Source organism: Cohnella phaseoli, from assembly GCF_003386235.1.
GTDB classification, from domain to species: Bacteria; Bacillota; Bacilli; order Paenibacillales; family Paenibacillaceae; genus Cohnella; species Cohnella phaseoli.
On sequence record NZ_QRDZ01000027.1, the window covers coordinates 1 to 57,671 of the forward strand.

The 57,671-nt window shown below is 55.3% G+C and carries 41 protein-coding genes and 1 other annotated feature (1 of these 42 running past the window's edge); of the genes, 27 read left to right on the forward strand and 14 right to left on the reverse strand.

The features are described 5' to 3' along the window. Nucleotides 1-374: 374 nt before the first annotated feature. On the reverse strand, nucleotides 375-1,046 hold the full coding sequence (locus tag DFP98_RS27350) for a hypothetical protein (RefSeq protein WP_116063817.1): 672 nt from the start codon (nucleotides 1,044-1,046) through the stop codon (nucleotides 375-377). 446 nt (nucleotides 1,047-1,492) lie between these two features. Next, nucleotides 1,493-1,752 (forward strand) — a binding site (T-box leader). A 78-nt stretch (nucleotides 1,753-1,830) separates the two neighbouring features. Here DFP98_RS27350 and leuA point away from each other — a divergent pair. Both leuA and trpB read left to right on the forward strand, forming a co-directional pair. After that, the gene (leuA, locus tag DFP98_RS27360) at nucleotides 1,831-3,498 is read left to right on the forward strand and encodes a 2-isopropylmalate synthase (RefSeq protein ID WP_116063819.1); all 1,668 of its coding nucleotides are present in this window, start codon (nucleotides 1,831-1,833) and stop codon (nucleotides 3,496-3,498) included. A gap of 88 nt (nucleotides 3,499-3,586) precedes the next feature. Further along, nucleotides 3,587-4,750, forward strand: a complete 1,164-nt coding sequence (gene trpB, locus DFP98_RS27365; protein ID WP_116063820.1) for a tryptophan synthase subunit beta — start codon at nucleotides 3,587-3,589, stop codon at nucleotides 4,748-4,750. Nucleotides 4,751-4,820: 70 nt separating this feature from the next. On the opposite strand, the gene DFP98_RS27370 is transcribed toward trpB, so the two are convergent. Continuing rightward, nucleotides 4,821-5,312, reverse strand: coding sequence for a pyridoxamine 5'-phosphate oxidase family protein (locus DFP98_RS27370; RefSeq protein ID WP_116063821.1), 492 nt, complete (start codon nucleotides 5,310-5,312; stop codon nucleotides 4,821-4,823). 179 nt (nucleotides 5,313-5,491) lie between these two features. Beyond that, complete coding sequence (locus DFP98_RS27375) at nucleotides 5,492-6,349, reverse strand: cell wall hydrolase (RefSeq protein WP_181917976.1); 858 nt, start codon at nucleotides 6,347-6,349, stop codon at nucleotides 5,492-5,494. A gap of 253 nt (nucleotides 6,350-6,602) precedes the next feature. Here DFP98_RS27375 and DFP98_RS27380 point away from each other — a divergent pair, with 253 nt between their 5' ends. Beyond that, nucleotides 6,603-7,100, forward strand: coding sequence for a DinB family protein (locus DFP98_RS27380; protein ID WP_116063823.1), 498 nt, complete (start codon nucleotides 6,603-6,605; stop codon nucleotides 7,098-7,100). A 75-nt stretch (nucleotides 7,101-7,175) separates the two neighbouring features. On the opposite strand, the gene DFP98_RS27385 is transcribed toward DFP98_RS27380, so the two are convergent. From DFP98_RS27385 to DFP98_RS27395, 3 genes are all read right to left on the reverse strand, one after another. Further along, nucleotides 7,176-8,225 (reverse strand): DUF438 domain-containing protein, encoded by a 1,050-nt coding sequence (locus DFP98_RS27385; RefSeq protein WP_116063824.1) that lies wholly within the window; start codon nucleotides 8,223-8,225, stop codon nucleotides 7,176-7,178. A gap of 177 nt (nucleotides 8,226-8,402) precedes the next feature. Further along, on the reverse strand, nucleotides 8,403-12,383 hold the full coding sequence (locus DFP98_RS27390; RefSeq protein WP_246016789.1) for a carbohydrate-binding protein: 3,981 nt from the start codon (nucleotides 12,381-12,383) through the stop codon (nucleotides 8,403-8,405). A gap of 248 nt (nucleotides 12,384-12,631) precedes the next feature. Further along, complete coding sequence (locus DFP98_RS27395) at nucleotides 12,632-12,817, reverse strand: hypothetical protein (RefSeq protein WP_116063826.1); 186 nt, start codon at nucleotides 12,815-12,817, stop codon at nucleotides 12,632-12,634. Nucleotides 12,818-13,058: 241 nt separating this feature from the next. On the opposite strand from DFP98_RS27395, the gene DFP98_RS27400 reads away from it, so the two are divergent. The 4 genes from DFP98_RS27400 (at nucleotide 13,059) to DFP98_RS27415 (ending at nucleotide 22,873) form a co-directional block, all read left to right on the forward strand. After that, nucleotides 13,059-13,919, forward strand: coding sequence for an SDR family NAD(P)-dependent oxidoreductase (locus DFP98_RS27400; protein ID WP_116063827.1), 861 nt, complete (start codon nucleotides 13,059-13,061; stop codon nucleotides 13,917-13,919). After that, nucleotides 13,916-15,562 (forward strand): AMP-binding protein, encoded by a 1,647-nt coding sequence (locus DFP98_RS27405; RefSeq protein ID WP_220377178.1) that lies wholly within the window; start codon nucleotides 13,916-13,918, stop codon nucleotides 15,560-15,562. Before DFP98_RS27400 ends, DFP98_RS27405 begins: the two co-directional genes overlap by 4 nt. Nucleotides 15,563-15,857: 295 nt before the next feature. Then, entirely contained in the window at nucleotides 15,858-17,375 is a 1,518-nt protein-coding gene (locus DFP98_RS27410; RefSeq protein WP_116063918.1) for a malate:quinone oxidoreductase, read from the forward strand. A 434-nt stretch (nucleotides 17,376-17,809) separates the two neighbouring features. Then, on the forward strand, nucleotides 17,810-22,873 hold the full coding sequence (locus DFP98_RS27415) for an S-layer homology domain-containing protein (RefSeq protein ID WP_147310285.1): 5,064 nt from the start codon (nucleotides 17,810-17,812) through the stop codon (nucleotides 22,871-22,873). Between the two features lie 137 nt (nucleotides 22,874-23,010). Here DFP98_RS27415 and DFP98_RS27420 read toward each other — a convergent pair whose 3' ends face one another. Together DFP98_RS27420 and DFP98_RS27425 are read right to left on the reverse strand one after the other, a co-directional pair. Then, a complete protein-coding gene (locus tag DFP98_RS27420) occupies nucleotides 23,011-24,297 on the reverse strand; it encodes a sensor histidine kinase (RefSeq protein ID WP_116063829.1) in 1,287 nt (428 codons plus the stop codon). Beyond that, nucleotides 24,297-24,974 (reverse strand): response regulator transcription factor, encoded by a 678-nt coding sequence (locus DFP98_RS27425; RefSeq protein ID WP_116063830.1) that lies wholly within the window; start codon nucleotides 24,972-24,974, stop codon nucleotides 24,297-24,299. The genes DFP98_RS27420 and DFP98_RS27425 overlap by 1 nt, the downstream gene beginning before the upstream one ends. Before the next feature lie 201 nt (nucleotides 24,975-25,175). Here DFP98_RS27425 and DFP98_RS27430 point away from each other — a divergent pair, with 201 nt between their 5' ends. From DFP98_RS27430 to DFP98_RS27440, 3 genes are read left to right on the forward strand one after another with little or no spacing between them, the layout of a single operon-like run. Further along, on the forward strand, nucleotides 25,176-25,928 hold the full coding sequence (locus tag DFP98_RS27430; protein WP_116063831.1) for a polyphosphate polymerase domain-containing protein: 753 nt from the start codon (nucleotides 25,176-25,178) through the stop codon (nucleotides 25,926-25,928). Further along, nucleotides 25,925-26,605, forward strand: coding sequence for a DUF4956 domain-containing protein (locus DFP98_RS27435; protein ID WP_116063832.1), 681 nt, complete (start codon nucleotides 25,925-25,927; stop codon nucleotides 26,603-26,605). Before DFP98_RS27430 ends, DFP98_RS27435 begins: the two co-directional genes overlap by 4 nt. A 45-nt stretch (nucleotides 26,606-26,650) precedes the next feature. After that, entirely contained in the window at nucleotides 26,651-28,714 is a 2,064-nt protein-coding gene (locus DFP98_RS27440) for a carbohydrate-binding domain-containing protein (protein WP_116063833.1), read from the forward strand. A gap of 170 nt (nucleotides 28,715-28,884) precedes the next feature. Here DFP98_RS27440 and DFP98_RS27445 read toward each other — a convergent pair whose 3' ends face one another. Together DFP98_RS27445 and DFP98_RS27450 are read right to left on the reverse strand one after the other, a co-directional pair. After that, nucleotides 28,885-30,138: an MFS transporter gene (locus tag DFP98_RS27445; RefSeq protein ID WP_116063834.1), complete on the reverse strand. Its 1,254-nt coding sequence runs from the start codon at nucleotides 30,136-30,138 to the stop codon at nucleotides 28,885-28,887. 62 nt (nucleotides 30,139-30,200) lie between these two features. Next, nucleotides 30,201-31,340: a winged helix-turn-helix domain-containing protein gene (locus tag DFP98_RS27450; RefSeq protein ID WP_116063835.1), complete on the reverse strand. Its 1,140-nt coding sequence runs from the start codon at nucleotides 31,338-31,340 to the stop codon at nucleotides 30,201-30,203. Between the two features lie 268 nt (nucleotides 31,341-31,608). Here DFP98_RS27450 and DFP98_RS27455 point away from each other — a divergent pair, with 268 nt between their 5' ends. The 5 genes from DFP98_RS27455 (at nucleotide 31,609) to DFP98_RS27475 (ending at nucleotide 37,085) form a co-directional block, all read left to right on the forward strand. Continuing rightward, nucleotides 31,609-32,586 carry a diaminopimelate dehydrogenase gene (locus DFP98_RS27455; RefSeq protein WP_116063836.1) on the forward strand — a complete coding sequence of 326 codons (978 nt, stop codon included), beginning with the start codon at nucleotides 31,609-31,611 and terminating at the stop codon, nucleotides 32,584-32,586. A gap of 168 nt (nucleotides 32,587-32,754) precedes the next feature. Continuing rightward, the gene (gene gdhA / locus DFP98_RS27460; RefSeq protein WP_209073457.1) at nucleotides 32,755-34,125 is read left to right on the forward strand and encodes an NADP-specific glutamate dehydrogenase; all 1,371 of its coding nucleotides are present in this window, start codon (nucleotides 32,755-32,757) and stop codon (nucleotides 34,123-34,125) included. Nucleotides 34,126-34,334: 209 nt separating this feature from the next. Beyond that, on the forward strand, nucleotides 34,335-35,870 hold the full coding sequence (locus tag DFP98_RS27465) for a diguanylate cyclase domain-containing protein (protein WP_220377179.1): 1,536 nt from the start codon (nucleotides 34,335-34,337) through the stop codon (nucleotides 35,868-35,870). A 115-nt stretch (nucleotides 35,871-35,985) separates the two neighbouring features. Further along, a complete protein-coding gene (locus tag DFP98_RS27470) occupies nucleotides 35,986-36,672 on the forward strand; it encodes a hypothetical protein (RefSeq protein ID WP_116063839.1) in 687 nt (228 codons plus the stop codon). Between the two features lie 71 nt (nucleotides 36,673-36,743). After that, nucleotides 36,744-37,085, forward strand: a complete 342-nt coding sequence (locus DFP98_RS27475) for a zinc ribbon domain-containing protein YjdM (protein WP_116063840.1) — start codon at nucleotides 36,744-36,746, stop codon at nucleotides 37,083-37,085. Nucleotides 37,086-37,608: 523 nt separating this feature from the next. On the opposite strand, the gene DFP98_RS27480 is transcribed toward DFP98_RS27475, so the two are convergent. From DFP98_RS27480 to DFP98_RS27490, 3 genes are all read right to left on the reverse strand, one after another. Beyond that, a complete protein-coding gene (locus DFP98_RS27480; RefSeq protein ID WP_116063841.1) occupies nucleotides 37,609-38,922 on the reverse strand; it encodes an ABC transporter substrate-binding protein in 1,314 nt (437 codons plus the stop codon). Between the two features lie 159 nt (nucleotides 38,923-39,081). After that, the gene (locus DFP98_RS27485) at nucleotides 39,082-39,918 is read right to left on the reverse strand and encodes a carbohydrate ABC transporter permease (RefSeq protein ID WP_116063842.1); all 837 of its coding nucleotides are present in this window, start codon (nucleotides 39,916-39,918) and stop codon (nucleotides 39,082-39,084) included. Then, nucleotides 39,918-40,796: a carbohydrate ABC transporter permease gene (locus tag DFP98_RS27490; protein WP_116063843.1), complete on the reverse strand. Its 879-nt coding sequence runs from the start codon at nucleotides 40,794-40,796 to the stop codon at nucleotides 39,918-39,920. The genes DFP98_RS27485 and DFP98_RS27490 overlap by 1 nt, the downstream gene beginning before the upstream one ends. Nucleotides 40,797-40,903: 107 nt before the next feature. Between DFP98_RS27490 and DFP98_RS27495 the strand changes: the two genes are divergently transcribed. Then, complete coding sequence (locus DFP98_RS27495; RefSeq protein WP_116063844.1) at nucleotides 40,904-42,718, forward strand: cache domain-containing sensor histidine kinase; 1,815 nt, start codon at nucleotides 40,904-40,906, stop codon at nucleotides 42,716-42,718. Continuing rightward, complete coding sequence (locus tag DFP98_RS27500; RefSeq protein ID WP_181917978.1) at nucleotides 42,699-44,306, forward strand: response regulator; 1,608 nt, start codon at nucleotides 42,699-42,701, stop codon at nucleotides 44,304-44,306. The genes DFP98_RS27495 and DFP98_RS27500 overlap by 20 nt, the downstream gene beginning before the upstream one ends. Before the next feature lie 196 nt (nucleotides 44,307-44,502). Here DFP98_RS27500 and DFP98_RS27505 read toward each other — a convergent pair whose 3' ends face one another. Continuing rightward, a complete protein-coding gene (locus DFP98_RS27505) occupies nucleotides 44,503-45,567 on the reverse strand; it encodes an LLM class flavin-dependent oxidoreductase (RefSeq protein ID WP_116063846.1) in 1,065 nt (354 codons plus the stop codon). Nucleotides 45,568-45,770: 203 nt separating this feature from the next. Between DFP98_RS27505 and DFP98_RS27510 the strand changes: the two genes are divergently transcribed. The 10 genes from DFP98_RS27510 to DFP98_RS27555 form a co-directional block, all read left to right on the forward strand. After that, nucleotides 45,771-46,742 (forward strand): ABC transporter permease, encoded by a 972-nt coding sequence (locus DFP98_RS27510; protein ID WP_181917979.1) that lies wholly within the window; start codon nucleotides 45,771-45,773, stop codon nucleotides 46,740-46,742. Between the two features lie 12 nt (nucleotides 46,743-46,754). Beyond that, on the forward strand, nucleotides 46,755-47,636 hold the full coding sequence (locus DFP98_RS27515; RefSeq protein WP_116063848.1) for a carbohydrate ABC transporter permease: 882 nt from the start codon (nucleotides 46,755-46,757) through the stop codon (nucleotides 47,634-47,636). 69 nt (nucleotides 47,637-47,705) lie between these two features. After that, the gene (locus DFP98_RS27520) at nucleotides 47,706-49,409 is read left to right on the forward strand and encodes a type 2 periplasmic-binding domain-containing protein (RefSeq protein ID WP_116063849.1); all 1,704 of its coding nucleotides are present in this window, start codon (nucleotides 47,706-47,708) and stop codon (nucleotides 49,407-49,409) included. 114 nt (nucleotides 49,410-49,523) lie between these two features. Continuing rightward, nucleotides 49,524-51,266, forward strand: coding sequence for a sensor histidine kinase (locus DFP98_RS27525; protein WP_116063850.1), 1,743 nt, complete (start codon nucleotides 49,524-49,526; stop codon nucleotides 51,264-51,266). Then, the gene (locus DFP98_RS27530) at nucleotides 51,263-52,828 is read left to right on the forward strand and encodes a response regulator transcription factor (protein ID WP_116063851.1); all 1,566 of its coding nucleotides are present in this window, start codon (nucleotides 51,263-51,265) and stop codon (nucleotides 52,826-52,828) included. Before DFP98_RS27525 ends, DFP98_RS27530 begins: the two co-directional genes overlap by 4 nt. A 152-nt stretch (nucleotides 52,829-52,980) precedes the next feature. Next, nucleotides 52,981-53,997 (forward strand): SDR family oxidoreductase, encoded by a 1,017-nt coding sequence (locus DFP98_RS27535; RefSeq protein WP_116063919.1) that lies wholly within the window; start codon nucleotides 52,981-52,983, stop codon nucleotides 53,995-53,997. A 44-nt stretch (nucleotides 53,998-54,041) separates the two neighbouring features. Further along, a complete protein-coding gene (locus tag DFP98_RS39875) occupies nucleotides 54,042-55,133 on the forward strand; it encodes an HNH endonuclease (protein ID WP_246016793.1) in 1,092 nt (363 codons plus the stop codon). A 198-nt stretch (nucleotides 55,134-55,331) separates the two neighbouring features. After that, on the forward strand, nucleotides 55,332-56,117 hold the full coding sequence (locus tag DFP98_RS27545; protein ID WP_116063852.1) for an enoyl-CoA hydratase/isomerase family protein: 786 nt from the start codon (nucleotides 55,332-55,334) through the stop codon (nucleotides 56,115-56,117). Nucleotides 56,118-56,235: 118 nt separating this feature from the next. After that, on the forward strand, nucleotides 56,236-57,423 hold the full coding sequence (locus tag DFP98_RS27550) for a CaiB/BaiF CoA transferase family protein (protein WP_116063853.1): 1,188 nt from the start codon (nucleotides 56,236-56,238) through the stop codon (nucleotides 57,421-57,423). A 153-nt stretch (nucleotides 57,424-57,576) separates the two neighbouring features. Beyond that, a protein-coding gene (locus tag DFP98_RS27555) for an ABC transporter substrate-binding protein (protein WP_116063854.1) crosses the window boundary here: on the forward strand, nucleotides 57,577-57,671 show its 5' portion. The gene runs 1,072 nt beyond the window's last position; 95 of the gene's 1,167 nt are visible here — the first part of the coding sequence; the start codon lies at nucleotides 57,577-57,579; its stop codon lies beyond the right edge, outside the window.

Sequence of the window (57,671 nt, forward strand, 5' to 3'; positions counted from 1 at the left end):
CCTTTTTTGGAGAAATGATGGATAACGCGTCATTTCTACAATAAAGGAGCTTTAATGCGTTTGGCTACGAGAAAACAATCATAATATTCCTTATACAGGTAATTATGGGGATCGTTTTTTTCATGTTAGGTTTGATGCATGACTAGTGCAAGAAAGTACCTCCGTGCTGCCCAAGCTGTGGGGTGAAGGCTAAGAAAGTGCCTTGACGCTGCCCAAGCTGCGCGGTGAAGGCTAAGAAAGTGCCTATGTGCGTTAATGCCCAACGGCTGAGGTCGCGTATTCCGCTTGACCTGACAACATTGGCGCAACAAAATCCCGGCGGTCCGCCTCAGACGCAAAGACTTGAGGCGGCGCAGCCGGGATTTCGCGAAAGGCTAAGTTATTTTCTTTAGCCCGTCTAGAATCCCGATGATCTGTTGCATTCGTTCTATTTTATTTTGATCATTCTTGATTTGTTTTTTTGGGAAATCGCTGTTGCTTCCGAGTCTTGTCGCTCTTTTAATCACTTCTTTATTTTCCGCGATTTTGTCGTTCAGCTCGTTGATTTCCTGATAGAACCTTTCGTAGCTGGAATCGTCAATTAGCGATAGCACGCGATCCTTGGTCCACTCCCCTCCGTCCACATCAACGTAGCAGGAGAATTTGCCCACAACGAAGGATTCTGCCCGTTCGTTGTAGATGGGGATGCTTAATGAATATACCCCTTCAACATTATACGATTTGTCCCCCAGATACTTCGTTTCAAGCCCAGTTGCGCTGTAGCTTGCGTTCGAGCCGAGCGGCTGCCGGAGATACGCTTTTTCGACCATGAAGCTCTCGCAAGCCGCATCGGCTTGATCCAAGTATTCTTGAGTGTCATATTTCCCTTGAAAAAACATGTAACCCTTGTAGGCCAGGATCAGTGCCCCGATGACTAGAATCGAGACTATAATTTCCTTCCCGGTAAGCTCTTTTTTCCGTTTCTCGGCTTCCCGAAGTTCTCTTCGCACCTCTCTTCGGTACTCTTCTTCTTCGCGTATTTTCTGTTTTCTCTCCCAATCCAGCATAGATCCAGCGTCCCCGTTTCCGTTAGCGACTAAGATGCGTTATAGCTATTTTACAGAATACTAAATATTTCTTCTGCAAGGAATACGATGTTCTGGCGATACCCCTTATTTATCTGGGGAAATTTGGAGTTCGGTGTCGGGTGATATAATTATTCAACTCAACTCCAGGGGGGCATACATGCGGCGTTCGACGCATTTCAAACGTATTACGTGCATTTTTATGGCTTTATTATTGGTATTGTCCGTATTTGAGACAATAACAGCTTCGGCGGCAGATAAGTGGGATACTGCAGCACAAGGGCGACGGATAAGACGAGCCTAATTAGCGGACTAAGAGGCATAATCTGCTTATACACGACCAACTTAACGTGATAGCCCGGTCTTTGCCCGCTCGAGCGAATTCGCTTGACATCTTGGCGCGGGTAATATAACATTTTTCTTAATATTTCAATACGTTGAAGAGGACTAGTAGGGTTTTCCGAACGACCAGAGAGCTGTTGGTTGGTGCGAAACAGCCGTAAGGGAATCTGAACTCGCCTTGGAGTAGCTCGCTGAAATTCCCAAGTAGGTGGAGCCGGCAGCCTGACCGTTATCATCAGGAGGGTAAGAGGTTGATGCTACAGCCTCATGCCTGCAGAGTGCATGCCGTTGTCGGCATGAATTCAGAGTGGTACCGCGTAAGACATCACAGTCTTTCGTCTCTGTTAACGGAGATGAAGGGCTTTTTTTGTATTTCGTCCATCTCCACGATTAAGGCCAAGAAACGGATGAGGGGAAGGTATTTATGGAAAATGTAAACAAGTACGCCAGAGGGTATTTCATGCCCCCGCAAACCAGCTTGAAGTGGACCCAGAAGGAATATATTACTGAGGCGCCGACATGGTGCAGCGTCGATCTTCGGGACGGAAACCAGGCGTTGATCGTGCCGATGAATCTGGAGGAGAAGCTGGAGTACTTCCAAATGCTCGTGAAAATCGGCTTCAAGGAGATCGAGGTCGGATTTCCCGCAGCGTCGGAGACGGAATTCGCATTCCTGCGCACCTTGATCGAGCGCGACCTGATTCCCGACGATGTTACGATCCAGGTGCTCACCCAGTCGCGGGAGCACATTATCCGCAAAACGTTCGAATCGTTGAGAGGTACGAAAAAAGCTGTCGTCCATCTGTACAACTCGACCTCCGTGGCGCAGCGGGAGCAAGTATTCCGCAAGTCCAAAGAAGAAATTATCGATATTGCCGTAACCGGCGCCAAGCTGCTGAAGGAATGCGCGGAGGAGACGGAAGGGAACTTCCAATTCCAATATTCGCCGGAAAGCTTTACGGGCACGGAAATCGAGTTTTCTCTGGAGATATGTAACAGTGTGCTTGACGTTTGGCAGCCGACCGCGGACAATCCGGTCATCATCAACCTGCCGGCAACGGTATCCATGTCGATGCCTCACGTTTACGCCAGCCAAATCGAATATATGAGCGAGCATTTGAAATACCGGGACAATGTCATTGTATCGATTCACCCGCACAACGACAGAGGAACGGGCGTAGCGGACGCGGAGCTGGGTATGCTGGCCGGAGCTCAACGGGTTGAAGGCACGCTGTTCGGCAACGGCGAGCGGACGGGCAACGTGGACATCGTTACGCTGGCCTTGAACATGTTCTCGCACGGCGTGGACCCTAAGCTGTCTTTTGAAAATATTCCTGAGATCATCGGCGTGTACGAGCGGTTGACCAAGATGAACGTGGACGAAAGGCATCCGTACGGCGGCGAGCTTGTGTTTACCGCATTCTCCGGTTCGCATCAGGATGCGATCGCCAAAGGAATGAAGTACCGCGAGGACAACAGCTCCGCGCACTGGTCGGTTCCTTATCTGTTGATCGATCCGAAGGATATCGGCAGACAGTACGAGGGTGACATTATCCGCATTAACAGCCAATCGGGCAAGGGCGGAATCGGTTATATTTTGCAGCAGAAATACGGTCTCGATCTTCCTCCGAAAATGCGCGAGCACTTCGGTTACTGCGTCAAAAACGTCTCCGACCATCAGCAGAAAGAGCTGATGCCGGACGAAATCTACGACATTTTCCGCAAGGAATACGTCAATATCAACGCTCCCGTAGGGCTGGTGAAGTACCGCGTCAAGGACGACGAGGACAACTTCCAAACAACGGTTACTCTCCGTTCGGGAGAAGACGTTACGGAAATTACCGGCTCGGGAGACGGAAGACTCGATTCGATTAGCAACGCGCTGCAAGCTCATCTTGGAATCGCGTACAGCGATCTGGTCTATACGGAACATGCGCTTGAGACGGGCTCTAAATCCCAAGCCGTCTCCTATATCGGGATCAAGGCTGTCGACGGCGTCGTTCATTGGGGCTGCGGCATCGACGTAGATATTATGAACTCGTCTGTAAAAGCTCTGTTCAGCGCTGTCAATCAAATGATCGGCTCCAAATAGCGCGTTCATAATTCCTGCGATTCAGTCGAGGAGATTTCTGGTATGATAGTGTGGAAAGTACCATTTATATGACTGGAGGCACTTACGAATGGGCCAGCAAATGGAGCAAGAAGGGTACTTCGGAGAGTTTGGGGGGAGCTTCGTCCCCCCGGAATTGCAGGAAGTGCTGAACTATTTGAGCGAACAGTTTTATAAGTTCAAAGACGACCCGGACTTCCAGCAGGAGCTTAGCTACTATCTTCGCGAATACGTCGGCCGCGAGAGCCCGCTGACGTATGCCGAACGGCTAACCGACGCTTGGGGCGGCGCCAAGATTTATCTTAAGCGCGAAGATCTGAATCATACCGGAGCGCACAAGATCAATAACGCCATCGGCCAGATTCTGCTTGCCAAGCGGATGGGCGCCAAGCGGATCATCGCCGAGACGGGCGCCGGCCAGCACGGCGTCGCTACGGCGACGGCTTGCGCGATGTTTAATATGGAATGCGTTATCTACATGGGGGCGGAGGATACGCGCCGCCAAGCGCTGAACGTGTTCCGCATGGAGTTGTTAGGCGCGACCGTCGTGCCGGTAGACAAAGGCCAAGGACGTCTGAAGGATGCCGTGGACGAAGCGCTGGGCGATCTTGTTCGCAATTATCAGAATACGTTCTACTTGCTCGGCTCCGCCGTTGGCCCTCATCCTTTCCCGACGATGGTCAAGCACTTCCAGTCGGTAATCAGCGAGGAGTCCAAGCGCCAGATTGTTGAGAAGGAAGGTCGTCTCCCGGATGCAGTCATCGCTTGCGCAGGCGGGGGCAGCAACGCGATCGGCGCGTTCGCCCACTATCTCGACGAGCCGAGCGTTCGTCTGATCGGCGTCGAACCGGATCAGGCGCCAACCTTGACGGAGGGCGTACCTGGCGTTATTCACGGCTTTAAGTGTCTGGTGCTGTTGGACGAGCAGGGAGAGCCCAAGAAAACCTATTCGATCGCCGCAGGGCTCGACTATCCGGGCATCGGGCCGGAGCACAGCCATCTGAAGGTGACTGGCCGGGCCGAGTACGCTACGGTAACCAACGAGGAAGTACTTGCAGCATTTCAGGAGTTATCTCGCGTAGAGGGCATTATTCCTGCGCTGGAGAGCTCGCATGCGCTTGCCTATGCCAAGAAGCTGGCGCCGGAGATGAACCGGGATCAGGTGCTGATCATCAACCTGTCCGGGCGCGGGGACAAGGACGTGGAGCAAGTGTTCCATATGCTCAAGAAGTAACGAAACCACCTACTTTGGCAGGTTCATCCGATAGGGGATGAACCTGTTGGGCGTTAAGGCCGATTACGCTCTAGCTCATTTCCACGATGCGGTTAATCTCTGTGCCTTCCGTATTTTTCCCCAATAGTCTGCGCAGCATAAACTTCGCCATCTTGAACTTGTTGCCGGAATCCCAATACTCGGCCGTCTCGGGATGTACCTTGATGAGCACGAGATTAGGATCGTCATACGTCGTCTCCAGCAACTCCTCGTACATCGGATTCCAGAATTGCTTCAGCTTCTCCACATCTTCCACCAGCTCGGCTGTGCCGCGAATAGAAACGAAGGACTTATCCGCATAAGCCACGTTGACTTGTTGATTTCGAATCAGTTCGTGGAATTTGCCGCTGTCTTTCTGAGTCAGGAACCATAGGCTGCCGTCGGAATCCATCTCCTGGGTTTTCATTGGACGCGACACCAGCCCTTCGTCCGATACCGTCGTCAGCATCGCCGTAGGAATGTCTTTAATCAATTCGCGTACTTTGTCGATCGCTTCCCGGTTGTCGGAGGTTGGATTTGTCATTTGCGCTCACCTCATCGGATGTATTTTTCAGTTAGTATTACACTCATAGCGATCTGTCAAACCGTGTAGCCGTCAGATAGAATTTTAATGAAGTCAAAAAGCCGAGCAAAATCAGGCGTTTCCTCCTGATTCTGTTCGGCTTCGGCATTTCTATAGAAGATTATCCTTTAGGCAACTTGTTATTTCGCAAACACGTGATTGCCGATTCGGGCCGTCACTGTGCGGCTTCTCACCCAAGCGTTGTCCGTTTTCTTCGGATTGTAGAAGACGATAGCCCCTTTGCTCGGATCGGTGCCGTTCAGCGCGTCCTGCACGGCCTTAATCGTCTCTTGGCTTGGCGTTACCGAATATATCCGTTTGTCCAGCACCGGAGAATACTGATAATAGGCTTTTCCGTTGTAGTGCTCAACCTGGAAAATCGTATCGATAATCGTTGACGGCCAATCCGGTTGACCCACGCGGTTCAAGATCGAAGCCGCAACTGCGACTTTGCCGGCGTAGCTTTCCCCCGACGCCTCCGCTTCCGTAATCCGCTGCAGCCAGAGAAGCTCTTCATCCGCCGCTTGGCTTTGCTGGGCTTTCATGAGGGGGACGCCGTCTGCAGTCGAAATGACCGCGGCCTGTTTCTGCGAATCATAACGGACGCCTAGACCAAGCTTTGTCGCCGTATAGGCTAGCGGCACATATGCGGTTCCGTTGATCAGCGTCGTCCGCGTATCCAGATTGTCCCGATGCCATATCGATTCAGTCGCGCGCGAATAATCGGTATAACGCTCCCCTGCGGGAAATCCAACCTGGATATTCGGTGTTTGCAGTACGGCCGAACGATAACGATCGTCCCAGCCGACAGAGATATTTAAGCCGCGAAACCAGGAGGCCGGCACAAGTTGATAGCCGTTCTGTACAATCGCGGTCGTCGAGACCGGTTGATCGTTGACGTAGATCGTCGTGCTGTCGAGCGACTGCGCCGAGCCGAGAGCCGGCCATGCCATAACGAATAAGAGCGACAAAGAGATGGACCAACGTTTTTTTGACACAATACTCTCTCCCTTCACTCGCATCATCATACGATAAAATCGCAGGCTGTCCGTCTGGAAGATTGAGGATGATGAGAGAGGGAGAGGGGCCTCAAATCGTGCAAGTCTTGGTATAGCTGGATTTATCGCAAACCGTCTTTTGGGCATTCTGATAAGAATGAGTAATTTTTAACCGCAACTATGACAGAATCTGTCACTATCGCCGGCTATGATGGTCTAAGGCAACCAAGCCTAATAGAGGGAGGATGGCAAAATGTATATTACAGTAGAGGATTTTATTGCGGAATGGAACAAGGAAGCCGGATTGACTCAAGGCGTTCTGGACGGGTTGACGGACGAGGCGCTCGGACAGCGGGTGTACCCGGAAGGCCGTACATTGGGACGGATCGCTTGGCATTTAACGGCGAATATTCCGGAGTATTTAACGGAATTCGGCGTCCCGGTCGAGGGGGCGGGCGATTCGAACGAGGTGCCGTCCGCGCGGGAAATTGCCGGGACCTTCCGGACAAATGTCGCGGCTGCGGCCGACGCTATCAGAAAGCGGTGGACGGACGATTCGCTGAAGCTGACTCAGAATGCGTTCGGAAGAACGGAGTCGAACGCCATGATTTTGATGGGATTGATCAAGCATATCGTTCATCACCGCGGACAGCTCACCGTTCTGATGCGTCAAGCGGGGCTGCCTGTCCCGGCGGTGTACGGCCCCTCGAAGGAAATTTGGGCACGAATGGGAGTGACGCCGCCGCTTTAACCAGCGCCGCGTGCTTTGGAGACTAGGCCGCGCAGGATTGTCCCGACTTGCACGGCCTGGTCGTCGTTTTTTCCGTTAAGACAAAATACGTTTCTCCCCCTGAATAGCCTGGATAGGATCGATATTTTGCGTAAATTCGAGCGTGCCCATATAGACGTTGTTGTCATCGCGGACGGCAAAGTAGCGTACATATACATACTTATCGCGGAACTTGATCCAGAAATCCTCCGAGTCCTTCTTGCCGGATTTGAAATCGTCCAGCAGGGCTTCCACCACATGCGCGCTTTTGGGCGGGTGGCAGTTTTGTACCGTGCGGCCGATGACGGCTTTAGTGCGCGTAAAAATTCTTTCTTTGCCGTGAGAGAAATAGCGCACGATGTCGTTGTGGTCGATAAACGTAAGATCGACGGGCAGATGGTTCAACAGCAGCTCAAGCTGCTGTACGGACAGCACGCCTGTCCCCAGGTTGATAAAGCCGTCGGCAAAAGACTTTTCGTCCATCCGGTCTCTAGGGGGAGTCCACGCTTCAACATGGTCGATTAAGCAGAAGCCGATCACGTCGCTTTCCCGGGCGATTCTGAGCCATTCGTCCTCGGTTAAGTGCTCCATAGCCATCGGCAGAAGAATTTGTTCTTCGCGATAGATCATACTACGCAATTGCTCAACGATCTCGTTCAACTCTCGCAGCATTGCTTTTTTATCTCCGTCGTAGCGCGTCAAATTTCGTTTCGCCGCTTTAATGGCGTCGCGAATGAAATCGTCCAATCGCCACATATTGACGGAGGGCCCCGTAATTCCGCATTTCTCCAGATACGGGAATAACAGCTGCTCCTTGCGCGCGTAATGCTTGTCTACATCCAGCAGCAAATTATGGTCTTCGATCAGCTTATAGCGATTATCCGCGCCATCGTCTTCCTGAAACTGCTGCAGATGCGGCAGCAGCCTCGTTTGGATCAGCTTTTCGATTTCTCTGTTTTCCAGAATAAACGTATGAACGGGGTGCCCCGGTGCTTCTTGCGCATGCTGCGTTGGCTTGCTCTTCCCTTCGATCGGCGTAGACAATCGTTTTGTCTCGCTCTCCGACAAGCCCTGCGCCGCTTCACGGTTGTTAATGATTTCGCTCATAACATCACTCCTGATGTTTTATCGATAGTAGGTCTCAAAAAATACAGTACCATTCGTTTATCCGCAACTTCGTGACGGGCGTCACAGAGGCGGCGCTCTCTTTCGGAATGCAGAAAAAAAGCCTGCGCCGTTTTACGGACGGCACAGACCCTTTCCTAAGCAACTGATATTTAGGGATTACCAGTTGTTGCCCGATACGCGAACGACAGTGAAGCCCGGGCTCTTATTTTCGCCGTAGATCGCCGAAACGCCGGGATTGTTCACCTTAACGTTGGTGAAGCTCGCCGCGCCGACGGCCGGTCCTTGCCCGTTCTCCGCCTTGGCGACCAGCTTGATGCCGTAGCGCGACGGATTGTTGATCGTAATGTTTTCCAGACGAACGTTCTGCATGGGCAGGTTTTCCGGAGATTTGGACTGGAACATCAGGCCGAAGTAGACCGGATTGTTGATGTCGACGTTTTTGACGACGATGTTTTTGAAGTCCCGGTCGCCTCCGAAGAACCAGATCGCACCGAAGTTCTGATAATCGTTGATCTTGTCGTCGGCGCCGACGCTCGTCCAGAAATCTCCGCCCGTGCGATCCAGCGTCACTCCGTCGATGACGGTATCCAGAGCGCCGAAGCCGAGCGTGTTATACCCGAAGCTCAGGCTGCTCACCGTCAAACCCGGATAGGTCAGCGTATCTGCGCCGTACAGGTTCTGGAACAGATTGTCCTGACCGCCGTAGACGGCGAAAGCGGCTGCGCGTCTGACGTTGGTGGCGGTAAGATTCGTATACTTGTTGCCTACATTGTAAGAGCCTCCCGCATCGATTGCGCTGAACAGAGCGAAGGAATCGTCGCCCGTGCCGCGAGCGTAATTGTTGTCGATAATGTTGTGGGAGGAGCCGTTGGTCATATTGATGCCGTCGGCGAACAAGTTTTTAATCCGGTTGTTCTTGAACGTGTTGTACGAGGAGTTAACTCCCCAATACAGGCAAATAAAGTGCTCGGCCCAGATGTTCTCGATCGTCACGTTCTGCATGCCGTTGCCGTCGATGAACTTGCCGGGACCGTCCTGCCTGTAGATGTAGTTGCCCCAAGCGGACAGGTTCTTGATCGTCGAGCCGTTGGCGGCGGACGAAATATTGAAGCCGACGTCGGTGTTCGTCTGATTTTGCGGAGCCATCAGCTTTGTATGCCACGGGCCTGCCCCGATAATCTCGGTAGCCCGCCCGTACAAGAAGATTTTGGACGAGATCGTCCATTCGCCGGCAGGAATGAAAATTCCCTTCTTCGACGAGTCCTGGCGGAATTCGTTTAGAGCCTGCTCTATCGATTTGCTGGCCGACACTTCTACATATTTGGCCGGGTCGGGGTTCGAAGCGGGCGGAGCGACATTCTCCGTCTCGAGCATGTCTACATAGATCCAAGGGACATCCCCGGCATCCTTCTGGATCCGAATTTTCGTTCCGACCGGATAGACCTGGTCGAGCATCAGCTGCGCATCCTCGTAGAGCCAATAAGCTTTGGAGCCGGAGTTGTTATAGCCGAGCTCTCCGAGAGTCGTCGGAGTCGCATAGACGTACGAGTACTTGGAGGTAACGGTAAAGTTGCCCTTATCCGCTCCGTTGACGTACAAGCTGATTGTGCCTGTCGTATTTTCTGCTACGGCATTGCGAAGAACGAGCGCGTTCGCCGGGGCAGTCAGCGTAAATTCCACATATTCGCCGTTGGCGTCCAGGTGGACGGCTGAACGACCGGAGGCTTCGCCCGCGAAATCGCCTGGCGTGAAATTCGGAGCGAGCCGCGTGCCGTTGGTGCTATTGGATGGAGCCTCCGCTTCCAAAATGGTGAACGGCATATTGGCGCCTCGGCCGGAATAAAGGCTGGCCGTACTCGTATTGTTCGTTTGCTTGACGGCGGCTTCGTTCGCATCCGCCGCGACCGTTGTTGTCACCGTATAGCTGCCGTTGACTGCCGTCCACGTGCCAAGAGTGACGCTGGCCGACGCTCCTGCAGCCAAAGCTCCGTTGTAAGAGCCGTTGAATGTCTGTACGGTAGCCCCTGCCGCGTTTTTCAGCACAAGAGAGATGGCGTGAGAGCCGCTTGCCGAAGCGATATTGCCTTGGTTTTTGAGATTCACCGTAAACGCTACGGTATTTCCCGCGCTCGGATTGCTAGGCGTCCATGATGCGGTCGCGATCAGATCGGAGCTTTGCACCTGGCCGACGACCAGCGGCGATGACGAGGTGAAGCTGTTGTTCGAATTGTCCGTCTCGACGACCGTATCGCTCTCGTCGACTTTGGCGGAGACGGAGTAAGAGCCGGCCGTCTTCGGACCGATGTTGGCGGAGACGTTCGTCGACGCTCCCGCTGCAAGCGGGCCTACGGAAGCCGTTCCGACAAGACTGTTATCGAGGTAGAAGTTAACGCTCGAAGCCGGAGCTGCGACCGAGCCGGCGTTCCGAACGACGGCGTTAAGCGTAACGGCATTGGTCTCGATAGGGGTAGTCGGAGACCACGACAGTCCGGTGATCGTCAAATCCGGATTCGGAGCCATCGTGCCGATAATCTGGAATTCCGCCGCTTGTCCGCCGGGAGCGCCGGAGTTGGCGGTAAACCGGAGCTGCACGCGGCTCGCCGTGGCGTTCACGGGAATCGTAACCGTGTTCTGCGAAGCCGGATTAAACGTATACGTGGTGGCGGATACCAGATTCGCGAAGGTCGAAGAGTTCTGATCGTGCCCCAGTACTTGAATCGTCTGCGTTCTCGTCGCCCATGCGCCGGCAGGATTGAGCTTGATGACGACGGACGTAATATTCGCGTTGGCCCCAAGATCCACGGTAAGCGTGCCGGGATGGCCGCCGGCCTCCCAATAAGTGCTCGTATCGTTATCGTTGGCATTTTCCGCCGTAAAAATAGGAGTAGAAGAGGAAGCCGTAATTGGTTTTCCGACGGCCAGGTTCGTATCGTTGCCGCCGCCTGAGCCTTGTCGGGTAACGGTATTGCTCGGCGCAGATACATTGCTGGCTGCATCCTTGGCGACGACGTAATAGGCGACGGTTGCACTCACAGGCTGATTGTCCGTATAGGAGAGCGTTGTGCCGTTCACGCTGCCGCGCAACTGCCCATTGGCATAGACGTCGTAGCCGGTTACTGCGACATTGTCCGTCGAAGCGTTCCAGGTCAGCTGGATTATGCCCGAGGATGGTTGCGTGTAAGCCAGATTGGTCGGCGCAGTCGGAGGTTGGGGATCTGTCGAGCTGCCCGGCGTAAAATTGATCCAGTTAATATTGAAATCGTAGCCGCTTGCGAAGACGCGAAGCGTTTGCGGGCCGGCCGCCAGCGTTACGCTTGCGGTAACCGTCTGCCAATTTTGCCAGCCGCCGGTGTTCGGCACGGCCGTCGTAGCCAGCGTTGCGCTTCCCGATTGAAGCTGCAGCTGACCCGAAGAGCCGTTGCTCGCGACCCGATATTCTACCGTATACGCGCCAGCGGCTTGCACGTCTACACTGTAGTCGAGCCAGTCGCCGACGTGAATCCATCCGACGTTGAGTCCGCCGCCGGCATCCGACGTCGTCTCGGTCTGGATTCCGTTCATCGCGCTGTAATTTTCGGCTTCAATTTTGCCCGGAATGACCGAAGGTCCGGACGGGGTTGCTCCGTAGACCTCAAGCTCGGACAGCTGGCCGGCCGGCCAGCTCGTGTTAGCGGAGAAGAGAACGCGGACGTATCGCGCGCTGGCGGAAGCGAAGTCAATCGCGACCGAATTCCCCGTGCCGGGATTAAAAGTATAGCTGGCCGACGGCTTGAGATCCGAGAAGCCCGTTCCGTTCGTGCTGCCCTGGACGGCCAGCGTCTGCTCGCGGCTCTCCCAGCCGGATGGCAGCTTCAACACGACCTGATCGATCGATACGGCGCTGCCGAGATCGACTTGGACCCATTGCGGGAATGCGTTATTCACGCTCTCCCAGTAAGTGCCCGGATTGCCGTCCGTAACGTTGGATGCGACATAAACATCGGCATGTCCGGACTCCGAAGCCGGTTTTCCCGCCGCTAAATTCGGGCCGCCGGCAGCATGGACATAAGAGGGAGCTCCGACGGGGGACAGGAATGTCCCCAAAATGAGCGTCACCATGCACACCCAAGCAACGACTCGTCCTTGCTTTCTCGTCATCTTCATTCTCCTTTCAAAATGGGGTGTTTCAGATGCAGGTCATCTAAGCAGGCTTCTCTATCCGCTCCTTCTTCTCAAAATTTTCATAATTATCTATTGTAAGCGATGTCATTTCATGAGGTGATCCTCCTTCCCGGAAGCTTTGTTGGAGACTGCATCTTGATCATAAGACAAGATTGCGCTTCGGGTTAAGGAGTAATTCTATCAATATGATGTGCGGGATTATGCATCAGGCGCTCGCCCTCGATTCACTCGCTTCGATCCGTTGACGAATCGACGGCCTGGTGGGCGTCCCATTTCCTCCTAAGTCTCCGAAGAAGACCTCGTTCCTTCTTCTCCAGCTTGACGAGCCGAAGATAGTCCAGCAGCAGGCGGTATCTTTGATCGTCGTCATGGCCATGCTTGCGCATTTGTTCAAGAATATTTTTAGACATGGGATCCACTCCGTTAGCTCAGTACTCTGCGACATCCATTTTAGCGCTAAGGTCTCAACATTTTCTGAACAGTTTCGCTTTTTTTCGAGTAAATCACCGAAAATTAGCAGATCTAACGTTTAACAATAGGGTCTTAAGACCTATCGTTGGTGGAGATTGATCCGCAGCCTGTTCGTGGTAAAATTTAAATATAAATATAAAGAGGCCGTTTCTCATTATCGGACAAGAAGGAGAATGTCTTGTGCCATCGTACACGCTGCTGGAGCGTCTGCTGTTTCCGTCCGTTCGTCTGAATGCGCGGAAGCTGGAACGCCGATTGTCAGGGAAAACCGTACTGATCACGGGGGCAAGCTCCGGTATAGGAGAGAGGCTTGCCTACTTGCTGGCGGGGTTCGATGCGCGGCTGATCCTTACGGCCAGGCGCGGGGACAAGCTGGCTGCGATCAAAGCCGATATCGAGTCGCGGACCGGCTTCAGAGCGGCAATCGACATATTTGCGGCCGATCTTCGCGAACCGGAGCAGACGGATGCTTTGCTTGCGTATGTGAGCCAGCTTCCGGGCGGACTGGACGCCGTCGTCAGCAATGCCGGTCATTCCATCCGGCGTTCGGTGCGAGAATCGTTGGATCGGTATCATGATTTTACCCGTACGATGGCGATCAATTATTTCGCTCCGGTTCGTTTACTGCTGGGCGTTATCCCCTTGCTCGAAAAAAACGGCGGACATATCGCGAACGTCTCGACAGTTAGCGCGCTGCTGCTTCCCGTTCCGAACTGGGCGGCCTACCAAGCATCGAAATCGGCCTTCGACGTATGGCTGCGATCCGCCGCTCCGGAGCTAAACGCGCTGGGCGTCTCCGTTTCTTCCGTCTATTTTCCGTTAGTGCGGACGCCTATGATTGCGCCAACGGCCGCATACAAGAACGCGCCTGCGATGTCCGTCGAGATTGCGGCGAAGATCGTCGCCCGGACCTTCTATTCCCGTTGCAGAGTCTATAAGCCATGGTGGCTTGCTGCCGGGGAGCTGGCTTCCGTGCTTTTCCGCGGGGTGTGGGAGCGGTCAGCAGCTCGAAAAATAAGCAGAAAGGAGCGAGCGCGATGAAGCTGTATCGGCTGTTTTTTGTCCTCTACCGGATCGGCCTGCTCGCGCCTCGCCCGCTCTTTCGGCTGTACCGTTCTATTTTCCGCCATGGGATTAACCTGATGGCTTTGCTGGGCTTTGCCGCTTCGCGCTATGGAGACAAGACTGCGCTTGTAGATGCGGATGAGGATGAAGCGTTGACCTACCGCGAGCTGTATGATCAAGCCGTCTTGCTGTCTGACATTTTTAGGGATAGGTATAGCTTGACGGAAGGACGCAAAGTCGGGCTGCTGTGCCAAAATCACGCCGAACTGGTTAAGACGATCTTTGCGATCTCTTCTACGGGCGCCGATCTCTATTTGCTGAATGCGGAAATGGGAGAGAGCCGCTGGCAGGCGCTCGCACTGAGTCATACCTTCGATCTTCTCGTCTATGACGAGAAGTACGACTTCCTTCTGCGAAGCGCATCTTACTCGGGGGCCGCGATTCCAATCGCTCACGACGCGGCAGTGTCGGTGAAGTCTTTGATGTCCAACGTTGCTCCCGCTGATAGTCGGCATGATCGGAGAGAGGGCCGAAGCTCGGCTGGGAAGCTAGTGCTTCTGACAGGCGGGACGACGGGAGCGCCGAAGGAGGCTGCGCACAAACCGTCTCTGTTGGATTATTTGAATCCGTTCTACGAATTTCTAAGCCGCTTACGGATCGCGGAGCGAGAGACCGCCTACATTGCCACGCCGATCTACCACGGCTATGGGATCGGTGTGCTGCTGCTGCTCTGCGCCCTAGGCAAGAAGGCGGTCGTGCGGCGCGGCTTCGACGCGGAGCGCGCATGCAAGCTCGTTCGAGAGTACGGCGCGGAAGTGGCGACGGTCGTACCTCTCATGCTGCGCAAAATGCTTGAGGCTGACGCGGACGGCGACCTGCGCTCGCTTGCCTGCGTGGCCTCTGGCGGAGCCGAGCTGAACCCCAAGCTTGTCGAAGAGACGAGAGAGCGACTGGGCGACGTGCTGTTTAATCTTTACGGCACATCGGAGGCGGGGCTTAATCTGATTGCGTCGCCGCAGGATCTCGCACAGTCTTCCCACACGGTCGGCAGACTTGTCCGCGGCTCCCGTTTGCGCATCGTGGACGAGCGGGGCATGGAGGCTCGGACCGGCCAGGTCGGTCGCTTCTGCATCCGCAACGATTGGTCGGCGAAAAACGGCGCTCCCCGCTGGATCGAGACGGGGGATTATGGCTTGAGGGATGAGCGGGGCTTGCACTATCTTCGGGGGAGAACGGACAGCATGATCGTCTCGGCGGGCGAGAATGTCTATCCTCTGGAGGTGGAGCAGGTTCTGCTTACGCATCCCGATGTAGCGGATGCAGTCGTTATCGGCGTGCCTGACGAACGGTTCGGGGAGAGGCTCGCCGCTTACATAGAGCTCGCCCCGGTCCGTCAGACGGAGTCTGCGGGCAGGAAGCAAGCCGCTCCGACCGAGGAAGAGCTACGGGATTGGCTGCGCCGACGATTGGCGAGATTCCAGATGCCCGGCGAGATCGTCTTCGTCGAGCGGCTTCCGTATACTTCTCTGGGAAAGCCGGATCGACGGCGATTGGCGGGCGAATTCGGCAATCGAAACGCGCGGGATAACGAGAACGGAGCGTTTCGCGGCGTCGAGTGATATACAAGTTTTATCAAGCTAATAGAAAGATGGAATGGCAAGTTTGCGGACTTGCTTTTTTCAGCGTTGTCACGGTTTTACGGCTGTATTCAAGGTTTTCCGCCCTGGAACAGGAGGGTTACACTGAATTTTCCGGCTTTCAACTCGCATGTAACTATCATATAATAGAAAGCAAATACACTAATCTGTCACGAACAGTGATGAGAATAGAAGATGGATTCGGAAAAGGTGCGTAAACCCAACGCGCCTCGACTTGCTGTGTGCTTATGCGGACAGCGATATTTCAAATCATAGCATGCGAGGAAGGAAAATCATGAGCGACAGACAAACGCAAACAGACGTTATTTTGATCGGTGCCGGCGTAATGAGCGCGACATTGGGAACCATCCTGAAGGAGCTGGCTCCGGACTGGAAAATTACCGTGTTCGAGAAGCTGGCAAGCGCGGGCGAGGAAAGCTCCAACGAATGGAACAATGCGGGAACGGGACATGCCGCGTTGTGCGAGCTGAATTATACGGCAGAGAAATCGGACGGATCGATCGACATTAGCAAAGCGGTAAACATCAACGAGCAGTTCCAGGTATCAAGGCAGTTTTGGTCTTATCTCGTCAACCACAACCGGATCAGCCATCCGCAAGAGTTCATTATGCCGCTGCCTCATATGAGTATGGTGCAAGGGGAGAAGGACGTTGCGTTCCTGAAGAAGCGCTACGAAGCGTTGACGGGAAATCCTCTGTTCCAGGGCATGGAGTATTCCGATGACCCGGCCAAGCTCGCGGAGTGGATTCCGCTTATTATGAACGGCCGGACATCCAGCGAGCCGATTGCGGCTACGAAGATCGATTCGGGAACGGATGTTAACTTCGGGGCTTTGACCCGTATGCTGTTCGAGCACTTGAAGAAACAGAACGTTAGCATAAACTACAAGCACAGCGTGGATAATATGAAACGGACCGGCGACGGCTCCTGGGAACTAAAGGTGCGGAACCTCGACAGCGGATCCGTAGAGCGCCATAGCGCGAAATTCGTCTTTATCGGCGGGGGCGGCGGAAGCCTGCACCTGCTGCAAAAATCCGGAATACCGGAAGGCAAAGGCATCGGCGGCTTCCCGGTAAGCGGTCTGTTTATGGCGTGTACAAACCCGAGCGTCGTCGAGCAGCATCACGCCAAGGTATACGGCAAAGCGAAGGTCGGCGCGCCTCCGATGTCCGTTCCTCATCTGGACACGAGGTTTATCGACAACAAGAAATCGCTGCTGTTCGGACCTTTTGCCGGCTTCTCGCCGAAATTCCTGAAAACCGGTTCCATGTTCGATCTGATCGGCTCCGTGAAGCCGGGCAACGTGCTCACGATGCTGGCGGCGGGCGCCAAAAACATTCCGCTGACCAAGTATCTGATCGAGCAAGTGATGCTGTCCAAAGAGAAAAGAATGGAAGAGCTGCGCGAATTTATTCCGAACGCCAGAAGCGAGGACTGGGATTTGGTCGTCGCGGGTCAGCGCGTGCAGGTCATTAAAGATACCGAAGCGGGAGGCAAAGGAACGCTTCAATTCGGTACAGAGGTCGTCAGCGCAGCCGACGGCTCGATCGCCGCTCTGCTGGGCGCGTCTCCGGGTGCGTCCACGGCCGTATCCGTCATGCTGGAGGTTCTGAAAAAATGCTTCCCTCAACAAATGGGAGCATGGGAAGAGAAGATCAAGGAAATGATTCCTTCCTACGGCGTGTCTCTAGCGAAAAATCCGAAACTCAACGAAGAGATTCAATCGGCTACGGCGCAAGCTCTCCGATTGGAGAAAGTGCTTCAACCGGCATAATAAAATAGTTCAAGCTGCAGGGGCTGTCTCATAATTAACTTATGAGCAGCCTTTGTTTTATCTCGATTAATGTTTTCGTGGGGATGTATCTCCTTCCGGTTGCTGCTCCACCCCGCAAAGTGAAGAGACGCTTTCGAAGCTTATTCCGATTACTTTGCGGGGACCCCGGGTTGGAATCGTGAAATCGGAATGGGTAAACTCGTAACAATGAGATTTCACGATTCCAAAGGCAAACGCTCCGCTCCTCCAGGAGATACACCCCCCCCCCCCCCCTCCTTTCATCGAGATTAACTACGAAAAACGCAAAAAGAAACTTTTCGGGAAGTTTCCAGCGACTGATTCGTCTCTAAGCAAAGCTCGAAATGTTCAGTAATTGTTCATAACCGCATGATATAATTAAGCAGCAGATACTCTATCCTCCTGGGGGAATTCCTTTGAATGGGAAACGTAGATTAGGAAAAGCATTTAAGACATTCGCAGCAATAACCGCTTTGGCTTTGCTGGCGACCCTCGTCAGGTTGCCCGTCGCATCCGCAAGCTCGACGCCGGATACGAATTGGTATACATCCGCGCCTGGAGTTGCGCTCTATCAGATCGATACGGCGGACGAGCTAGCCGGATTGGCCGAGCTTGTGAACGCAGGAAACGATTTCAACGGCAAAACGATCGAATTGTCGGAAAATATTGATCTGGCTAGCTATAATTGGACTCCGATAGGAACTTCAAATACGCCGTTTCAAGGAACGTTTGATGGCGGCGCTTACGTCATAAGCGGATTGACTATATCCGAAACTCTCGTGTTGTCCACATCGGATACAAGAAGAGTCGGGTTGTTCGGCGTTATCGGACATGAAGGCACGGTTCAAAACGTAGAGCTGACCGGAGTAAATATCAATGTCGTCTATACGCCACAATCAATCGTTCCCGGTGTCGCTTTTGTGGGCTCGGCAGCGGGGACGAACGAAGGGACGGTTGCCGAAGTCAAAGCTACGGGAACGCTTTCCGTCACTGGGGGAGACGTGGCGGTCGGCGGTTTGGTCGGCAGCAACGGCTCCAATCGAAGCGTGAATAATTACGGCGGGCTGACCAACGCCAGCTCGGCGGCCGTCTCGATTAACGTATCCAGCAATTATCAAGTTCTACAGGCCGGCGGTTTGGTCGGTATATCTACGAGTAGCGGCAATCAGATTGTCGACAGCTATAGCGAAGGCACGATCAGCGCGAACGGAGCCGGTATGAACGGGAGCCCGACGACCGGCGGCCTCGTCGGTTATGCTGACAGGTCATCTATCAGCGGAAGCTGGAGCTCGGCGACAGTAACGAACATTGAAGGCAAAGACACTTCCTATGCGGGCGGGTTAGTCGGGCAGGCCGTTAGTACCGGTATAAATAACAGCTACGCGACGGGGAATGTATACCTTAGTTTAAGAAGCAATGCGGTTTCCAGCAACGTCACCGCAGCAGGCGGTTTGGTCGGATATTTGTGGTATGCAAGCGCTCTGGCTAAAATCGTCGATAGTCACAGCACTGGCAACGTTACTGTCGAGGCACAAACGGCTTACATGCTAGCTGCAGGAGGTTTAGTCGGATACTCCCGAGGGGGGGCGGCGCCCGCCCTGATCGAGAGAAGCTATGCGACTGGCGATGCTTCGGCAACTTGGATCGGCAGCGGCCCTGTCTATACCGGCGGTCTGGCGGGTTATGCGTGGGGAACCTCGATCAATCAAAGCTACAGCACGGGCAATGCTTACAGCCGCAGCGATGGAGCAACGGGAAATGCGGGCTCCGGGGGCTTGACGGGAGTACTTGTCGGATTAAGCGGCACCGTAACGTCCAGCATAAGCAACAGCTATAGCACCGGCAAAGCCCAAGCGAATTCCGCCGGACAAGAAAGAGTGGGCGGTCTGGTCGGAGTAGCGAGTACCAACTCCAATATCAGCAGCAGCTATTCCACGGGCGTTCCGCATGTTGTCCAAGGAGTTACGGTCAAGAGAGGAGGCTCTGTCGGACAGAACTCGGGTAACGCTGTTGCGCATACCTACTACGATACAACCACCTCCCGTCAAACCGACACGCTTAACGGCATGCCGCTGAATACGGGCGAGATGACGGAACCGAATACGCTGCAAGCAGCCCAATCCGGAAGTCTATCGGGTCTGATTGGCGGAGTTTGGACGAAGCGCCCGCACGCGACAACTGTCGAAGGTCGCGTCGTCGAAGTTTATTATCCGGAGCTGGCGGTATTCGCGGACTCGTCCGCTTCCGCGGAAGCTCAGGCCGCTTCGAAGGCGAGCGTAACGACAGCCGTGTATGCCAACCTGACGCATGAGGGCGTCACCACCTATTTCGGATCCATTCAAGGAGCGATCGATGCGGCGGCAGACGGTGATACGGTCGGCATCGCTCCGGGCGTTTATACGGAACAATTGACCGTTACCAAAAATATTACGTTGGAAGGCGCAGGCATCGATCAGACGATATTGGCTTCGCCCGATTCGGACAAGCTGATGCCCAGCGCTTGGACTAACCTCAAGGATCAGCAGGTGTATGCCGTGGTCGGCGTTAAGACGGGCAGTCCCGGACAAGTCGCCGTACGGAACCTGACAATTGACGGCCGTAAGCAGGGCTATATCGCACAGCATAACGGGGTCGCCGATCTGTATACGTTTAACGGCATTGCGGTCCGAGATACGTCGGCCACGATCGATCGCGTCAAAATCGTCGACGTCCGGGATACGCATTCCGATTATTCGGGAGCGCCGGCGTCGTTGCCAAGCGACTACGTGCCGCAGGATCAACCGTCGGGCGCCAATCACAACGAAAGCATTCTTCTCGAAGGAGCCGCCGGAACGGGGGCGCACAAAGTAACGGTGCAAGACTCCGAGATCCTTCGGTTCCACAAGACCGCCATTTTGGCATGGGGGCCTGCGCTGGAAGTCGATATCCGCAATAATACGATTCAAGGACATGGCAGAACGCTTTACAGTACAGGCAACGGCATTCAAGTCGCTTCTTCCGACAGAAGCTCTCTCGGCGGAGGCAACGGCGACCGCCGGGGCACGTCCGGAATCGTGCAGAACAACCGGATCACGGACATCGGCCTGGTCATTCCCGAACCGGGGCAGGTCGGATCCTATTTGAATCTGGGGCTGTACGGTCCGTCGGGCATTCTTCTGTGGGAGGCTGCAGACGGGTTTGTAATCGAAGGCAACACGATAACGGGCCCTTCCGTCCCCGCATGGCATAATTCCGCGACTTCCAACGACGGGGGTTACTCTAACGATGGAATCGGGCTTAACTACAGCAAAAATGTCACGGTTCGCAACAACGTGATTGCAGGTTTCGGCACTGCCATTCTGGAGGGCTCCAGCGTGATCGGCTCGTCCCTCGAGGTTTCCGACAACACCTTGAGCGGCAACGAAATCGATATTTGGGCGTCTTCGGGAGCGGACTCGATCAAGCTGGGCGCAGGGGCGGAGACGATCGCTTACGGGGAGAACACCAACGGAACCGACACGATCGAAGGCTTTGGCTCAGGAGACCGAATTCGCGTTATCGGTTTCCGTAGCGGTTCGGTGAACGGGCAGATCGGCACGCCCGGCAATGCTATCTTCGTTAACGATACGGGCGGAACGCCGATTATTAACGGTTACGCCGACGGCGCTCCCGTTGTCGACTTCACCGGCGGAACGGTAACGAGCGGGGACGGAACTGTCGTAGCCGCCAGGTCGGTACAGGTAGCCGTTTCGGGGCAAGTCACGACGCTTTATATCGACACGGAGAACGATGCCGACGCTCCTGAGCTGGAACTTAAGCTGGCAGGCGTATACAGCCCGCTCAATTTCAAGCTGAACGGCGGGGATATCGAATATTTCGATCCGTTCGCTACTGTGCTGTTTGTAACGGCAGCCGATCCGAGCGGGTCGTCCAACGACGGCAAGACGAAGCTGACCGTAACCCCGGCGGTGACGGATGTCGGCCATAAGCTGGTCTACTTCAATTTCGGCGGCGGGGCCTTAATCGTTCCGTCCGTCGGACAGACGCTTACGAATTATTCGGATCTTCCCGCGAACGGTCTGATCTTAGCGGCCAACGGCGACAAGATCGGCGTGGCCGAAGTGGATGCGAGCGGAAAGCTCGTTAAATTCGGCCAGGTCGTCGCGCTGGTAACGGCAGAGCCATCGACTAACACGCCATCCACTCCTTCGTCCGGTTCTTCGGGCGGCGGGACACCCGCAGCCGAAGACGAGGGCTTCGTCGTTCTCGTGAACGGCAAGAAGGAGAACGCCGGCCAGGCCACGACAACGGAGTCCGGCGGCGTGAAGACGACGATGATCGTCGTCGATACCGCCAAGCTGCTTGAGAAGCTCCGGGCAGCGGGCGCGGGCGCCGTTGTTACGATTCCGGTCGGCGTTGCCGCGAATGTTATCGTTGCCGAACTTGACGGTCAAATCATCGAAAAAATGACCGAAGCTTCCGCTACGTTGGTTATCAAGACTCCGAAGGCTTCTTATACGGTGCCGGCCGAACAGCTCGGTATCGGAGCGTTGTCCGGGCGGTTGGGAACGGGCGTCAAGCCGGATCAAGTCAAAATGCATATCTCGATTGCCGACGTTCCCTCATCGATGGCAGCAACGGTGGCTTCAGCCGCAGCAGACGGCGGCTTCACGCTCGTTCTACCTCCTCTTGATTTCAAGATTAGCGCGTCTTACGGCGGCCGGACAGCGGAGGTGTCGAAGTTCGGCGCGTTCGTGGAGCGTACCGTCGCTTTGCCGGACGGGATCGATTCCGACAAGATTACGACCGGCATCGTTGTGGAGCGGGACGGCTCGTTCCGCCATGTGCCGACGAAGATCGTGGTTATCGACGGAACGTATCACGCGGCAATCAACAGCTTGACCAACAGCGTCTACGCCGTCGTCTGGCATCCGGTGGAGTTTGCTGATGTCCAGGGGCATTGGGCGAAGGACGCGATCAACGACATGGGCTCTCGCATGGTGATCAACGGGGTGTCCGATACGAGATTTGATCCCGGCGCCGATATTACCCGCGCCGAATTCGCCGCGATGGTCGTTCGCGGTTTGGGACTGAAGCCGGGTGAAGGCGAGCAAACCTTCCGCGACGTAGCTGCCGAATCGTGGTATGCGGATATCGTTCGAACGGCGGCAGCCTACGGCCTTGTTCAAGGCTTCAAGGACGGAACGTTCCGTCCGACAGACAAAATTACGCGCGAGGAAGCAATGATGATCGCGGCTAAGGCGATGAGGCTGACAGGTTTGGCAGACAAGACGGACGCGCTGGATAACGACGCTATGCTATCGAAGTTTGCAGATGGCGCCGATGCCGCCGTATGGGCGAAAGAGGCGATTGCATCGACGGCCAAGGCGGAGTTGATCAGCGGGCGCAACGGCGGCAAGCTGGAGCCCAAGGCCAACATCTCCCGTGCCGAAGTTGCGGTACTCATTCAGCGCTTGTTGCAGCGATCGGGATTAATCTGACGCCGCACAGCGAATAAGGGCCGGATTCCGGGTTCGTCACTGAACCTGGAATCCGGCCCTGTTGCTTGCTCGGTGCTTTCCACTGGGAGCAGTTCTAAGCAGTTCTAAGCAGTGCTAAGCAGTACTAAGCGGTACGATCAGCCCAACTGCACAATAAACGAGGTTGTTTCTCCAAGGGCGCTCCTTGCTTGAATTTTCCCCCTATGCTGCTCCACGATCGACTTCGCGATGGCGAGCCCGAGGCCGTAGCCCCCTTGCTTGCGCGAACGGGAGGCATCGGTGCGGTAGAAGCGATCGAATACCTTGTCCAGTTGTTCGGCGGGGATGCCCGCACCGCTGTTCGTCACCGTCAGCGCGATATGGCCGTGGTGCCGCCGCAGAGTCAGCCCGATCGCTCCCTCCGGGCGGTTGTACTTGATGGCGTTGTCCAACAGAATCATGACGACTTGCTTGAGCTGCTCGGCGCTTCCCGTGACGGTCAGATCGGGCTCGATCTCGTAATCGAGCTTTAGCGACCGTTCGAAGATGACGGCCTCCATGGCAAGAACGACGCTCTCGACGGCTTCGCTGACATTAAACGGAACATGAAGCGTTTCCGCCCTCGAATCGTCCATCTGCGTCAAATACAGCAAATCGTTCGTGAGCGTCTTCATACGCTCGGTCTCCGACTTGATCCGATGCAGCCACTTGATTTGTTCGCCGATCGTGTCCGTCTCGTTCGCCAGCAGCACGTCGGCATTCGTCTGAATGACGGCCAGCGGCGTCTTCAGCTCATGGGAAGCGTCGGCGATAAACCTCTTCTGCTTCTCAAACGCATCACGTACCGGTGCTATCGAGCGATTGGCGAAATAACGGCTTGTGGCGAAGATGACGGCCAGCATCACAAGGGCAACGACGGCAAACGTATAGATCAGATTGGTTAAAATGTTCTGTTGAGCGGTTACGTCCATATAGACGACCATGTAACCGCCGCTCAGGTCGGCCTCCGCTCGGTAAGCCCAGCGTGTGCCGTCCAGCGTGACGCGTCCCTCTCCCGATGTATCGGCAATCGCCTTCCGGGCAGCCGTGTCGTAGAATTCATCCTCCATTTCGAAGCGGGAGTCTACGGACAGCAGCCCCCCCTCGACGTCTGTCTTTAACGCGAAGGAGACGGAGCGTTCCGGAGGGGAAGACAGCCCCTTCGAGCCGCCCCCGAACATCGGCGGCTGGCCTCCGCCGTTCGGCCCGCCTTTCTTGTCGCCGCCTCGCCCCGGATTCTCGCTCGCTATCCGGTAGAACTCTGTCACCCGGCCCAGCTCCATATTGATGTCGCGATTCGCGTTCTGGTACGTAATGACATAGATCGAAGCAAACGCCACAAACATGATGACGGTAATAATGACCATATTCATCAATAGAAATCGGTTGCGCAGTCTCGTGAACATCAGTCGGTCGCCTCCAGTACGTACCCGACGCCCCGAATGGTGGAGATGCGTGCAGAAGCGTTAAGGAAAGCCAGCTTTTTTCTCAGGAACGACACGTAGACCTCGACATTGTTATGCTCCGCCTCCGAATCAAAGCCCCACAGCTTCTCGATAATTTGCTCCTTGGACGTCACCGCCTGCTTCCTCGTAATCAGAAGCTCCAGCAGCTCGCTTTCCTTCAGAATCAGCTTCAGCTCCTTGCCCTTGCAAGCCAGCTTAAGGGTAGAGGTGTTCAGCTCGATATCCCCGAACCGCAGCGCATCCTCGGGAACGACTTCTCCCTTGCGTCTGAGGGCAGCCCGTATACGGGCGAGCAGTTCGCCCGTCGCGAACGGCTTGGCGATGTAATCGTCCGCTCCGTAATCCAGTCCCGCGATTTTATCGTCTATCTCGCCTTTGGCGGTCAGCATAATGACGGGTGTGGACACGCCCTGCTGGCGAATCGTCTTCAGTAGCGTTATCCCGTCCAGCTCCGGCAGCATGATGTCGAGCAGCAGCAGATCGTAAATGCCGCTAAGCGCGTTGTCCAATCCGGATTGGCCGTCGTGGACGGCATCCACCGAGTAGTTCATCTTCTTCAGAATTTGCGTGAGCGCCTCCGCCAAATTCACTTCGTCCTCTACAATCAATATTCTCATGGGCCGTACGCCCCTTTCTTCTGCGTCATGCCTCTATTGTAGGAAGATAACCTTTAATCAACCTTAATCCTATCATTCCCAGTCGTGCAGGAGAAAAGATTTTACACAGCGTTGACAATTTAAGTTTCGCTAAAGGTTCCCGATCTAAGCTACAGACATGGCAGGACCGAGCAAGAGACGACGAAGAAGGGAGAGCCGCATATGGCGATCGAAGTGTTCAACCGTTACGAAAACAAGTATCTCATGGATACGAAAGCCTTCTACGGCATCTACAACCGTCTAATGGAATATATGGAGCTCGACGCTTACAACCGCAACGACAAGTTTTATTCCATCAGCAATCTGTACTATGATACCGACCATCATACGTTAATCCGCGACAGTCTCTCCAAACCCAAGTATCGGGAAAAGCTGCGCATCCGTGCTTACGGGGTGCCTGAGCCGGACGCCAAGGTTTACGTGGAACTAAAGAAAAAAGTGTTTGGGCTCGTCAACAAGCGGCGTTCCGCAATGAAGCTGGACGAGGCATACGAATTCGTTCGATCGGGCAGGGCGTCGATTTATCGGGAGGGCATGAACAAGCAGGTCGTCGCCGAGATCGAATATTTCCTCTCCCGGTTTGAGCTGCGCCCGATGACGTATCTGGCTTATGATCGAATCGCCATGTTTTGCAAGGGCAATCGCGATTTGCGCATCACCTTCGATACGAATATCCGCTCCAGACGCTGCGATCTCAGGCTGGAGGCCGGCGATTACGGCGAGCAATTGATGGACAAAGGCCAGTGGCTGATGGAAGTAAAAGCCGAGAAGACGGTCCCGGTATGGCTGGCGAAGCTGCTGTCGGAGCTGGGCATGTATCGTACGAGCTTCAGCAAATACGGCAATGAATACAAGAAATCGATCCGGCACGCCGAACGGGCGGAGGAATCGGCAAGGGAGAGAATCGTGTTATGATCGACAGTCTGTTTAATTCTTTTGCATCGGATACAACGCTCACTTTGCAGCAGGCGCTGCTGACGTTCGGCATCGCGATCCTGCTGGGCGGAATCATCAGTTGGACTTACATGAAGACGCAGCAAGGCTTTTCGCCTAGCTTTACACTTACCATGATGGTTCTGCCGACGATCGTCGCTATCATCATTTTGCTGATTGGCAGCAATATCGCGCGGGCGTTCAGTCTGGCGGGGGCTTTCTCGATCATTCGTTTCCGCAGCGCGCCTGGCGACTCCAAGGATATCTCGTACGTGCTGTTCTCGATGGCTGCCGGATTGGCCTGCGGCGTCGGTGCTTACGGGTATGCGGCGCTGTTTACGCTTGGGCTGTGCGGGCTGATGTTCGTTCTGAAAGGGCTGCGCTTCGGTGCCGTCAAATCCCCGGTCAAGACGCTGAAAATTACGATTCCGGAAAGCTTGGGATACGAGGAAGCGTTCGATGAGGTGTTCCGCAAGTTCAAGGTCGACTATGAGCTGAAAAGGGTGCGCACAACCGAGCTGGGCAGCTTGTACGAAGTGATGTACGCGATCAAGCTGCCTCCCGGCGCCGACCAGAAGGAGCTGCTTGATGCAGTGCGCACACGCAACGGCAATCTCGACATTACCTTGACGATGAGTCCCGTCACGCAGGAATATTGAGCGCTGCTCGCTCGCCTACCCATACTCAAGAAAAGAGGGAAAAGCATGAACAATCGACATAGATCCAAACTATTTGCCCTTACGCTTCTGTCCGCCCTGCTGGCGGCAGGCTGCAGCTCCACTTCCGCGGGAACTCTATCGTCCGGGGCAGCCGCCTCTGCCGGTTCAAACCCGGCGTCGGCATCCGCGGCCAGCGTTCAAGTCGCCGGAAAGGGAACGATAGATTCGGTGAAGTACGACGAGGACGATATGCGTACAGAGTGGAGCGCAGATAGCGCGACGGCCATCGCGCTGAACGGCTCGACGGCGACCGTGACCGGCTCGGGAGCGGAAGCGTCCGAAGGCGTTGTGACTATTTCCGCAGCCGGCGACTATGTGTTAAGCGGCAAACTGGAGGACGGCCGGATCGTAGTGAACGCGCCGGACAAGGTGGTGCATCTGGTGCTGAACGGAGCCGACGTGACGAGCAAATCAGGAACGGCGATCCATCTGATCGAGGCGGGCAAAGTCATCGTGACCTTACAGGAGGGAACGGAGAATAGCCTGACTGACGCGGCCGTCTATTCGGATACGTCCGAGGACACGCCGACGGCCGCCTTATTCAGTAAAGCCGATCTGACGATCAACGGCACGGGCATGCTGAGCGTGAACGGCAACTCTAACGACGGCATTACCTCCAAAGACGATCTGAAAGTGATGAGCGGCAAGCTTGTCGTTAAGGCTGCGGACGACGGGTTGGTTGGGAAGGATCTGGTCGCGGTGAAGGATGGAGATCTCTCGATCGAGTCGGGCGGAGACGGCATCAAGTCGACGAACGATACGGATGAAGGCAAAGGAGAGATCGTGGTGGAGGGCGGCAGCTTCGACATTCGGTCGGTTAACGACGCGATCCAGTCCGCAGCTTCTCTCTTCATCGCCGAAGGGACGTTCGGCCTCGTCGCCGGGGGCGGGTATCAGGCTTCGACGAAGACGCATGCGGAAGAGATGCCGGGCGGCGGCTTCGGCGGTTTCGGTCGAGGCGATCAGGGCCTCGGTCAGCCTCCCGAAGGCATGGATATGCCGGCTCCGGGAGAGGGCGGCGCTATGCCTCCGCAGGAGGCGACGGATACAGGGACGACCGAGGAGACCGAAGAGACCGAGTCGACGAGCGCCAAAGGGCTTAAAGCGGCCGGAGACCTTGTCGTCGCGGGCGGTACATTTCAGATTGATGCGGCCGACGATGCCGTTCACAGCAACGCGAGCGTGTTGATCTCGGGAGGTCAATTGAACTTGGCCTCCGGAGACGATGCGATCCATGCGGATGCCGCCCTGTCCATCGAAGGCGGGACGATCGACATTACAAGCAGCTATGAAGGATTGGAGAGTGCGAGCATTACGATCTCCGGCGGGGAAACCCGCGTAATCGCAAGCGATGACGGCGTGAACGTATCGGATGGAAGCGGAGGCGGGCCAGGAGGATTCGGAGGCGGCGGCCAAGCGGATAACGGACTGCTGTTGACGATCTCCGGCGGTTATCTGGCGGTGGACGCAGGCGGCGACGGCCTGGACTCCAACGGCTCGATCGTCATGAGCGGCGGAACCGTGCTCGTCAACGGGCCTACGAACAACGGCAACGGGGCGCTGGATTACGACGGCACATTCGAGCATTCGGGCGGCACGCTGATCGCGGCCGGCAGCGCGGGTATGGCGCAAGCCCCTTCCGATGCCTCGGCGCAGCGTTCCATGATGATGATCTTCCCTCAAGCGCAGGAAGCGGGCACATTGGTTACGCTTAGAGACGACAGCGGCAATACGGTAGCGGCCATCGCTCCGACGAAAGCCTTCCAAACGGTTCTTATCTCGACTCCGGAGTTGAAGTCGGGTACGAGTTATACGCTGTCGACGGGCGGCGCGAACGACGGCGAAGGCCAAGACGGCTTCTACGGGACCGGGAAGACGACAGGGGACACTCAGGTCGTCAGCTTCACGCTAGGCGATGGCGCGGTGACCTATGTCGACGAAACCGGCGTAACGACCGGCAACTCGGGCATGGGAGGCGGTCGGGGAGGCATGGGAGCCGGACCGGGAGGCGGCGGCAGAGGCCGCAGCGAGAGAATGCCCTCGAATTAACCGGTACGCCAAGAAAGACCGGATGCAGGCTGACGCCTCTCCGGTCTTTCTCTATCTACCCCTCTCGACTCTCGACGCTGAAGGACACGGAATTTCCATTCCCGGACTGCTGCGGATTTCCTACACGGATTTTCGATCCGCTGATCCGGACGGTGACTCGGCCTATACCATTATCCCGGTAGATCCGGGGCCTGCCCAAGAACCGTATCCGACTTCGCGACCGGCGAAGGAAGGCTCCATAATCGTCGCTGCAGGACAATTCCCGAGATTCCGACGATGCCGATCGCCAAGCCTACGAAGAGGAAAGCCGGGGATACTCCGCAGAGCTGAACAAGCGCTCCTCCGGCCAGCGGGGCGCCTACGAAGAGGACGCCGCTTAACGACTCCATAATGCCGCTGACGCGGCCGACCGCATCGGCGGGCGTCTCCTTCTGTACGATATAGTTCATGCCTACCGAGGTAAAGCCGGTTCCGACGCCTCCGGCGAAGGAAGATAGCAGAATGAACCATAGCGGAGTGTCCGGTTGGAAGCAGCCTGCGGCAGCGAACATGCAGCCGATCAGCGTTACTCCTCCACCCAGCGGCCAGCCGTAGGATGAAAGGCGCTTAAAACGGCGCAGCCAGACGACGCCGACAAGACCGCCCGCCCCGATTGAGGAGACAAGCCAGCCGATCAGTTCAGGTCGCTCCGGCGTCACTTCGCGCAATAACGTCGCGAGCTGGGCGTCCACCAGCTGAATGCCGGCAAGACCGATTAAGGCGAACGAGATACTGGTCAGTAGCAAACGGGTTCTCAGAACGATGAGCCAGCCGTCTCGCCAGGCCGTCCGCATAGATTCAGGCTGACGTGTGCCCGCGCTTCCGCGCTGCAACGGAACGGACAGGAGCAGCAGCGCGGAGATTGTGTAGCATATCGCGTTAACGCCCATACAGACGGCGGGAGAGAACGCGGCGGCTACCGTTGCGCCGATCAGCGGTCCGAACGCCTTGGACAATTGGAAGACGGCTCCGTTAAGCGAAGCGGCTTGAAGCAACTGATCGGCGGGAACGACGGATCGCGTCATCGATTGTTGGGCGGGGAAGTGGAAGACGCGAGCGGAGGAGCGCAGCGCGATCAGTCCGAGCAGCGTCCAGACGTTGGGCGCGAATATCAGCGCGATCGTCAGGGCGGCGCGAATCAGATCCGCCGCAATCAGCAGATTGCGTTTATTCCATCTGTCTGCCAGTATCCCCGCCGTCTGGCTGAGCGCAATGCCGGGAATGGCGAAGGCAAGCGGCAGCAGCGCCATCGTCATCGCATCCACCTTCCATACGAATCCCATAATAATCGAGACGGCGATAAGGTCCAGATAATCTCCGAATGCGGCCAGCCCGTAGGCGGCGAACATTTTGGCAAAGGTGCGATTGGTGCGTAATAGGAACATGCGAAAAAACCCCCTGCTTCTGATCGTTAAAATCAGCTTAGCAAGGGATTGTCAGAGAATGATCAGAGGCGGTTATCGAGCAGTCGCCGCGCCTTGGGCAGCAGTTCGGCGAAACGGTATTGCGCAGCCATCGCGTCCCATTGCCGCCGATAATTTTGCAGGCAAGCGTCGTCGTAAGGGTGTGCCTCCAAGCAGCGGATGATCAATTGCAGACTGTTCAGCAAATGCGGGATGAACTGCGTCTGCCGCGTAGTCTCCATTCCTTCTTCGATCGATTGCCGGGCGCGGGCCGGGGCGCCTTGCTCATATAGATACAGGCCTTTAGCGACGAGATAGGCGCCCCGTTCGCGCCGGATCGGATGTCGCTCCAGCAGCGTATCGCATTCCGTCAGCTTGGCGGCCGTCGCCTCCGAATGGCTCTCCTCCATGCTCACAAGAGCTTCCTTTAACAGAAATAGAGCAGTGAAGCTGGGCGAATCCATATCTGCGATTTCCGCGCGGATTTCGTTGAGACGCTCGCGGGCTTGCTGCGGAAACCCGGCCGCCAGAGCAAGGTAAGCTGCGTTCAGCTTCAGGTCGTTCAGCCATGCCCGCGTCAGTTCGTTTCCTCGGGCAATCAGCTTATCGAAATAGCGCAGCGAGGCATGCGCGTCGAATTGAATGGAGGCATGGATAAACGACGCGTAGACGGCCTGTTGCGGGCGGCTGAGTTCGTCCGTCTCGAGCAGCCATGCGAAGTCGCCGCTGACAAACCGGATATAGGCGTCGTAGAACGGGTCGCCCGGCAGGCCGAGTACGTCGCGATTGGCCGACAGAAGCCGCATCGCCGCGCCCATTCCCAGGCCGTGGTATTTGGCCAGCATTCGGCTGGCGTCGGCTACGAATTGTTCGTCCTGCAGCAGCGGGTTCGACTGCGTCTTCGGGGCAAGGCGCATCAGCTTATAGCCTTGCCCGCGAATCGTCTCCAAGCGTAGCAGATGGGACCACGGAATCAGCTTCTTGCGCACGCGATAAATATGATCGTCGACAGTCCGATCGCCGGGAGCTTCCAACGGCCAGACCGCGTCCAGCAGCTCGTCTCTGGAGAACGAGCGCCCCGAATGCTCATACAGATAACGCAGCAGCGCGAATTCCTTCGGCAGCAGGCGGATGCTCTGTCCGGCGTATTCGGCTTGATAAGTGTCCGAGTCGAAGCGGATCATGGGCTTTCCCCCGAGTGAACAATATTTCTTTAGTATAACACTTTAGCCCGCATTCCAGATTTCAGTCTATGGAGACGGTCATCAGCCGCTAAAAGTTATGAATAATTCACAGGTCATTTGCACTATATGACGAATGATTTGCATTATAATTGCAGTATATAAATATTACATTTGCATAAAAACGTTTATGATCTTAAAATACTAAAATATCAATGCAGAAAATTTGTTGATTTTCTACAAATTAGCGGAAAATCCCGGGAGGAAAGAAATGGGCAAGCTTAAGATAGGAATTGTCGGCTACGGCAATTTGGGCAAGGGAGCGGAGAAGGCGCTTGCGCAAAATCCGGACATGGAGCTGGTTGCCGTATTTACGCGCAGGCAGCCGGAGCAGTTGGCGGCGAGAGGCGTAAAGTTCGAACACATCTCCGCGGCGGAGCAGTATAGAGGTATTATAGATGTAATGATCTTGTGCGGTGGGTCGGCAACCGATTTGCCGGAGCAGACGCCGGCGATCGCTCGCATGTTCAATACGGTGGACAGCTTCGATACGCATGCGAAAATTCCGGAGTTTTACGATGCGGTCGATGCCGCAGCGAAGCAAGGCGGCAACCTGAGCGTGATCTCGACCGGATGGGATCCTGGGCTGTTCTCGCTGAATCGGTTGTTAGCTGAATCGATTTTACCGCAAGGCACAGGGTACACGTTCTGGGGCAAAGGCGTCAGCCAAGGCCACTCCGACGCGATTCGGCGCGTGCCTGGCGTTAAGGCCGGCGTACAATACACGGTTCCTTCGCAAGCGGCGATCGAACGCATTCGCTCTGGCGAGACGCCGGACCTGACGACTCGGGAGAAGCATCTGCGCGACTGCTTCGTCGTAGCGGAGGAAGGCGCCGATCAGGATGCGATTCGCGAGGCGATCGTGACGATGCCGAACTATTTCGCGGACTACGACACGACGGTGACGTTCATTACCGAGGAGCAACTGCAGGCCGAGCACCAAGGCATGCCTCACGGCGGATTCGTCATTCGCAGCGGTGTAACAGGAGAAGACCGGAAGCAACTGATTGAATTTGGCTTAAAGCTGGAGAGCAATCCGGAATTTACCGCAAGCGTGCTTGTCGCTTATGCGCGAGCGGCTGCCCGGTTAAGCCGGGAAGGCCAGACGGGCGCAAGAACGGTATTCGACATTCCGTACGCTTATCTGTCTCCAAAATCGGGAGCGGAGCTGCGTCGCGATTTGCTATAAACTGGTTCATTGCCATTTTTAATCGGAAGCGAAAAAATCTTTTATTTGAACTATAAAGCGCATTTCATTAGAATTTGTAACTACAGATGCGCTATAATATAAAATTCTAAATTAACTGTAAACGGCTCCGCATAGGGGATGCCGTTCAGACTAAAGGAGCGTCCACAATTGACCACAGTTCTGGATAGGCAGCAAGCTGCGAAGGATTACGTGCAATCGGTTTATGAGACGGTCATTAACCGCAACCAGGGGGAGAAAGAATTCTTCCAAGCGGTCAAAGAAATTCTCGATTCTCTAGTTCCGGTTTTCGAAGTGAACCCGAGTTACATTGAGCATAGAATTTTGGAGCGCATCACGGAGCCTGAGCGCGTTGTCTACTTCCGGGTGCCTTGGCTGGACGACAAAGGCGTTCCTCAAGTCAACCGCGGCTTCCGCGTTCAGTTTAATAGCGCTCTCGGGCCATACAAGGGCGGCCTTCGTTTCCACCCTTCCGTTAACGCGAGCATCATCAAGTTCCTCGGCTTCGAGCAAATCTTCAAAAACTCCTTGACCGGCCAGCCGATCGGCGGCGGCAAAGGCGGCTCCGACTTCGATCCTAAGGGCAAATCGGACCAAGAAGTCATGCGTTTCACGCAAAGCTTCATGACGGAATTGTATCGCTACATCGGTCCGGACGTTGACGTTCCTGCCGGCGACATCGGCGTTGGCGCGCGCGAGATCGGCTACATGTTCGGCCAATACAAGCGGATCAGAAGCGGCCACGAGGCTGGCGTTCTGACAGGCAAAGGGCTGGGCTACGGCGGCAGCTTGGCGCGTAAGGAAGCGACTGGCTACGGCTGCGTCTACTTCGTGCACGAGATGCTGCAAGCGAAGGGCCTCAGCTTCGAGGGAAGCACGGTTGTCGTATCCGGCTCGGGCAACGTATCGATCTATGCGATCGAGAAGGCTCAACAGTTCGGCGCGAAAGTCGTGGCGTGCAGCGACTCCAACGGCTATATCTACGATCCGAACGGCATCGACCTTGATCTCGTGAAGCAATTAAAAGAAGTCGAGCGCAAGCGGATCAGCGATTACGTTCTGAAGCACCCTCAAGCGACTTATACACCGGGCTGCGAAGGCATCTGGTCCATCCCTTGCGATATCGCGCTTCCTTGCGCGACGCAAAACGAGATCGACGAGAATGCGGCTGCTCTGCTCGTAGAGAACGGCGTCAAAGCGATCGGCGAAGGCGCGAACATGCCTTCTACGTTGGCTGCGATCGACGTGTTCCTGAACAACGGCGTGCTGTTCGGACCGGCCAAAGCGGCCAATGCCGGCGGCGTAGCTGTATCCTCGCTGGAAATGTCCCAGAACAGCATGCGCTTGTCCTGGACGTTCGAGGAAGTCGACAGCAAGCTGCACGACATTATGCGCAACATCTACCGTCACAGCGTTGAGGCGGCCGAGAAGTACGGCCATCCGGGCAACCTGGTATACGGCGCCAACATCGCCGGCTTCGTCAGAGTCGCCGATGCAATGATCGCTCAAGGCGTCGTATAAGCGGCTAGAGCCTGGACTTTATAATGGATAGGGGGAAGCGGCCATGGATGTGTCCATGCGTCGCTTCTTTTTTTGTGCACCCAATAGCGAAATCTTCTTCATATTTGCAGGAATCTCTTTCATTTTGTAGAAATTTATCAACAAGAACGATGTCCTATAACGAAAGCAACAGAGAATTCCACATCATGATCGGAAGAGATGTGAACCACATGGGTCAGTCAGCAGTTTTAACATTTACGCTCGCTTACTTGTTCCCGATTCTCTTTTTCGCCTACATGGGCACGGACGTCTTGACGCGAAATCCTCGGAAAGTCGAGCATCGGTTAATTGCGCTGACCTCTGTCGTATATATTTTGCTGTTCGCGGGAGAGTATATTCGACATCAGCTGCCTATTTCCGCCAGCCCGGCTCTAACCGCAATATGGTTCTCCAATATCGGCATTATTATGCCCGGTTTAGGCTTTCACTTCCTGGCCAAGTTTGCCGGAATGGACAAGCGTATGCCGCGCTATCTCTACCCTGCTATTTTTTATGTGCCTCTTGCCATCATTCCCGTGAATTTGCTAAGCAGCAGGGAGATCATCACCTCCAGCGAATTTGTCCAGAGCGGGGTGTGGATGTATCCCGTCTATAATGTTCCTTTCTATGCTGCGCTTACCGCGAGCATCCTGTTTACTTCTCTCTATTTGATCGTGATTTATAAAGGAAGGATTAGAGCGACGACTCCGGAACATAGGGCGCTTTTCAATCTGCTCGGCCTTGGCGTTATCATCTGCACCTGCTGGCATGCGGTGTTCGGTTATTTCCAGTTTGACGGACTGCCGCCCTACTCGTATATTTACGGCGGGGTGATTTGGTGTTTTGTGCTTCGTCTGGCCATGATCCGATATGAGTTTCTTGATTTTGCAGCCAAGCGATATGAAAAATTGTTTAATCTCAATCCGGCGGCCATCCTGCTTGTGGAGCGGTCCGGCTGGATTAAAGAAGCTAATCCGAGCGCAAGAAGGCTATTCGATTGGATTGGAGAGCGGAAGTGTTCGTTGTTCGAGCTTGTCGACCAGGACCTGAGAAAGCGCATTCAAGACGAGCAGCCGATTAAGGATTACGAGACGACGATTCACAGTAGCGGCCAACGGCTTTATGTCCTGATCGATGGGGATTACGTAGCTGTCGACAACGAGCCTCATGTCATTCTGATCGTTCGGGATATTACCGAGCGGAAGGAGGGGCAGGAGCAGATTCGGTTTCTGGCCTTCCACGACTCGCTTACGAGGCTGCCGAATCGCAGATATTTCTACGAGCAGCTGCAGGAAGCGATCGGCAATGCCGAGAGGGATGGTCTGCGTCTCGCCGTGATTCTGATCGATCTGGACCGGTTCAAGGAGACTAACGACAAGTACGGCCATGAGGCGGGAGACGAGGTGCTGCGGCACGTCGCTCGCCTGATCGGAGAGACGGCGGCGCCGGTCGGCATGGCCGCTCGGCTTGGCGGGGACGAATTCGTCCTGTTTATCCGCCACGCTCCGTCGCCCGCCTTCGTTGAAGAAATGATGCACCGCCTGCAATGGAGAATCGCCGAGGAGGAGCTGTGGTACCGGGACCAGCTTCTGTCGGTCTATATGAGTCTGGGGGCCGCTCTCTACCCAGAGGACGGCTCCGACGCCGACGCTCTGATGATGTATGCCGATAAGACGATGTATCGGATGAAGCGGGATAATCGGGCAGGGAGCAGGGTGAAATCGTAAGGCTGCGGTTGTAAGGGAGAAGACGTTTTCGACAAAAGGTATAGGAATATATACCCATCCATAGTATGATTGGACAGGATGAAATCTGCTTATATAAGAAGGAAGTGCAGCAAGAATGGAAAAGCTATGGGGATGGGTTGGCATACTCCTGGTCGTCCTGTACGGATCGCAAGCCATCAGCGGAGAGGTTGACGATGTATATCAACTGAAGGTGGTTGTAGCCGCCTACTCGACCGTAAACGACAGCGAGAGCGCCGACCAGGGCATGGCGGGTTTGCTGGAAGCGAGCACGGGCGAATACAGCAAAGCCGATCTTGTCGCCTTGATGGAGACGCTGGGGCCTTCCGTCAAGAAGATGGACGCCAAAACGAAGAGGGAGATGGCGCTCGCCTTTGGAGAGACGGACATCAGATACCATCTGAAGTTTAAGTCGGGCAATTACGTGCCGACATCGCTCGATATGTCGACCAATCTTCTATACAACGTCTCTTATATCGTGAATACGCCCTCCAAGCTGATACACAATATTAAAACGGACATCGCCATCGAGAAGGAAGCTTTCGCGAACTCCGGCAAAGTCGGCAGCGCAATCGGGTTTGGGATGAAAATAGCGTTTATTTTCTGGGACATCCTCCATGCGATTACCGGGGTAGGGCTCGCAATCATTATGCTGCTGATCGGCAGTATCGTCGGCTTGTTGTTCCACCCGATTCATAGTATCGCGAACCTGATTCCAGTGCTCTGGAACGTCTGCGTGACCCTCTGGCATGCGATTGCTTATATTTTCAACGTGTTCAAATAACATCTTTTCTTTTTACTTGCGGCCCAAGGCAAGCCAAGCCGTCGGCTATCAATTGATTTGGAGGTTACACCATGTCTGATATACCGAATTGTCCGAAATGCCAATCCGAATATACTTATGAGGATAGAGGAATCTGGATTTGCCCCGAATGCGCGCACGAATGGAGCGTTGGCGCAGAGACGGGTGCGAACGAGGAAGAGAAGGTCGTGAAGGATGCCAACGGCAATGTTCTTCAGGACGGCGATACCGTAACGGTGATCAAGGACCTGAAGGTCAAAGGCAGTTCGCTCGTAGTCAAGGTCGGAACGAAGGTCAAAAACATTCGTCTGGTCGAAGGCGACCATGACATCGACTGCAAGATCGACGGCTTCGGGGCGATGAAGCTAAAGTCGGAATTCGTGAAGAAGGCGTAATAGCGACTCGCTGCTTGGGAGCTCGCGTTTTATTTAGAGCGGAAAAGCCGCTCTAAATGCGCCGCAGCCCTCTTTTCGAGCCATTTAAGGCGGATTCTCCGCGTTAAATCTGCGATTCGTCCCTTTGGGCAAAATTAGGGCGGGTTTCCCGCTTTAAATCGTCGGTTCCGCCCTCTGAGCAGAAATTAAGAAGGATTTTCCGCTTTAAATTCGCGGCCTGCGGATAGCCAGACAGTTAGTTGGTCAGTCAGTTAGTCGGTCAGCCAGACAGTAAGTCAGCCAGCCGGCCAGCCGGCCAGCCGTCGCATCGCGATAGTGCAGTTCATTCAACCCGCCGGCGATGGTATACTCCCGAATATATGTTGAAAAGGGTCATTCCCCGTTGTCGCGTTAAAGCGGCGATGAGGAATGACCCTTATTTAACGATTCAGAAAGTATAAGTTTCACGTTTATCCTTGTCTGAATCGTCTCCGCAAAGCTACGCCGGCACCCAGATGATGCCGGTGTAGCTTTTGCTTGCTGCTTATTTCTTCAAGCTGTCCCAAGTGCTTTGGAACGCTTCGAGCATTTTTTCTTTAGTCAGCTGGCCTCCGACATAGCCCTGCATGGAGTCGCCGAACTTTTTGCTGGACGCCTCGCCTTGCGGGAACTTGAACCAGTTCCAGGAAAGCACTTTGCCGTCTTTGTTGTACTTCATGATGTCGCTGGCCAGTGCGCCGAGATCCTCTTCCGTAGCGGAGATCGTCGTAAGCGCCGGGATGAACTTGAACTCCTTGGTGATATAGCTCTTACCGGTCTCGGAAGTGACCATCCAGTTCAGGAACGCTTTCGCTTCTTCCTTCACTGCGGAGTTTTTGTTGATAACCCAGTTGTTCGGAACGCCGACGAACAGTTTGTCGTTCGCTGCCGCGTCTTCAGAGATCGGCATCGGCATGAAGCCGATGTTAACATCCGGGTTCGTCTTCGTAATTTGCACCTGCGTCCAGTTGCCTTGCTGCGTCATGGCCGCCTTGCCGGTAGCGAATTCGGTGACTTGTGTATTGTAGTCGGTTTGCAGCGGGTTTTTGCCGCCGTATTTCACGGTCAGGTCGAACAGCTTCGTCCAGTTCTCGAACACTTCGTTACCCGGGATTTTCTGGCTGCCGTCGTTCAGACCGGCGATAAATGCGTTCGGGTCGGCTTGGTAAGCGAACGGCAGGTTGACGAAGTGGTTGCCGAGCACCCACCATTCTCCGTAGCCGTTAATGAACGGCGTAATGCCTTTGTCTTGCAGCTTCTTAGCCGCGTCCTCAAGCTGGGTCAGCGTCTTCGGCACTTCTGTGATGCCGGCCTGAGCGAACAGGTCTTTGTTGTAGATAAAGCCGTAGCCCTCTACGCCGATCGGCATGCCGTACAGCTTGCCGTCATGAGTCATCGGCTCGTCCGTGCCTTTCACCAGATCCTTCACCCAAGGCTGATCGGACAGATCCTCGAGGTTTTCCAGCCACAGGTCCAGATCGGAGAAGCCGCCATTGTTGAAAATGTCAGGCTTGTCGCCGGAGTTGAACTTCGCTTTCAGCGCGGCGCCGTAGTCGGCTCCTCCTCCGACGGTCTCGATCTGAACCTTCACGCCGGTTTCTTTCTCATATTCGTTAACGAGATTTTGCAGCTGCTCGGCGATCTCGACTTTGAACTGGAACATTTTGATCGTGACGTTTTTTTTGGGCGTCTCAGCTCCCGGGGAGCTTGCGCTCGGGGAGTTGGCGGCATTGTTGCCGTTGTTGGAGCTGCCGCATCCGGAGAGAACGGCCGTAAGAGCAAGAGCGGCGGACATGAGCACCATGGATCTTTTTTTCATTGTAGTGATCCTCCCTTATAATGTCTTGTTTGTCATGTATTTAATTTTATAGAAGAACTATCTAGGTCGACACCGAGAAAATTGAACGATTAGGGGGAACTTATTGTCATAAGGCTGCGACGATAACAACGGTCCTTTATTTCGACGCAGTCTTCGGAGTTACCCTTTCACCGATCCGGCGGTGATTCCCTCGATAATGTGCTTCTGCATACCCAGGAAGAAAGCGATGATCGGCAGCACGCCGAGCGTCAGAGCGGCCAAAGCCATATCCCACTGCTTCGTATATTGACCGAAGAACGAATAAGTGGCAAGCGGGATCGTCCGCGTCTCCGGTCCGCTGATAATAAGCAGCGGCAGCAGGAAGTCGTTCCAGATCCACAGGCTGTTCAGCAGGACAATCGTGACGGTAATCGGCTTAAGCAGCGGGAAAATGATGCGCCAGAATAGCCCGAATGGAGAACAGCCGTCCACGATGGCGGCTTCCTCGATTTCCAAAGGAATCGATTTGACGAAGCCGTGATAGAGGAACAGGTTCAGCGATACGCCGAAGCCGAAGTAACAGATGACGACGCCCCAGATTTCGTTCAGGAAGCCGATCGTGCCGGCCAGCTTGACGAGAGGGATCATGATCGATTCGAACGGAATGATCATCGCCGAGACGAACAGCAGGAACAGAATCTGATTCACGCGATTATTGTTGCGAACCATGCGGTAAGCGGCCATGGCGCTGATGACGACAAGTCCGACGTTGCTGGCTACGGTGATAATCAGCGAGTTCAGGAACACCTTTGGAAAGTCCATGATTTTCCACACTTGCTCATAGTTGTGGAAGCTAAGACTCTTCGGCAGACTTGTCGTATTCACCAGTATGTCGGAGAACGGCTTAAACGAGTTCGTCAGCACGAAGTAAAACGGGACCAGAAACACGATCGCCAGCAAAATGCCCAGCACTTCCAACGAGAACATCCGGGGGCTATAGCGTTTAGTCTCTTCCATCAGGATTCCACCTCCCGTTTCTTCGTCACGGTCACTTGGATAATCGTGATCAGGGCGACAATGAGGAAGAAAATAACCGCCTTGGCGCTGCCGAGGCCGAGCGCGTTGTTGCGGAACGCTTCCTGATAAATGTTAAGCGATACCGATTCCGTCGAGTTGAACGGGCCGCCTTTCGTAAGCGACATGATCAAGTCGAACACCTTGAAGCCCCAGGACAGCGTCAAGAACAAGCAGACGGTAATCGAAGGCATGATGAGCGGCAAGGTGATTCTATAGAGTACTTGGAGCCGGGTAGCCCCGTCGATTCTCGAAGCCTCGATCAAATCCTTGGGAACGTTGGTCAATCCGGCGATGTAGATGACCATCACATAGCCGGCGCCCTTCCACACCGTTACGATGATCAGCCCCCAGAACGCGGTCGGCGCGTCGCCGAGCCACGGAAGGTTGAAGAACGCCCATCCGGTCATGTCTCCGATCGAAGCGAACCCTTTTACGAAAATAAAGCTCCAGATAAACCCGAGCAGCAAACCCCCGATCACGTTCGGCATGAAGAAGATCGTCCGCAAAATGTTGCGCAGCTTGAGCGCCTGCGTAAGCAGCAGCGCCAGCAGGAAGCCGACGACGTTCGTCAGCACCACGCTCACGATGGCGTAGCGGAACGTGAACAGGAACGACTTGTAGTAGTCGGGGTCGTTAAACATAATTTTTTTATAATTTTCGATCCCGATCCATGTTACTGTTGTACTAACTCCGTTCCATTCCGTGAAGGAATAATAGAGACTCATGAAGAACGGAATGACAAGGATTACGGTAAAGAAAAGGACGGCAGGCCCGATGAACAGGAGCTGGTAAAGCCTTCTTTGACGGGCGTTTTCCATGGCGGTTTCCCCCCTAAGTACGTATGGTTCTTGGCGATTATTACCCAAGTATAGAGTGTTGAACCCGGAGCTCCCACTGACTCTGATGATCAAAGAGGTGGAATTTATTGATCTTTACCAGTATCCGCACCAAAATGATGCTGTTCCTGCTGGCTGCCACGCTCATTCCGATTTTGGCATCGATCTTCATTACGTACAGCTTAACGACGAGCAAGGTCACGAAAGAGACGTTGAAGAGCAATGCCGACCTGCTGTTCCAGGGCAAGACGAATCTGCTGAACTACATGAATGCCGCGCAGCAAGCAACATTTATTTTCTATAACGACAGTAAGCTGTTCACGATTCTGGAGGACGGCATCAAGGATTATAAAGACGATCAGGAAATCTACCGGGGCCTGATGCTGCTCAGCTACACGGTGAAGGATTTCGAGCAAGCCCATCTCTACCTTGGCAAGGACGATCTGAACTATCTCATCATTAATAACCGTTCGAAGAGAAGCTTCAGGGATGAAGAGAACCGTTTTGTTCCTTCCGGCTTGTCCCGAGGCAGCTCGTATGTCCAGCCTCCCCATCCGGTGAGCAAGTACGGCAGAACGGATATTCCGACGACAACCGCCGATCAGGTGCTGACGATCCACAGCTCGCTGTATTATTTGGCGGCGAAGGAGGAGCTCGGCACGCTGTCGATCGACGTTCGGCTGGACGGTATACGCGCCATCAGCGAGCAGCTGTACTCTGCAGGCAGGGAAGAGCTGTATATCGTGGACGACGATAGGCAGGTCATCTACAGCTCTCTAGATCGCAGCGGCGGTCAGCGTCTTCAAGGCGACTGGGTCGACCGGGTCGTGAAGGAGCAGGAGACGAGCGGTAACTTCTCTCTGCATCAGGATGGCTTCTCAGGGGAAATTGTATACGATAAAATGGCAACTCCGTTCCTGAACTGGACGCTCGTGAAACGAATTCCAAACGAGACGCTGCATCAGACGGCGCGAGAGGCGGCGCTGATTAACAGCGGAGTCGCCGGTCTGTTTCTTATTTTGACGATGGTAGCGACTGTGCTTATCACGTTCTCGCTGACTGCGCCGATCAAGAAGCTGATCCGCAACATGAATCAGATTCAGAGCGGCAACCTGCAGGTGACGGTCGACGTCGACCGCAAGGACGAGTTCGGCATTCTGGCCCGCAGGTTCCAGCTCGCGATGGATACGATCAACGAGATGATTATCCGCGAATACGAACTGGAGCTGGCCCGCAAGACGAACGAGCTGAACGTGCTTCAGGTGCAGACGAATCCTCATTTTATTAACAACGCCTTGCAGTCGATCGGGACGTTGTCTTTGCAGAAGCAGCAGCCGGAAATTTACAATCTGATTTTCTCCTTGGGGAAAATGATGCGGTACAGCATGAACACGGGGGAGCCGATCGTCTCGTTGGAGCGGGAGTTGGACTATGTCAAAGCGTATGTGTCGCTGCAGCGCCAACGCTTCGGCGAGCAAATTCGCTATATCGTGAATGTGGATGAGCGGCTGTTGAAGCGACCGGTTCCGAAGATGATCGTGCAGCCGCTCGTCGAAAACTATTTCAAGCACGGCTTCGACCCCGGTGCGGAAGACGCGGAGATTGCCGTCACCGGCACGGAATCCCGCGATCGCAGGTGGATGAGGCTGGAGGTCAGCGACAATGGAAGAGGTATGGGCGCCGCCGAGCTGAAGACGCTGCAGGAAAGACTGTTCCAGGCCAAAGGCGTCTGGGGAACCGGGGAGTCGGGGATCGGTCTGCCGAATATTTTGTCGCGGTTGAAGCTTTACTACAATGAATCGGCCAAGCTTGAGGTCAGGCCCGGTCAGGCAGGCGGCTTAAGCGTCGTGCTGTGGATTCCGATCGCCGAAGAGGAGGATGGAGATGAGAGCGCTAATCGTTGACGACGAACGTCATGTCCGGGAAGCGATCAGGCTGTTGGTCGACTGGCAGGCTTATGGCATAGATGAGGTGACGGAGGCGCAGGACGTGGCTTCCGCGATTGAACGGATCAACCAAGACAGCCCGCAGATCGTGTTTACGGATATGATGATGCCGGGGCAATTGGGAACCGATCTGCTCGCCTGGATTCGGGAGCATGCGCCTTCGGCCAAGATGATCGTGATTAGCGGGCACGACGATTTCGATTTTGTCCGGAAGACGGTACTATACGGAGGAATGGACTATATCCTCAAGCCGATCGATCCTGAGCAATTGAATCAAGCGGTGGCCAAAGCGGTTCAGAGCCGTAAGCAGGAGGACGAGGGGACGAAGCAAGAGCAGCGCAAGGCGATAGAGATCAATCAGCTGCGGCCGGTGTACTGGGATAAAATTCTGACTAACCTTGTGGAAGACCCTTCGTATTATTCGTCCATCGTCGAGACGCTGCGCACCGAGTTCGGGCTGGAGGAGGAGGATCGGCTTTGTCGGGTGGCGGTGCTGGCGACGGATACGATTCATCCGACGATTCGCAGCAAGTTCGCCGGAAGCGAGGATTTACTGTACTTCTCTCTACTCAACATCTGCAACGAAATTGTTCGCAAACAGCGGAGAGGCGTGGCTTTTCGGCATGAGCAGGGCTCCGTTGTCGTGCTGCTGTGGAAGATGACGGGGAGCGCGCCCGCGCTGCTCGACACGGTGAACGAGGGCATCCGTCAGGCGTTCGGAAGCCCTCTGGAATTCGGGCTGGGCGGCGAGCGGCCTCTGCCGGCCGGCATCAAGCAGTCGTATCACGAAGCGCATATCGTGCTTCGCCAACGCAATATGCGCGCGGTCAGGCCTCGCGTTCGCTGCTTCGATCCGGAAGAGAATCCACGGCTGTCGGCGATTCACTTGACGGAGTTCGAGGACCCGATGAGAATCGCCTTGCGCAGCGGCCAGGAGCAGCCGATTCGGGACGTGGTGCGGCTATGGGTGAATCAGGCCGAGCGGATGAGCTACATCAATACGGAGCAGTTGGAGCTGTGGAATCACGAATATAGCGTCGTTCGCGCGCGTCTGCTCAAGGAGCTGTTCGGGGATTTGCCGGCGGCTTCGAACCGCTCTCAGGACTCTGCCTTTGCCGCCGTTCCGGTAGACCCGGAAGGATGCCTGATGCTGCCCCGGCTCGCGGAGAGACTGGAGCAGGATTTGCTGCAGCTGTCCCGCCTATGGGCGGAGCACCAACGGCAGGACGAGCATGTCATCTTCGAAATCGTCAAATATATCGATTCCCACTATGCGGAGGACATTACGCTTCAGGACTTGGCGGATCGCTTCTTCCTCAGCCGAGAGTATATTTCGCGTAAGTTTAAGCAGCAGTTCCAGGAGAACCTGTCCGATCATATCGAAAGGGTGCGCATGGATAAGGCCAAGCTGCTGCTTATGAACCCGCAGTATCGCATCGCGCAGGTTGCCGAGCTGGTCGGGTATAAGGACGAGAAGTACTTCAGCAAAGTGTTCAAGAAGCTGGAGGGGCTGTCCCCCAACGAGTATCGTAAGCGGGATAGATAGTTGTGCATTAGCGGTCGGAAGCTTTGGGGCGGAGGCCAAGAAAGTGCCTCGGCGGTGGACGGACAGGGGAGCGGAGGCCAAAAAAAGTACCTCGACAGAGCCGGAGCGTTGTGCCGTTAGGGCTCGCAGCAGCGAGAAACACAAAAAACAGCGATCAGTTGGCCGTTAAGCCGCCTGACCGCTGTTTTTAAGTTGCTTACCCTTCCATACGGGCAATTTCCTTATGCACGATAGGGGCCACGCGGGTTCCGAGCAGCTCGATCGCGCGCAGAAGATCGCGATGCGGCAGAGCGCCGAAATCCACGTGCAGGAAGAAACGCGTAAGTCCCAGATTTTTGCGCAGCAGGACGATCTTCTCCGCTACGTATTCGGGATCGCCGACATAGAGGGCGCCCTGAAGACTGCGTGCGGCATCGAAAGCGGCTCGGTCGTAGCGCGGCCAGCCCCGTTCGCGGCCGATCGTATTCATCTGCGCCTGCACATGCGGGTAAAACTGCTCTGCCGCCTGCTCTATCGTATCGCTGATGAAGCCGTGCGAGTGCGTCGCGATCTGCAGCTTGGCCGGATCGTGACCGGCTTGCGCCGCGGCTCGCTTATAAAGCTCGACAAGCGGAGCGAACCGTTCCGGCATCCCGCCGATAATGGCGAACACTACAGGCAGGCCGAGCGTACCCGCCCGAACGGCCGACTCCGGATTGCCGCCTGTAGCGATCCAGACCGGAAGCGGCTCCTGAACGGAGCGCGGATACACGCCAAGGTTCTGGATCGCCGGACGGTGACCGCCTTGCCAGGAGACCTTCTCGGTTTCGCGTATTTTCAGCAGCAGCTCCAGCTTCTCATCGAACAGCTCGTCGTAATGATCCAGACTATATCCGAATAACGGGAAGGACTCGATGAACGAACCGCGTCCCGCCATGACTTCCGCCCGTCCGTTAGTCAATCCGTCCAGCGTGGAGAAAGATTCGTATACGCGTACCGGATCGTCCGAAGACAGCACGGTTACGGCGCTTGTCAGCCGGATGTGCTTGGTCATGGCCGCGGCGGCAGCCAGCACAACGGCCGGCGCGGTTCCGGCGTAATCGGCGCGGTGATGCTCTCCTATGCCGTACACGTCCAATCCGACCTGATCGGCCAACACGATTTCCTCTACCGCGTTTCTCAGACGCTCCGCATGACTCACCGGCTTACCCGCAGGCGAATGCGGCGCAGCCTCCAGAAACGTGCTGATCCCTATCTCCATCTTCTTCGTCAAATCGGCCATATCCGATCCTCCTCCTTCTTTGTTCTTATTATACTATATAATTTAAAGTTTCTCAATTATCGTTAGTAAAGAGATAACGTGCAATTGTCCGCATTACAGTCGGGGAGTGTACATTTTCAGTCGGAGAGTTCACTTTTGCACGCAAAGTCCTTGCTATAATGAGCGATGTAAACGCTATTACAGCTAGAGAAGGGGGAGATATCGTGGCCCGCAAATGGCAATCTGCCGCCAAGGTCAAGGCTGGAGCCGGAGGAAGCGTCTCCGCCGAAAAAACCTTGCTGCAAAGCATCGTCAAGCACCGCACCTTATACCTGATGTTTTTGCCGGTTGCTGCGTATTACGTTATTTTCAGATATTGGCCGATCGCTCTAGCCTGGATTGTCGCCTTTAAGGATTTACGGCTTGGCATGAGCGTCCTCGACAGCGAATGGGTGGGTTGGGCCAATTTCAAAGTTATGTTCGACGATCCGGAAATCGTGAACGTCCTGATGAACACGGTGGAAATCAGTTTGCTGCGGTTAATCGTCGGATTCGTGCCGCCAATTGTGCTAGCGATTATGTTCCACGACCTGGCCTCCAAACGGCTAAGAAGTTGGCTGCAAAGCGCGGTGTACATTCCGCACTTTTTCTCCTGGGTCATTATTTTCGGCATCGTATTCGCCTTTTTTTCCACAGGCTCGGGGTTCGTCAATAACGTGCTGGAACGATTCGGGCTGGAGCGCTACGAATTTTTTCTCTCCGAGGGCTGGTTTCGTCCGATTCTGGTCGGCTCCGCGTTATGGAAGGAAATCGGCTGGAGCACGATCATCTACCTGGCGGCGCTCAGCACGGTCGACCCGCAGCTGTACGAGGCGGCCAGAATCGACGGCGCGGGTCCGCTGAGACGCATTGTCTCCATTACGCTGCCGGGCATCCTGTCGGTCATCACCTTCGTGCTCTGCCTCAGTCTCGGCAACATTCTGTTCGCGGGGGGCGAGCAAATTCTGCTGTTCTACAACAAGGCCGTTCTGGATACGGCGGACGTCATCGAGACCTGGGTATACCGCGAAGGGTTGGGCAGGCTGCAATTCAGCATCGGTACGGCGGTCGGCATCTTCCAATCGTTCATCGGCATGGTCGTGATTGTGATCAGCAACGCTCTGGCCAAACGATATACCGGCCGGGGCATCTGGTAGAGGAGGGGTCAAGTGCATTACAAATCGGCTAGCGAGCGAACCTATCAGATCGTCATACACCTTATCGTGATCAGCGTGGCGATATCCGCCGTGTTCCCGCTGCTGTACGTCATCGGGATGTCGCTGACGACGAAGGCGGAGATGATCGCTCGCAACTATTTCGTCATCATTCCGCTGGAGCCGACGCTGGAAGCCTACAAGCGGTTGCTGGCTTCCCCGGTCATCTGGAACGCCTTCGTCGTGTCCACGGGGAGAGCCGTCGTCGGACCGCTGCTGACGCTGCTGCTGACGACGATCGGCGCTTACGTGCTGGCGCAGCGGACGCTGCCCGGCCGCGGCATCTTCCTATTCTTTATCCTCGCGACGATTCTGTTTAACGGAGGTTTGATTCCAACCTATCTCGTGATCAAAAATTTGGGGCTCATCGATTCTTATTGGTCGCTGATCCTTCCGATCATGGTTGACAGCTTCGGTCTGCTCGTGATCAAAATCTTTATCGAGAATTTGCCGGACGGCTTGACCGAATCGGCCAAAATCGACGGAGCGGGGGAATGGAGCATGCTGCTGCGGATCATTATCCCGCTTGCGGCGCCCGCGCTTGCGGCCATCGGCTTGTTTAATCTGGTCGCGCATTGGAACAGCTGGTTCGACGCGTTGTTGTACTTGAACGACAAGCAGATGTATCCGCTGCAGATGGTGCTGAAGAACATGTTGACCATCGATTCCGTCAGCGGAGATTCGATGAACGCCGTGCTCAAGTCGTCGCAGTCGATTAGTACAGAGACGCTTAAGATGGCCGCGGTCGTTATCGGCATTATTCCGGTGCTGTGCGTCTATCCGTTTTTGCAGAAGCATTTTGTCAAAGGCATGTATATGGGGTCCGTTAAAGGCTAACCGCGGTGTTCGGAGGCGAATCAGGCGCTTCTTGACATAAAAAAATAGAGCTCGAAAGGGGAAACGCGAATGAAGAAAGGACATTGGTCTTATACGGCGATTGCGTTAATCATGGCTTTGTCGACGGTGCTTGGCGCTTGCTCGTCGGGTGGCAATAAGGAGAACGGGGCAACCACTGGCGGCGATGCATCAAACGTGCCGGAGACAAGCCAAGCAAGCACGGCTCCGGCCAATACCGGCGATTCCGGACCGCCGATCAAGGAACTGGTTTTCCCGGCGGCGTTCCCCGAGGTGCCGAAGGCCGTGGACGCTTCCAGCTATGCGTATGACGACCTTAGCAAGAAGTACGAGCTGGATCTGATGGTGGCCGGCGCCTTTAACCAGCCTGTGCCGGAGGATACGATCAAGGCGTATCTGGAGGAGAAATTCAACGTTTCGATCAAATTTTCGAGCATGACCGGCGAGGATTTGAAGAACGCTGTCAGCGTGCGGTACGCTTCCGGCTCGGAGCCCGATCTCGTGATGTTCTCCTACAAGGACGTAGCGCGTTCCCTCTTTGAGAGCGGACAACTGCTCGATGCCAAGGAAATTTTGCCGTACATGCCGCAGACGATGGAATACGTTACGCAGGATTACGCCAAATGGGCGACCGTCGACGGCAATATGATCGGCATTCCGCGGTATCCGGTTTTCCCGAACAACTGGGGGTACTTCATTCGTCAGGATTGGCTGCAAAAGCTGAATATGAGCATGCCGACCAACGAGGACGAACTGTTCGCCTATGCGAAAGCGGTAGTAGAAAAGGATCCCGACGGGAACGGCAAGCCCGACACCTGGTTCATGGCCACGGCCGGCGGGGGCAACGGCTGGAGCATGATGGACGCGCTTAAAGCGATGTACGGACATCCGAGCTGGAACGTGGTCGACGGCAAGCTTAATCATCCGATGCTGGACGGCACGACCAAGCGTTTCCTGGAGTTCGTGAAGAAGCTGTACGACAACAAGCTGCTGGCTCCGGACTGGTATACGATCGGATGGGAGCCGTTCAAGGCGTACAGCTTGAACGACCAGATCGGCATGGTCTGGTACCCGGGCTGGAACATCATCGACGAGCAGTACAACGCGAAGAAGAAGGACGCGAACGCCGTCAATCTGTGGGCGCCGATCCAGCCGCTCAAATCCAATGACGGCAAAGGCGGCATGTATGGTCCGGGCGACAATCCGGGAGGCATCTTCATCATCTCGAAGAAGGTGGCGAATGACCCCGGCAAGATGAAGCGTCTAGCGCATTTGATCGATTCGATGATGTATCCGAACGTCAATTATTGGGCCGTATCCCAAGGCGGCGGTCCGGAAATTTATCCGGGAGAATCCAGAGTACAGCTGAACGAAGACGGCACGAACGTATTTGCCATCGCGCCGACCCACGTTCAGCTTGCCAAGCCGGAATATCAGTCGCTGGCGGATTGGCAATTTTTCGGGTACAGTCTCATCTGGCAAGTGTACGACGACGAACCCGTTGGCGTGCTGGGCAGCAAATACAATCAGGAGATTATCGCCATGCCCCGCTACAAAAATTTCGATATGAACCTTACGCTGGACGGCACAACATCGACGAAAATCGCCGATTTCCAGAACAAGAACGAAATTTCCTTCGTGCTGGGCAAACGTTCATTGGACGAATGGGATAGTTACGTGGAAGAGTGGAAGAAAGCCGGCGGTCAGAAATTGATCGACGAGGCGGTCGAGCAGCTTCAGGTTTCCAAGCCTTAACCTGCGAATGGGTCCGCAGCCCTATACTCACGAACGCTTGTATGATAAGCGTTCGTGAGTATACTTCTATGTATGCCGGGAGAGAAGGAGCGAGCTTAGGTGAGAGGGTATCGGATGAGTTCGCGCAACAAGCTGATTTTGCTCCTTGTTGTTCCGGGCACCTTGTTCGTGATGATCGTGACGCAGATCGCCAAGGACTACGCGCTCGAATTTCTGCGGGAGACGCAGAACGAATCGCTGGCGGGCATGTCCGACCAGGTGGTGCACTTGATCGGGATCTACAACAACGAGATTACGTACAACATGCTGGAAATGGAAGAGATCATCAAGCAGGAGGGCGGCCAAGGGGACCGGCTGTACGAGGCGATGCGCACGGTGGCGATGATTCGGGCCGATTTCGTGCGCGGCGTCGTGTACATTGCGGAGAGCGGGGACATTACCGGCTACCCGATTACGTTCTGGGGCAACTTCTCCGCCAAGGAGGAGGCGCTGATTCATGAGCAGGCCGAGCGGAGCCGCGGGGTGTTCGAGTGGTCCAATACGATCCGCTCCGATATCGGGCGCTCTGGGACGTTCGGACCGACAAGTATCGTGACCAAGACAATATTCGATACCGGGGGCAAACAGATCGGCTATTTGGCGTTCCTCGTCGATTTGTCCGCGTTTCTCGAACGGAGCGCCGCTTTCGCCGGAGCTTACGAAACCCAGACGCTGCTGTACGACCGCGAGGATCGGCTGATCGATTTTATGGGGGCGATCAATGTGACGACCCCTGTGCTCATTTCCGAGGAATATGTGCAGACACTTTCTTCGGCGCTTTCGTATTTTCGCAGAGAAGGCATCTATCATTCCGTCGGAACGATGGAAGCCAATCTTGGCTGGAAAATCGTTGTTGTCGGCGATGTGGAGAAGCTGGAATCGCGCTTCGAGCCGCTCAGCCAGATCGCGTGGGCTATCGTGTTATTCGGCGTGCTCGGCTTTCTATGCATCTATGTGGCGGTATCCTGGTGGTTTACGCGTCCGGTAATGCTGCTGACCAAGGGCATCCGGAAGGTGGCCAAGGGGGATCTCGACAGCAAGCTGCACATTCGTCAGCAGGACGAATTCGGCGAGCTTGGCGTTCAGTTCAATCGGATGACGGCTACGATCAAGGCGCTGATAGTCGATCTGCAAGCGACGGAGGAAGCGAAGCGGAAGTCGGAAATGCAGACGCTGCTGTCGCAGATCAATCCTCATTTTCTGTACAATACGCTTAACACGATCGATATGATGGTCGATTTCAGTCCCAAGCGGGAGCTTCACGAAATGATCAACGTGCTGTGCAGGCTGCTCAAGTACAGTCTGGACAGCCGCAGCGAGGAGCGCACGCTGGAGGACGAGCTGCAATATACGAAAAATTACTTATACATTCAGTCCGTCAGGTACGACAACAGATTCGAGATCGCCGTCTCTCTCGTAAGCGAGCGGCTGGGCGCGGTCAAGGTGTTGAAGTTGATTCTTCAGCCGATTGTGGAAAACGCGCTGTTCCACGGCTTGCACCCGCTTGAAGGACGCCAAGGTCGACTCGATATCGAGGTGGTGGAGCGAAACGGAGATCTGACACTGATCGTAAGAGACAACGGCGTCGGCATGCCCTGGGACAGATTGTCCGCCCTGCGCAGCGCTTTGTCCGGCATGGAGGCGGAGGACGGAATCGGCATCGGCGTTCTTAACGTGCATCGCCGAATTCGTCTGTATTACGGCGCGGAATATGGGCTGGCCGTCGACAGCGCCATCGACGAGGGAACGACGATCACCGTGAAGCTGCCGCTTGAAAATCAAACGCTTGCCGCAAACAAAGAGAGGTTAAAGCGATGAACGATTATGCGGACCGAGTTACGCTCAAGCTGCTCATCGTCGACGACGAGCCGATGGCCAGAAGGAGAATTCGCTCTTTCTCCTTGGAGCGGCACGGCTTCGAGATCGTTGGCGAAGCGGAGAACGGCAATCAAGCCTGGAATATGATACGGGAGCTGGCTCCCGACATCGTTGTCGCGGACATTGGCATGCCCGTGCTTAACGGAATCGAGCTGCTGAAGCGGGTGCACGGCCTGAATACGCCGCCTAAATTCATTTTGCTGACCTGCTATGAGGATTTTGACAAGATTCAGACGGCGCTCCGTTACGGGGCGCACGATTATATTACGAAGCTGCTGCTTGCCGAACAGGATTTCATCGACTGCCTGAATAAGGCGGCGTTGACCATCCATCAGGAGAAGCGCAACAGGAAGAAGGCGCTGCGCCAGCTTCTGCTGGAGCGGCTGCTATCCAGCGACGATACGGACGCTTCGGCTGAGCAGCTTGCGGCGCTGTCCTTTCCTTCCCGACGGCATATGCTGGCGCTAATCCGTTTTGCCCCCGAGCATAATCGCGCCATGTTCAGCGCTTCCCCGGCCCTGGAATATTCCGAGGAGGGCAACTTGTCGCTCGCCGTGCAGATCGAGCCGGGATTATGGGCAATGATCGCCGCCACGGACGAACGGGGGGGAGGTCCGGCGTTCTTCGGCTGGACGATGCAGACGCTGCGCCGCGGGTACGAGATCTGCAAGGCCAAAGGGATCGCGGCGCTGCAAAGCGTATCCGACATCCGGGAGGGTCTGCCGCTTACCGCTTCCTTGATTCAGTGCCGCCAACTGATGGATGAGGCTTATTATTTGCCCCTTGGGGTCCCTGCCGTCGCCGGAACGCCCGGCCGCACCTCCACGTTTCCTCCAGATATTTTCGAAGCTATGAAGCAGGAATGCCGCCAAGCGGTCGAACGGGAAGATCCGAAGGCCGTGGCGCAACTACTTCTTCGTTGGCTCGAAGAGACAGAGCGGCGTTATTGGCCGAAGCCCGCGCAGCTGTGCATGATGGGCGCGGCATTGGCGGGCTGCCTGAGCGACGATTATACGCGCCGCCAGACGGACGGCTTCGTTCCGCTGCGCCTTTGGCTGCAGAAGCGCATAGAGGAAAGCTGCCATATTTCCGAGATGAGAGCGGCAGTCGAGGAGGCGGCGGACGCCTTGAAAGAAGCGCAGACGTCGCTGCGGGGCGTTCGCTCGGAAGTTTTGAAAGCGCTGCGTTTTATCGAACAGCGCTACAGGGAGCCTATTGATGTCGCGGCAGCGGCCAAGCACGTCAACTTAAGTCCGAGCTGGTTTGGTACGTTGTTCCGTAACGAGATCGGCTGCAGCTTCTCCGATTATTTGCTGACCTATAGACTCGAGCAGGCGAGGGAGCTGCTGCTGCGGACGGATCTCAAGGTGTACGAAATCGCGGAGCAAACCGGCATTCCGAACTATCGCTACTTCTCCAAACTATTCTCCGACAAATACCGTCACAAGCCTCAGGATTTCCGCTACAAGCTCCGGGGCGGAGAGCGGGAATACGACAAATGACGAGAAGCGCTGCGCCTGGCCAGAGGCTCGAAGAGGGAATCGAATTGCGGGCAGCGGCCGGCTCAAATTGTCAAGGAAGCCGGTCCGTGCTAAGGTAAAGTAGGAAGAACCTTTTCACAAATCCGCATTGCGATATGGAGGCGAAACCGACGATGAAAGCGCTGTTTATCGGAGGAACGGGAACGATCAGCTCTGCGATTACGCAGCAGTTGGCCGCTCAAGAGTGCGAGCTGTATGTGTTGAATAGGGGCAATCGTAGCGAAAGGCTGCCGGCGGGCGTCAAAACCATCCAAGCCGACATCAACGACGAGGATCGCGTAGCGGAGTTGATTGCCGATATGAAGTTCGACGTCGTGGCCGATTTCATCGCATTCGTGCCAAGCCAGCTTGAGCGGGACTATCGCCTGTTCAAGGACAAAACGAAACAATTTATGTTCATCAGCTCCGCATCCGCCTATCAGACTCCTTTATCCGACTATCGAATTACCGAAGGAACGCCCTTATCGAATCCTTGCTGGGAATATTCACGGAACAAAATTGCTTGCGAAGAGTACCTGATTAAAATGTACCGAGACCACGGTTTTCCGATTACGATCGTCAGACCGAGCCACACGTACGATGAACGTTCTATTCCGCTGGGGGTTCACGGCTCGAAGGGAACGTGGCAGGTCGCCAAGCGCATGCTGGAAAATAAACCGGTCATTATTCACGGCGACGGAACGTCCCTGTGGACGATGACGCATAATGGCGATTTTGCCAAAGGGTTTATCGGGTTGATGGGCAATATTCACGCAATCGGCGAAGCCGTACATATCACTTCGGATGAGAGCGTGACCTGGAATCAGATTTATGAGATCATCGCGGACGCGCTTGGCGTTAAGCTGAATGCGGTTCATGTCGCTTCCTCGTTTCTAGACGCTTGCAGCACGGAGGATTACCGGGGAGGGCTATTGGGGGACAAAGCCAATACCGTCGTGTTCGACAATGCGAAGCTGAAGCGGCTTGTTCCCGATTTTGTGGCGACGACCCGGCTGGACCAAGGGATGAGAAGGACGATCGAGCACATTCTTGCGCATCCTGAGCTTCAGACGGAAGATCCGGAGTTCGACGCATGGTGCGATAAAGTGATCCGTGCGCTGGACGACGCGGTTAGGGCGATTAGGGGCTAAGGGAGGATTTTCAGCTGTCTATACGGATGTGATATACTCGGAATATGACACAAGATAAGGAACAACAGCCAGTTCAGCCTGAGACGGCTATGAAAATATGCGTGCAGTGCCGCGTTCTTAAGCCGCTTGCGGAGTTTGCCAGCCGCAGCGGCGGAAGAGCGGGACGGAGAAGGCGCCGCGGAGTGTGCAAAGCCTGCCGCCAGCAGGCCGGCAAGTCCGAATTAAACGCGGAGATAGGCAATGCGGCCATCGAGCTGATTGAGGACGAGACGATTGCGAAGCCCACGCGCCGCCGAAGGAGGAGAAGGCGCAAGGCAAGCAAGCTTGAGCCAATCGCGCCAATGGTCGAGGCGGCTGCTGCCGCGGCCGAGGACGAGCCGGTATCGAAGCCTAAGCGTCGACGCAGACGACGGGGGAGCAAGGCGAGCTTGTCGGAGTCCTCGCTGGAGATCATGGAGCCGGTCATCGAGCCGCCGGAGGACGAGACGGCTGCCAAGCCGAAGCGCCGCCGGAGGAAACGGAGGAGCAAAGCGAAGAAGCCGTCCGTGCCTCAGGTTGCCTCTGCTGCAACGATTCCGTCAGCGACTGCGGCGCGGCAGGCGTCCGCAGGCTCGCAGCAGTCCGATCCGAAGTCGGCTGAGCAGAAGCCCGCGCGTCCGAAGGCTGCTCGCAAAGCCCCGGTCTCGAAGCCAGAAGCCCCGAGAATTGCCGCGTCGCGTCCGAAGCTTGATCCGCACGATGCGGACGGTTTGTTCGCGACTCGTCAGGGCTTCATCCGCATGCGAGGCAAGACCGACAGCGGCCGCTCCTACTATCAGGAAATCGAGCCCGATTTCGCCAAAGTACTCGTTCGCGAGCATGCCGCATATGTCGTTAACCGCCATACGATCCGCCGCATCCACAGCAACCGGGAGTTTCGCCGTCTCATTCTGACGAGGGACAACTATACTTGCCATTTTTGCGGCGAGTACGGAGACACCATCGATCATCTGCTGCCTCGGGCCAAAGGCGGACACACGACGCCGGTCAACTGCGTTTGCGCTTGTCACGAGTGCAACCAATCGAAAGCGGATCGGGATCTGGACGAGTTCACCGAATCGTTGGGGGAACGCCAGCGTCTCGAGCCGACCGTCTAACCGCTCCTGCGAAATCTAATTAAGCGCCTTAGGGCGCTTTTTTCGCGTTTTTTAAAATTCATATGGGCAGCCGACCCGCCCCCTGCAATTGCTTAACGTTTCGTTATCGAAGTTAAATATCGGTTATATATTCTCTCCCGACCCGACTTTATGATGAGGGTGTAAGACGATACTCGTTCAACGAAGGGGGTTGCTCGGATGGGGACTTCGTATAGATATTTGCATGTAGAGGAACGCGGCGACGTGCTGCTTGCGACCATTCGGCGGGAAGAGAAGCTGAACGCGATGAACGACGAGTTGATGGCGGAGTTGACCGATTGCTTCGAGGGGCTGCGGGAGCGGCCCGATATCAGGACGGTCGTACTCACGGGGACCGGTAAAGGGTTCATGGCGGGGGCGGATATCGAAGGGTACGGCGGCTTCGACGTCGGCCAGTTTTTTGCGTTCCAGCAAAAAGGACGCGAGATGTACCGCGCCATAGAGAGCTGTCCGCAGCCTGTCGTCGCGGCCGTTAACGGGTACGCGCTGGGGGGAGGCTTCGAGCTCGTCCTCTCCTGCGATCTGGTCGTTGCTTCGGAGAGGGCGAAATTCGGACTTCCGGAAGTCAAGCTGGGGCTTGTCCCGGGCGGAGGGGGCGTGCAGAAGCTCGCCCGTATCGTCGGTCCGTTCTTCGCGCGAGAACTGACGATGACAGGAAGGTTTGTCGCCGCGCAGGAAGGCAAAGCATTGGGCTTCGTTAACGAGGTGACGGAGCCTGACCGGCTGCTTGATGCCGCGCTTACGCTCGCGCGTACAATCGCGGATCAGGCCCCGCTGGCCGTGCAGGGCTTGAAGAGGCTTATTCATGATGGTAGGGATGCCAGCCTGGAGACGGCGCAGGCGTACGATCGCGCGTATCTCGCGAATTTGTTTCATAGCGAGGACGGGCGGGAAGGCATTGCGGCTTTCAGGGAAAAGCGGCCGGCGAAGTTCATTGGGCGGTAGCCCCACGCGGCAAGGCGTCTTTAAGTGGAATCAACAACGATAGAGCTTCTACAGATCAATCGCGCCGGCGCGGAGCCCAAAGCCGAGCAGACTGCTGAAGCAACGAGGAGGAAACACGATGGACAAGGCGCTTGAAGGCATTAAAATACTGGATTTCACGCATCTGCTGCAAGGACCGTTCGCAACGCAGATGTTCGGCGATCTCGGAGCGGACGTCATTAAAGTTGAACGTAAAAATACCGGGGACAGCTACCGGGCCTGGACGTTCCTGAAATATTGGGTCGGAGAGACGGAGTCCCCGTGTTACCTGGCCTTTAACCGGAACAAGCGGTCGCTGGCTCTGGATTTGAAGGCAGAGGAGACCAAGGAGATTATCTACAAGCTGGCGGCCGAGTGCGACATCGTCGTGGAAAACTTCCGTCCCGGCGTCATGCAGAAGCTCGGCTTCGGCTATGAAGACTTGAGGAAAATCAATCCGAGCATTATCTATTGCTCCAGCACCGGCTACGGCCAGGACGGTCCGTACGCGGAACGACCCGGCCAGGATCTGATGATCCAGTCGCTAAGCGGTCTGACGACGTTGACGGGCCGGCGCGAAGATCCGCCTATTCCGCTCGGCACGGGCATCGCCGATCAGCTCGGGGCGTACAACATCGTCTATGGTCTGCTTTCCGCGCTCTACTACCGGGAGAGAACCGGCAAAGGCCAGAAGCTTGAAATCAACCTTTATCAATGTCTGCTGACGCATCAGCTTCAGGAGTTCGCCGTTACGCTGAATTCCGGCAAGCTGTTCGAGCGTCCGGGGTCCGGCATCGCCCATCCCGGACAGTCGGCGCCGTTCGGCATTTACAAGACGGCGGACGGGCACATGTGCATCTCCGTCAACCCGATCCCCGTGCTGGCCGAAGTGCTGGAGGACGACGGGCTGAACGCTTACGACGATCCGCAGATTCTTTACGATAAGCGAGACGAGGTGTTTTTCCGCATTCAGGCCAGCGTCGTGAAGCAGACGACCGCTTACTGGGTGGAGGAAATGCTGAAGCGGGACATGTGGGTATCCGAAGTGAAAAATCATCTGGAGGTTGAACAAGACCCGCAAGCGATTCATTTGGGCGCGTTCGCTTCCTACGAGCATCCGACAGCGGGATCGGTGCGGACAGTGAACATTCCGGTGAAATTCAGCGAAACTCCGGGAGACATTCGGCGTCACCCGCCGAGAATCGGGGAGCATAACGAGGAAATTTTACGCGAACTTGGGTACTCCGACGAAAAGATTGCGGAATTGAAACGAGATGGCGTGCTGTAACCGGCGAACCGGCGAACCGGCAAACCGGCAAACCGGCACCGGCGAACGAAAGCGGCAAATCCGGATAACGGAAACATTGTGCCCGCGCAAGGCCGGTAAACCGGCGAACGGAACCGGCCGAATGGACAATTAGCGGAACGGAGGACCGTTACAATGGCAACACTAAGAGGGATGACTTGGGATCACGTCAGGGGGTATGCGCCGTTGGAGGCTGCGGCCGGGAAATTCGGAGAGAATCGGCCGGATTT

Excerpts from the sequence above, each read along its gene's own strand:
- DFP98_RS27350 (WP_116063817.1), bottom strand. The coding sequence starts at position 1,046 with ATGCTGGATTGGGAGAGAAAACAGAAAATACGCGAAGAAGAAGAGTAC.
- leuA (WP_116063819.1), top strand. The coding sequence starts at position 1,831 with ATGGAAAATGTAAACAAGTACGCCAGAGGGTATTTCATGCCCCCGCAA.
- trpB (WP_116063820.1), top strand. The coding sequence starts at position 3,587 with ATGGGCCAGCAAATGGAGCAAGAAGGGTACTTCGGAGAGTTTGGGGGG.
- DFP98_RS27370 (WP_116063821.1), bottom strand. The coding sequence starts at position 5,312 with ATGACAAATCCAACCTCCGACAACCGGGAAGCGATCGACAAAGTACGC.
- DFP98_RS27380 (WP_116063823.1), top strand. The coding sequence starts at position 6,603 with ATGTATATTACAGTAGAGGATTTTATTGCGGAATGGAACAAGGAAGCC.
- DFP98_RS27385 (WP_116063824.1), bottom strand. The coding sequence starts at position 8,225 with ATGAGCGAAATCATTAACAACCGTGAAGCGGCGCAGGGCTTGTCGGAG.
- DFP98_RS27390 (WP_246016789.1), bottom strand. The coding sequence starts at position 12,383 with ATGACGAGAAAGCAAGGACGAGTCGTTGCTTGGGTGTGCATGGTGACG.
- DFP98_RS27395 (WP_116063826.1), bottom strand. The coding sequence starts at position 12,817 with ATGTCTAAAAATATTCTTGAACAAATGCGCAAGCATGGCCATGACGAC.
- DFP98_RS27405 (WP_220377178.1), top strand. The coding sequence starts at position 13,916 with ATGAAGCTGTATCGGCTGTTTTTTGTCCTCTACCGGATCGGCCTGCTC.
- DFP98_RS27410 (WP_116063918.1), top strand. The coding sequence starts at position 15,858 with ATGCGAGGAAGGAAAATCATGAGCGACAGACAAACGCAAACAGACGTT.
- DFP98_RS27420 (WP_116063829.1), bottom strand. The coding sequence starts at position 24,297 with ATGTTCACGAGACTGCGCAACCGATTTCTATTGATGAATATGGTCATT.
- DFP98_RS27425 (WP_116063830.1), bottom strand. The coding sequence starts at position 24,974 with ATGAGAATATTGATTGTAGAGGACGAAGTGAATTTGGCGGAGGCGCTC.
- DFP98_RS27430 (WP_116063831.1), top strand. The coding sequence starts at position 25,176 with ATGGCGATCGAAGTGTTCAACCGTTACGAAAACAAGTATCTCATGGAT.
- DFP98_RS27435 (WP_116063832.1), top strand. The coding sequence starts at position 25,925 with ATGATCGACAGTCTGTTTAATTCTTTTGCATCGGATACAACGCTCACT.
- DFP98_RS27440 (WP_116063833.1), top strand. The coding sequence starts at position 26,651 with ATGAACAATCGACATAGATCCAAACTATTTGCCCTTACGCTTCTGTCC.
- DFP98_RS27445 (WP_116063834.1), bottom strand. The coding sequence starts at position 30,138 with ATGTTCCTATTACGCACCAATCGCACCTTTGCCAAAATGTTCGCCGCC.
- DFP98_RS27450 (WP_116063835.1), bottom strand. The coding sequence starts at position 31,340 with ATGATCCGCTTCGACTCGGACACTTATCAAGCCGAATACGCCGGACAG.
- DFP98_RS27455 (WP_116063836.1), top strand. The coding sequence starts at position 31,609 with ATGGGCAAGCTTAAGATAGGAATTGTCGGCTACGGCAATTTGGGCAAG.
- DFP98_RS27465 (WP_220377179.1), top strand. The coding sequence starts at position 34,335 with ATGGGTCAGTCAGCAGTTTTAACATTTACGCTCGCTTACTTGTTCCCG.
- DFP98_RS27470 (WP_116063839.1), top strand. The coding sequence starts at position 35,986 with ATGGAAAAGCTATGGGGATGGGTTGGCATACTCCTGGTCGTCCTGTAC.
- DFP98_RS27475 (WP_116063840.1), top strand. The coding sequence starts at position 36,744 with ATGTCTGATATACCGAATTGTCCGAAATGCCAATCCGAATATACTTAT.
- DFP98_RS27480 (WP_116063841.1), bottom strand. The coding sequence starts at position 38,922 with ATGAAAAAAAGATCCATGGTGCTCATGTCCGCCGCTCTTGCTCTTACG.
- DFP98_RS27485 (WP_116063842.1), bottom strand. The coding sequence starts at position 39,918 with ATGGAAGAGACTAAACGCTATAGCCCCCGGATGTTCTCGTTGGAAGTG.
- DFP98_RS27490 (WP_116063843.1), bottom strand. The coding sequence starts at position 40,796 with ATGGAAAACGCCCGTCAAAGAAGGCTTTACCAGCTCCTGTTCATCGGG.
- DFP98_RS27500 (WP_181917978.1), top strand. The coding sequence starts at position 42,699 with ATGAGAGCGCTAATCGTTGACGACGAACGTCATGTCCGGGAAGCGATC.
- DFP98_RS27505 (WP_116063846.1), bottom strand. The coding sequence starts at position 45,567 with ATGGCCGATTTGACGAAGAAGATGGAGATAGGGATCAGCACGTTTCTG.
- DFP98_RS27520 (WP_116063849.1), top strand. The coding sequence starts at position 47,706 with ATGAAGAAAGGACATTGGTCTTATACGGCGATTGCGTTAATCATGGCT.
- DFP98_RS27525 (WP_116063850.1), top strand. The coding sequence starts at position 49,524 with ATGAGTTCGCGCAACAAGCTGATTTTGCTCCTTGTTGTTCCGGGCACC.
- DFP98_RS27530 (WP_116063851.1), top strand. The coding sequence starts at position 51,263 with ATGAACGATTATGCGGACCGAGTTACGCTCAAGCTGCTCATCGTCGAC.
- DFP98_RS27535 (WP_116063919.1), top strand. The coding sequence starts at position 52,981 with ATGAAAGCGCTGTTTATCGGAGGAACGGGAACGATCAGCTCTGCGATT.
- DFP98_RS39875 (WP_246016793.1), top strand. The coding sequence starts at position 54,042 with ATGACACAAGATAAGGAACAACAGCCAGTTCAGCCTGAGACGGCTATG.
- DFP98_RS27545 (WP_116063852.1), top strand. The coding sequence starts at position 55,332 with ATGGGGACTTCGTATAGATATTTGCATGTAGAGGAACGCGGCGACGTG.
- DFP98_RS27550 (WP_116063853.1), top strand. The coding sequence starts at position 56,236 with ATGGACAAGGCGCTTGAAGGCATTAAAATACTGGATTTCACGCATCTG.